Genomic DNA, 51,704 nt, shown 5'->3' with positions numbered 1-51,704 from the left:
CGGAAGCTAAGCCTGGTAGCGCCGATGGTACTGCAACCGAAGGGTTGTGGGAGAGTAGGACGCCGCCGAACTAAATGTCAGGGTTAGGCCCCGGTTGAGAATCTTCACGGTTCTCCCGGGGCCTAACTCTATTTCCGCACCTTTTCGACCGCCGCCGGCGGGTCCACGACTCAGCTCCAGCGGTAGCGAGTCTGCGACGACTCGCTACCGGTCGCGAAGGCGAAAGCCTTGTCGGGCTGGACCCGGTAGAGCTGAACGTTCCCGGTCCTGATGGCGTCGCCGAGTTGGTACCACGTTCCGTCCTCGCGGGTGAATTGCCAGCCGTAGGCCTGCTCGAACGCCGTCGCCCCGGTTTCCCTGGTGGCCTGGTCGGTGACGAGGCTCGCGGTGCCTTCGACGATGTAGTCCATGCCGGTCAGGGTGCCGGTTCCGGTGCTCAGTGTGCAGGCCTGGTTGGAGCTGAGATTCTTGGCTTTCTGCTCGCGGTCGCCTGTGGTGAACCACATCGCGCCGAGCGCCCAGATCGCCAGCAGCGGTGTCACGTGGGGGCGGCCGTCGCGGCGCACCGTGCACAGGTGGAATTTCTGGATGTGACGCAGTGCCCACTCCGTCGCCTCCCACGGAGTCGGGCTGGCGCCCGGCGAGGAGAACGGACCGATGCTGGTCTGCGGCACGCTCGAGTTGTCAGCAGTAGGAGTGGACATCATTTTCTCCTTCGTGCGGAAGCTCAACGGGTCCCGGACAGATGGTCGGCGAGGATCGCGGTGACCGACAGCGCGGTGTCGAAGTTCGGTACGAGCCGGGTTTTCGTCAGGGCGAAGGCGACTCCGCGAGCGGGGTCGGCGTAGGCGTAGCTGCCGCCCCCGCCTGGCCAGCCGAAGGCCGCGGAGTTCTCCTCGGCCGGGGCGCCGATGCGGCCGAGCGGAAAGCCCAGGGCCATGCGCGCCGGGTTGCCGAAGACCTGGTCTGTGCCCTCGAAGGCGAGCGCGGACAGTTCGGTCAACCGCGCGGAATCCACGAGCGTGCCTTGCAGCACGGCGTTGTACATCGCGGCGAGGCCGTGCGCGGTGGCCGTACCCACGGACGGAATATCGGCGCGCAGGATCGTGTCGGTGTTTCCGAAATCGGCACTCGGCCGGCTTTCCCAGGGGGCGAGGATCGGGGCGGCCGGCCAGTGCGAAGCCTGCTGCTCGAGGCGCGCGAAACCCGCCAGCACCTCCTCCGGAGCGGCGAAGTAGAGCTGCCCCTCGATCCCGAGCGGCACTGTGATCCACTCGCGCAGCAACTCGGACATGGACCGTCCGGTCGCACGGCGGGCCAGCTCGCCGACGAGGTAGCCGAAGGTGAACGAGTGGTAGCCCGTGGCGGTCCCCGGCGGCCAGCGCGGCTCGGCGGCGGCCAGCGACTCGCACACCCTGGACCAGTCGGGAAGCTCGCGCGGGGTGATCTCGCGCGGCATGGCCGGCAGTCCGACCGTGTGGGTCAGCACGTGCCGGAGCGTCGCCGTGGCCTTGCCGTGTGCGCCGAACTCGGGCCAGAGGTCCGTGACCGGGCTGTCGTAGTCGAGGAAACCCCGCGCAACGAGCAGGTGGGCGAGCGTGGCCGCCACGTTCTTGGCGGTGGAGAAGCTGAAGATCGGCGTGCCGGAGGTGAGCGGTCGCCCCGGCTCGGCCGTGCCCGCCACCGCGTCGACAATGAGCGCGCCGTCCTCGTAGACGGCGACCTGCAGACCGGTCTCCGCGCCGGTGCCGACCAAAGTGTCGAGCCGGCGTTGAATCCGGTCCTGGAGCTCACCCATCGCTACGGTCCACCGGCCGGCGCAGCAGGTACGTGTCCATGATCCAGCCGTGCTTTTCGCGGGCGTCCGCACGGACCGAGCGGAGGCGCGCGGCCAACGCGGAGTCCAGGGGGCCCGACAGCAGGATCTCGTCCGGGGTGCCGACGTACGCGCCCCAGTAGATGTGCAGGCCCTGGTCGGTGAACCGGTCGAAGGTAGTGTGCGCGTCGAGCAGGACGAAGACGTCGTCGGCGTCGGCCGGCCAGCCCGTGGCGAGGCGGCGGCCGGTGGTGAGCTGGACGGCGCGGCCGATCTGGTTCATCGTCGTGCGGTGGCGGGCGACGAGCGCGGAGATGCTGCTCACGCCGGGGACCACCTCGTAGTCGAAAGCGACGTTGCCGCGCGCGAGCACTGCCTCGATGAGGGCGATGGTGCTGTCGTACAGCGACGGGTCGCCCCAGACGAGGAAGGCGCCGGTGTCGTCGGGGCCGAGGGAGTCGCGGATGAGACGCTCGTAGACGTCCGTGCGGAGCTCGTGCCAGTCGGCGACGGCAGCGCGGTAGTCGGACGGCGTGCGATCGCGGTCGGGGTCCGTGGCGGTGACCACGCGGTAGCCGGGGCGTGTGACGAAGCGCGACAGGATGTCCTGGCGCAGCCGCACGAGGTCGGCCTTCGCGGAGCCCTTGTCGAGGACGAAGAACACGTCGACGCGGTTGAGGCGGTCGATCGCCTGGACGGTGAGGTGTTCCGGATCGCCGGCCCCGATCCCGATCGCGTACAGCTTCCGCATCACCGCAGTCTGCCGGGCCGGGTAACCGGTCCCACAGGCGGCCCACGTGGTGAACCCCTACCCCGGAGGGGTATAAAGAGATTAGGAACGCCACAGCACGAAGGAGCCGGTGATGACCGAAGCCACCTACACCGTCGAGGGTATGACCTGCGCGCACTGCGTCGGCGCGGTGCGTGAAGAGGTCGGAGAGCTCGCCGGTGTCCGGGAAGTCGACGTGGACCTCGCGTCGGGCGCGGTGAAGGTCGTCAGCGAGCAGCCGCTGGCCGTGGACGCCGTCTCGGCGGCCGTGACCGAGGCCGGCTACCGGCTCGTCGCGTAGGCCGCCATGACCACGACGACACACGCTCCGCAGACGGTCGAGCTCGTCATCGGCGGGATGACGTGCGCTTCGTGCGCCGCCCGCGTGGAACGCAAGCTGAACAAGGTCGACGGGGTCACGGCGAGCGTCAACTACGCCACCGAGAAGGCCCACGTCGAGTTCCCCGCCACGATTTCGGTCGACGACCTGGTCGGTGTCGTCGAGGCCACCGGCTACACGGCGCAGCGCCCCGAACCCGAGAAGCCCGAAGCCTCCGAGCCGGAGGACGAGACGCGTCCCCTGCGGGACCGGCTGGTCTACTCGGCGCTGCTGACGGTGCCGGTGATCCTGCTCGCGATGGTCCCCGCGTTGCAGTTCGACAACTGGCAGTGGCTCTCGCTCACCCTGGCCGCGCCGGTCGTGGTGTGGGGCGCGTTCCCGTTCCACCGCGCCGCGTGGACCAACCTGCGCCACGGCGCCGCGACCATGGACACGCTGATCTCCCTCGGTGTCTCCGCCGCCACGCTCTGGTCGCTCTACGCCCTGTTCTTCGGCACCGCCGGCATGACCGGCATGCGCGACGCCTTCACCCTCACCGTGACCCCAGGGATGGGCACGAACAGCATCTACCTCGAGGTCGCCTCCGGCGTGACCACGTTCATCCTGGCCGGCCGCTACTTCGAAGCCCGAGCCAAGCGCCGCTCCGGCGCCGCCTTGCGCGCGTTGTTCGAACTCGGCGCGAAGGACGTCACCGTCCTGGCGAACGGCACCGAACGCCGCGTCCCCGTGAGCGAGCTGCGAGTGGGCGACACCTTCGTCGTGCGGCCCGGGGAGAAGATCGCCACCGACGGCGTGGTCACCGAGGGCAGCTCCGCGGTCGACGTCAGCATGATCACCGGCGAATCCGTGCCCGTCGAAGTCGCCACCGGCGACGCCGTGACCGGCGCGACCGTGAACGTCGGCGGCCGGCTGGTCGTGAAAGCAACCCGGATCGGCGACGACACCCGCCTCGCCCAGATGGCGCGGCTCGTCGAGGAGGCCCAGAACGGCAAGGCCGCCGTGCAGCGGCTGGCCGACCGCGTATCCGGGATCTTCGTCCCGATCGTCCTCATGCTCGCCCTGATCACGCTCGTCGCGTGGCTGGCGAGTGGCGGCGACGTCGCCGAAGCCTTCACCGCCGCGGTCGCCGTGCTGATCATCGCCTGCCCCTGCGCGCTCGGCCTCGCCACGCCCACGGCGCTGCTGGTCGGCACCGGCCGCGGAGCCCAGCTCGGGATCCTGATCAAAGGCCCCGAGGTGCTCGAGTCCACCCGCCGCGTCGACACCGTCGTGCTCGACAAAACCGGCACCATCACCACCGGCCGCATGAGCCTCACCGGCGTCCACCCCGCCGATGGCATCACCGAAGCCGAGGTCCTGCGCTACGCCGGAGCCGTCGAAGACGCCTCGGAACACCCCATCGCCAAGGCCATCGTGGCCGGTGCCCGTGACCGCATCGGCGAGCTGCCCACGGTCCAGGAGTTCCGCTCGACCGAGGGCCTCGGCGTCACCGGGCTCGTCGACGGCACCGCCGTCCTCGCCGGCCGCGCCGCCTTTCTGGCCGACTGGGGCATCCACGTCGACGGTTCCCTCGCCGACGCCAAGGCGGCGGCCGAGCAGCAGGGCGCCACCGCGGTGTTCGTGGCCTGGGACGGCGCAGCCAAGGCCGTGCTGGTCGTCGCGGACACGATCAAACCCACCTCGGCCCAAGCCGTCGCCGAACTCCGCGCCCTCGGCCTCACGCCGGTCCTGCTGACCGGCGACAACGCCGGCGCCGCTCAAGCGATCGCCGAAGCCGCCGGCATCGACGAGGTGATCGCCGAGGTCCTGCCCGAAGACAAGGTCGCGGTGGTCAAGCGGCTGCAGTCCGAGGGCCGCGTGGTCGCGATGGTCGGCGACGGTGTGAACGACGCCGCCGCCCTGGCCCAGGCCGACCTCGGCTTGTCGATGGGCACCGGCACCGACGCCGCCATCGAGGCCGGCGACCTCACCCTCGTCCGCGGTGACCTCCGCGCCGCGGTCGACGCCATCCGCCTCGCTCGGCGCACGCTCGCCACGATCAAGGGCAATCTGTTCTGGGCCTTCGCCTACAACGTCGCGGCCCTGCCGCTGGCGGCGTTCGGCCTTCTCAACCCCATGATCGCCGGTGCCGCCATGGCCGTCTCGTCGGTGTTCGTGGTCTCGAACAGTCTCCGCCTGCGCGGCTTCCGCGCCGCACGCTGAACCGCGCTGAACCGCGTTGAAAAAAAGAGGGGCGCCCCGGCCGGGGCGCCCCTCTTTTCATTGTCCGGACCTACGAGCGGACCAGCCGCGCGATCGCGTCGGAGGCCTCGCGAACCTTCAGGTCGGCTTCCTCACCCCCGGCCGCGGCGGCCTGCACGACGCAGGTGGCCAAGTGCTCGTCGAGCAGCTCCAGCGAGAACGACTGCAGCGCCTTCGTGGCCGCCGACACCTGCGTGAGGATGTCGATGCAGTACTTGTCCTCCTCGACCATGCGCTGCAGGCCTCGGATCTGTCCCTCGATGCGGCGCAGACGCTTCAGATAGGCATCCCGCTCGTTGCCGTAGCCCGTCATCGCGCATCGTCCCCTTCGTTCGCACCTGTACGTCGTCGAGTATACCCACCCCACGTATCCGATACGGGGTATGCGTATTCACGCCCGGACGGCCACCGCGATGACGAGCCCGCCGACGTTCATCGTGAAGTGCACCAGCACCGACGCCAGTACTCCCCGGCCGAAGTGCCGCCACGCGTACAGGAAGACGCCCGCCGCCGCGGCCGCGACCATCGCGAGCACCTGCAGCAGCTGCGTCGGGATGCCGCCGAGTGCTGCGTGCACGGCCGCGTTGCGCCCGACGGCCAGCGCCGGCAGGAAGTGCCACAGCCCGAAGAACGCCGACGCCCCGAGGATCGGCCCCCACCGCCAGCGGTCGTCGCGCGCGCCGAGCAGCGCCGGCAGCACGCCGCGGAACGCGATCTCCTCGACGATCACCGTGCCGAACGTGATCCGCCCGAGCGTGAGCCACAGCAGTTGCAGCAGGTCGGGGTCGCCGACGCGCCCGTCGTCGTAGACGGTCCGCAACGCCGGCACCACGGCCGCGATGCCGAAGACGACCAGGAAGAACGCCGCCCCGACCAGCCCGGTGACGGCCGCCCGCCCGAGCGTCGCGCGGCTGACGCCGAGGTCGGCCGGCGTGTACCCGGCGCCGAACGCCAGCGCGAGCAGCACCGCCGCCGTCACGGCTCCGCAGACCGGGTACGCCCAGCCCGGCAACACCCGGTTGGCGAGCGTGGTCGCCGTCGCCAGCACCACCACGCACACGACGACGAGCAGCAACCGCGTCGACGTCCTCGGCCCGGTGATGGTCATGGCCCCAACTTAGGGGCGCGCGTGATCTCGGCGGGGCGCTCCACGCCGGGGCCGGGGTGAAAAGCCGGGCCGGCGACCCCGTGCTCAGGCGGCTCGATAGAAGTTGTGGGAGTGAGACAACCGCAGGTCAGCCGGTTGTGGTCGCCTCGGTGAGCGCCGGTTTACGGCGCTGGACAGGCACGGCGGTGCCGGTGTCGTCGGGTCGCGGGTCCAGCGCGGCGGTCGCCGACGCCAGGAGCTCGCGGGTGCCGGTGAGCGCCGTTTTCAGGCGGTGGTGGATGGCTGTCAGCTCGGCGACGCGGTCGTCGGCCTGGGTGACGATGTCGTTGGCGTGCTCGGTCGCGCGGCGGACCCGGGTGTCGGCCTCCGTCTGCGCTTCGGCGGTCTGCGCGGCGAGTGCCCGGTGGGTTTCCGTGCGCTGGTTCTCCAGGTCGCGCAGGGTTTCCGTGCGCTGGGCAGCCAGGTTGCGCAACGTTTCGGTGCGGTGGGCGTCGAGCTCGCGCAGCGTTTTCGTGCGTTGGATGTCCAGTTCGGTGATCGTCGCGGTGCGGCGCCGGTGCAGGGCCTCGGTGAGGTCTTCCTCCATGCGGCGGCGCTGCTTCACGGCGGCCTCGTCGGCGGCGGCGCGTTCGGCGGCGGCGCGGCGCATGAACTCCTCGTGGGCGGCGTGCTGGCGGCGGCGATCTTCCTCGGTCGCGGCGACGAGCGCGCGTTCCTTCTCGGTGAGTCGCACGGCCTCGGCCTCCGCGTCGAGCCGCGTCTGCTCCGCCTTTTCCTTTGCCCGCGTGATGATTTCCGAAGCTTCTTCGCGAGTCAGCTCGATCATGCGCCGTGATCGTTCCTGGAGCGCGTCGGCTTCTATGGGCGTGCGGCTGATGCGGTCGATCGTCGCGTGCAGCTCGCGGTTGTGCTCCGCCAGCCGGGCCACGCGCCACATCGCCGCGTCGCGTTCCGCCGCCACCCGGCGGAGCTCTTCCTGGGCCCAGACCACGAATTCCTTGACCTGGCCTCGGTGAAAGCCGCGCCATGCCGGGTCGAAACGGGGCTCGACGGACATCAGGTCCTCGCCATCTTCGGGGGCCATGGCCTCACCTCCCATTTGGATGGTTTCTCCTCGGGCGCGATGTTTCCTTTGCCGCACCGAGGTTTCCGTGTGCCGTCCAGTGTGCCCGAAGACCGGGCCGCTGTGGGGGGCGGGCACACGATCAATCTTCGAGTGGATCTTGCGCGCCCGTCGCGGTGCTCCGCACGCCGGGCAGTTCCGCGAGTTCGGCCGTCAATTCCGCAAGATCACCGCGGCCCTGCAACCGCAGCGTGACGACCGCGATCCGTTGCCCCTCTTCGGAAACCGTCTCCCTGTCGACTGCCACCTGGTGGACCACCCAGCCGCGTCCGGTACAGCCCGCGAGAACGTTTCGCAAAACTCCGTGCCCGTCGGAGTAGCTCAGCCGCAGAATGGGTGGTTCGCGCCGATGCCGTGCCACGAACCGGGAAAGCGGCGGGAAACCGCGAGTGATCACGATCAGTCCCACGGTCGTCGCCACCGCGAGCACGGGCAGCCCCGCGCCGCACGCGACGCCGACCGCCGCCGCGAGCCACACCGTCGCGGCCGTCGTCAGCCCGCGCACGGCGTCGCGGCGCACGAAGATCAACCCGCCGCCGACGAACCCGATGCCCGAGACGATCTGCGCCGCGATCCGCGAGGGGTCGAGCGCCACGTGCTCGGTGTTCAGCAGGTCGGCGAACCCGTACTTCGACACGAGCATGAACACCGCCGACCCCACGCCCACCAGGGTGTGCGTGCGCAGGCCGGCCTGTTTGTTGCCGACCTCGCGCTCGAGGCCGATCGCCGTGCTCAGCACCAGCGCGAGCAGCACGGGGAGCAGCAGCGACCACTGTTCGTCCGTGGACCAGAGAGCGTGCACGCCGACACTTTGCCTCGCCGCTCGCTGGCGGGCCCGCCCGGCCCCCGAGGTGGATCACCCCTAAGCTCGCCGCATGGCCCGCTATTTCGACGTGCACCCGCAGAACCCGCAGCGGCGCTCGCTGGCCCAGGTCGTGGACCTGCTTCGCGAAGACGGGCTCATCGCGTACCCCACCGACTCCTGCTTCGCGCTCGGCTGCCGGCTCGGCAACCAGGAGGGCATGGAGCGGATCCGGGCGATCCGCAAGCTCGACCACCGGCACCACTTCACGCTCGTCTGCCAGGACTTCGCCCAGCTCGGGCAGTTCGTGCACGTGGACAACACGGTGTTCCGGGCGATCAAGGCCACCACGCCCGGGCCGTACACGTTCATCCTCCCCGCGACCAAGGAAGTGCCGCGGCGGCTGATGCACGCGAAGAAGAAGACCGTCGGCGTGCGCATCCCGGAGCACGTGGTCACGCAGGCGCTCCTGGCCGAGCTGGGGGAGCCGATCCTGTCGAGCACGCTGCTGCTGCCCGACTCCGGTGAGCCCCTCACCCAGGGCTGGGAGATCAAGGAAGAGCTCGATCACCAGCTCGACGCGGTGCTCGACTCCGGCGACTGCGGCGTCGAGCCGACCACGGTGGTCGACTTCTCGTCCGGCGAGGCGGAGATCGTCCGCTACGGCGCGGGCGACGCCACGCGGTTCGAGTGAGCTCAGTACCCCATTGAGTCAGTACCCCACGAGGTAGCGCTGCAGGGTCGGCCCGAGCCAGCGCACGGCCTCGTCCTCGGTCATCTCCGCGACCGGCGGTAGCCGCAGCACGAACCGGCACAGCGCCAGGCCCAGCACCTGCGACGAGATCAGCCCGGCGCGCACCGGCGCCTCGGCGGGGTCCGGGCACACCTTCGCGACCTGCGGTCCGAGCTGGTCGGCGAAGATCGAGCGCATGCGTTCGGCCGCCGTCTCGTTCGTGACGCCCGCGCGCAGGAGCGCGAACAACGTCTCGTCACCCGCCCAGCGCGCCAGCACGTGCCGCGCGAGCAGCGTGCCGGCTTCTTCGAGCGGCAGCTGCGTGAAGTCGGGCAGGTGCAGGTCGAAGTGGGCCGCGGCCGCGAAGAGCTTCTCCTTGGAGCCGTAGTAGCGCATCACCATCGACGGGTCGATGGCCGCGTCGGCCGCGATCGCGCGGATCGTCGCGCGCTCGTACCCGTCCGCGGCGAAGCGTTCGCGGGCGGCGTTCAGGATCGCCGCGCGCGTCGCGTCGGAGCGCCGGGGTCGGGCCGAGGTCATGCCAACAACTGTAGGCCAACGGGTGTTGACATGGCTACTACCAGGGCGTCTACTGATGCCAACAGGTGTTGGCAAACGGATGTTGACTTGGGGGTCGACATGGAATCGGAAGTGCTGGTCGTCGGAGCCGGACCCGTGGGGCTGCTGCTCGCGGGCGATCTCGCCGAAGCCGGCGTGGCCGTGACGGTGCTCGAACGGCGGACCACGGGATCGAACCTGACCAGGGCGTTCGGGGTCCACGCCCGCACGCTGGAGCACCTCGACGTACGCGGCGTCGCCGACGAACTCATCGCCACCGGCGCGCGGCTGCGCGAGCTGCGGCTGTTCGACCGGGTCGAGATCGACCTCGCGAAGCTGCCCTCGCGCTACGGCTACTTGCTGATCACGCCGCAGACCCACACCGAGGAGATCCTGCGTTCGCGCGCCGAACGGCTCGGCGCGAAGTTCGTGTGGGGCGCCGAGGTGCGCACGCTCGCCCAGGACCACGACGGCGTCGACGTCACCACCGCCGACGGCCAGCTCTACCGCGCCCGCTACCTCGTCGGCGCCGACGGGCTGCACAGTGTCGTGCGCCGCCAGCTCGGCCTGCCGTTCCCCGGCCGTTCGGTGCTGAAGTCGATCATGCTGGCCGACGTCCGGCTCGACTCGCCGCCCGAAGACCTCCTCATGGTCAACGGCGTCGGCGACGGCTTCGCGTTCGTCGCCCCCTTCGGCGACGGCTACTACCGCGTCTTCGCCTGGGACCGGCGCTCCCAGGTTCCGGACGACGCGCCGCTCTCGCTCGACGAGGTCCGCGACATCACCCGCCGCTCCCTCGGCACCGACCTCGGCATGCACGACGCGCGCTGGCTCTCCCGCTTCCACAGCGACGAGCGCCAGGCCCCGCACTACCGCTCCGGCCACGTCTTCCTCGCCGGCGACGCCGCCCACGTCCACTCACCCGCCGGCGGCCAGGGGATGAACACAGGCCTGCAGGACGCGGCCAACCTGAGCTGGAAGCTGGCCGAGGTGCTGGCCGGTCGCCTGCCGGAGACCCTGCTCGACACCTACGAAGCCGAGCGCCACCCGGTCGGCCGCCTCGTCCTCCGCAGCAGCGGCGCGATCATCCGCCTGGCGATGATCAAGCCGCTCGTTCTCCGCGAAGCCCGCAACCGGCTCCTGGGTGCCGCCCTCTCCGCGGCCCCGCTCGCCCGCCGCGTCGCCGGCGTGATCTCGGGTGTCGGGATCCGCTACGCGCCGCCGGCTGGTGCAGACCGTCTTGTCGGCGCTCGTGCCGAGGACCGCGACCTCCCGGGTGGCCGGTTGTATGAGCAGTTGCGGGGAGGCCGTTTCGTCTACATCGGTGACCACCGTCCGGCCGGGCTGCCGGACCGGGTGGTGTTCGCGCGGGATGGCGGGGAGGTGCTGGTTCGGCCTGATGCGCATGTCGGCTGGGTGGGGGATCCGGCGGAGTACTTCGGCCGGTGAGCCCGGCCGCCTGGTGGCCGCCTGCGCGGGCGGCCGGTGAGCCGCGCCGAGCGGGGTGGGCAAACCTCGCTGGACGCCCGCCCGGGCGAGTGATCATCCACCGACGGCCGCCGGTTGGCCGAGGATGCGGGCGCAGGCGTCGTCGAGGGGGATGGCGGAGGCCGAGTGCCACGCGACCACGGCGTCGGGGCGGAGGAGGAGGGCGCCGTCGGGCGAGAGGGCGACGGAGTCGAGCCAGGCGGGGGCGGGGACCGAAACAGTGCGGAGGCCGAGGTGGCGGGCCGTCGCGGTCCAGTGGGTCTCGCCGGGAGGAGTCAGGAGTGCGAAGTCCGGGCCGGCGAGGTCCACAGTGGACACCCCGGGGGAGACCCACGCGTGGGGCACGCGGGTGCCGGGACGGCCGCCGGGGGCGTAGCGGTCGAACGGCGCGGGGCCGCGGGTGTCGGGGACGAAGGCGCCCTCGTCGTACTGTGCGCCGAACAGGGCGGTGACCGGGTCGACGGGGACTTCGCCGCTGGTCACGGACGCGATCATGGTGCCGAGGTGCCCGCTGACCCGGCTGGAGAACTCGGCCGTCGCGTAGCCGAGGGGGTGGCGTTCGGCGTGGTAGGTGTCAAGCAGTGCCGGTGACGCGGACCCGGCGAGCACGGCCGCGAGCTTCCACGCCAGGTTGTGGACGTCGCCGATCGCGGTGTTCGCGCCGGCCGCGGCCATGGGCGGCATGGCGTGCCCGGCGTCGCCGGCGAGGAAGACGCGGCCCTCGGCGTAGCGGTCGGCCACGTACATGCCCGACTCCCACGGCATCAGGCTCAGCACCTCCACGTCGAGGTCCGGCACGCCGACCACGGCGCGCAGCAGGTCGCGCCAGCCGTCGTCGCCCAGGGTCTGAGAGCCGGGGAAGTCCGACGTGGAGAACAGCCAGCGGTCGGTGCCGTTCACCGACACGAACGCGCCCGACGCCGCCGGGTTCTCGATCTGGCACAGGTTGAACTTCTTGTCCCGCACCAGTTCCGTGAGGTCGGCGCGGAACGCGATGTCGAGGTTGTTCGAGAGGTGACCGTAGCCGCTGCGCGGAATCCCCAGCGCCTCGCGGACCGGGCTGCGTGCCCCGTCGGCCGCGATCAGGTAATCGGCTGCCACCTCCGAGCCCTCGCCCCCGGCAGAACGCAGCGCCGCGGTGACCCCCGACGAGGACTGTGTGAACGACACCAGCTCCGTCGAGAACCGCACCGAAACCCCGCGGTCCTCCGCGGCGCGCCGCAGCACCGGCTCCAGCACGTCCTGCGGGCACAGCACGCTCGGCGCCGGACTGTGGTCGTTCATCCGGCCGTACTGCGCGATGCCCGCCCGCATCGCCGGCGTGATCTCCGGCCACTTCGCCTCGGCCAGCGTCGGCCCGCTCAGCATCCCCGCGAACGACGCCAGCGGCGCACTCGCCTCCGCCACCGCGTCGCGCAGGCCCAGCGCGCGGAACACCTCGTTGCTGCGGTGGTTGAACCGCCGTGCCTTCGGCTGCGGTGACGTGCTCGCGTGCTTCTCCACCAGCACCGCGCGCACGCCGTGGCGGTGCAGCAATAACCCCGCCGTCAACCCGGCGACCCCACCACCGCTGATCAGCACCTGTGTCCGTTCGCTCACGACAACCCCCAGCTCGGCTGACCCGTACACATCCAAACCGGATGTGTACGTCGTACACTCTATGTACGTTGTACACGCCGAGTAGGATCAACGCAACCGACAGGAGGCCGCTTGAGCGCTCAGGGAACCCCGACCCCGCCGATCTGGCTGCTGCCCGAACCGCCCGAACGACGGTGGGGCCTCGGGCGCGCGGAGATCGTGCGGACCGCGATCGCGATCGCCGACTCCGGCGGTTCCGACGCACTCACCATGCGCGCCGTCGCGAAGGAGCTGGGCTCGTCCACGCCCATGTCGCTCTACCGCTACGTGCATAACAAGGACGGTCTCGTCGACCTCATGCTCGACGCGGCGAACGCCGAGGTCACCACGCCCGAGAAGCCGGGCGGAGACTGGCGAGCCGATCTCACCCGGGTCTCGCACGACTCGTGGACGATGATGAAACGCCACCCCTGGTTCGCCGAGCTCGTGCACCAGCGCCCGCCCGCCGGGCCGCACGCGAGCCGCCGCCAGGAGTTCGTGCTGAGCACCTTCGTCGGCCTGGGCCAGGACCTCTCGGCCGCGGTCTCCTACCACCGGCTGCTCGACGGTTACGTCGTCGGCCAGGCCCTGCAGCGGACCGAAGAGATGAAGATGTGGCAGCGGCAGGGGTTCCGCGGGCTCGACGACGTCCAGGAGCTCGCCGGCGCCTGGTTCGTCGACATCGGCAGTGACGCACAGCCGCGCTACCCGCTGCTCGAACGCGTGGTCAAGGACTTCCTGGGCGCCGACCCGCACGCCCCGGCCACCCCCGCCGAAGACGTTCAGTTCACGCTCGGGCTCGACTGCCTGCTCGACGGCATCTCCACCCGGCTCTGACGCTCCCGCCGCTTCAACGCCCTTCCCGCAACCACCGACAGCACCGCGAACGCGACCGCGCTCACCCAGGCCACTGTGGACAGTCCCGACCCGAACGCCGCGTGCGCACTCGCCGTCAGCGCCGGCGAACCGACCGTCTCCGCACCGGCCAGGCTTTCGCGCGCCCGGTCCACGTCGACACCGGACGGCACCACGAGCAGAGCCCGGTAGACGGCCGCGGCGAGGGAGCCCAGCAGCGCCATACCGAGCGTCGCGCCCAGCTCCAGGCACGTTTCCGACGTCGACGCGGCCGAGCCGGCGCGCTCCGGCGGCACCGAGCCCACGATCATCCCCGTGCCCAGCGCGACCAGCGGCCCGTCGCCGAACGCCACGACCGCGAGCCCCGCCGACGCCGGCAGCAGTCCCGCGGCCGTCCCCGCGAACGCGACCAGCGCGAACCCGCCGACGCCCAGCACCAGCCCCGCGGTGATCGCGGCCCGCGGCGAAACCCGGCGGACGATCGCCGGCGTCAGCACGCAGCCGAGGCCGATCGCGAGCCCCATGGGCGCGTACCAGAGCGCGGCGGTCAGCGGCGACAGACCGAGCACCAGCTGGAAGTACTGGCTCACGAGCATCCCGGTGCCCGCCATGAACAGGCCGGTGAGCAGCATCGTCGCGAGGATCGCCCCGACCTGCGGACGGCGGAACAACGACAGGTCCAGCAACGGCGTCGTCAGCCGGCGCTGCCGCCGCACGAACGCGACGCCGAACCCGAGCCCGGCGAGCACCGCCAGTGCCGCAGTGGTTCCGCCACCGGTGGCCAGCTCCTTGATCCCCCACACCGCCGGCAGCACAGTGGCCAGCGACAGCACGACGCTCGCCGGGTCGAGCTTCGTGCCACCAGCGCCGCCAGCGCCGCCGGTCCCACGGTGCTCCGGCAGCACGAGCGGGCCGGCCACCAGCAGCATGAGCATCACGGGCGCGCCGAGCAGGAACACCGAACCCCACCAGAAGTGCGCGAGCAGCACCCCGCCGAGCACCGGCCCCAGGGCCGCGCCGCCGAACTGGCACAACGCCCACAGCGAGATCGCCGTGCCGCGCTGCTTCGCGTCGGGGAACAGCGTGCTGATCAAGGCGAGCGTCGAGGGCATCAACGTCGCGCCCGCGATGCCGAGCAACGCGCGGGTGACGATGAGCGTGCCGGCGTCGGGCGCGAACGCCGCCACGATCGACAGCACCCCGAACGCGGCCGCACCGATGAGCAGCAGCTTCCGCCGCCCGATCCGGTCGCCGAGCGTGCCCATGGTGATGAGGAAGCCGGCGATCAGGAAGCCGTAGACGTCGGTGAGCCAGAGCTGCTGCACCCCGCTCGCGCCAAGCTCGACGCTGATCGCGGGCAGCGCGAGGAACACGACGCCGATGTCGAGCGCGACCAGGAGCGTGGGCAGCATCAGCACGGCCAGGCCGAGCCAGGCGCGACGGGTGGCGGGCATTTCGGGTCCCCTTCCGAAAGGTGGTTTCGGCCGAGGGTCGGAGCGGCGAAGCGCTTCCGGACACGGTCGCGTCCGCTAGGTTGAGGCCGTTCAGGATCCGGCTCCTGGGGAGGACGACGTGAAGTTTCTGCTGACGATGCACATGAACCCCGAGGTCTGGGATGGACTCTCGGAGGAGACCAAGGACTCGGTGATGGCCGGGCACGGGGACTTCATCGCGAAGATCCGCGCGTCGGGGGAGATGATCAACACCCAGGCGCTCGGCGCACCCGCGGACAGCGCCGTGGTGCGCGTGCGCGGCGGCATCCCGGCCGTGACCGACGGGCCGTTCATCGAGTCGAAGGAGTTCCTCGCGGGCTTCTACCTCGTTGAGTGCGAGAACCGGGAACGCGCGCTCGAGGTCGCCGCGATGATCCCCGACGCCGGAATCGAAGGCCTCGGCATCGAGGTCCGCCCGGTCGCGTTCTTCGCCGGAGCCGAGGGCGAGACCGAGTCCGGCTGATGGACGTCGAACTGCTCCGGCCGCTCGTGCCGCAGGTGCTCGGGGTGCTGGTGCGCCGGTACGGCCAGTTCGAGGCCTGCGAGGACGCCGTGCAGGAGGCGCTGCTCGCGGCCGTCGAGCAGTGGGCCGACGGGGACGTGCCCGACAACCCGCGCGCGTGGTTGCTCACCGTCGCGACCCGGCGGCTCACCGACCTCTGGCGCAGCGAGAGCGCTCGCCGCCGGCGCGAAGAGAACCTGGCCGTCCAGGAGGTCACGCAGGCGGTGCCGGGGCCGGGCCCGGACCGCACGCCGGAGCACGACGACACGTTGACGCTGCTGTTCCTCTGCTGCCACCCGGCGGTGACGCCGAGCTCGCAGGTCGCGTTGACGTTGCGCGCGGTCGGGGGCCTGACCACGGCTGAGATCGCGACCGCGTTCCTCGTGCCCGAAGCCACGATGATGCGGCGGATCACGCGCGCGAAGGAGAGCATCGCGGCCGCGGGGTCGACGTTTGCCGAGCCTTCGGCCGAGGACTGGCCTTCGCGGCTGCAGGTCGTGCTCCACGTGCTGTACCTGATCTTCAACGAGGGCTACACCGCGTCTTCGGGCGAGGAACTGCACCGAGTGGAGCTGACGGCGGAAGCGATCCGGCTGACCCGCGCCGTGCGCACGCTCCTGCCCGACGACGGTGAGGTCGCGGGCCTGCTCGCGCTGATGCTGCTCACCGACGCCCGCCGCCCCGCGCGGACGCACGAGGGCGCACTGCTGCCGCTGGCCGATCAGGACCGTCGCTTGTGGACGGTGCCGCTGATCGTCGAGGGCGTCGAACTCGTGAGCCGCACGCTCGAGCGAGGACCCGTGGGTCCGTACCAGGTGCAGGCCGCGATCGCCGCGCTGCACGACCGCGCGGCGAGCACCGAGACCACGGACTGGCCGCAGATCGTCGAGCTCTACGACGTGCTGGCGGAGCTCGCCCCGAGCCCGGTCGTGACGCTCAACCGCGCGATCGCCGTCGCGATGGTCGACGGGCCGGCCGCCGCGCTGGCCCTGCTAGCCACCGTCGAGGACGACAGCCGGCTCAAACAGGGCCATCGCCTCGACGCCGTGCGGGCCCACCTGCTGGAGCTCGCCGGCGACACTGACGCGGCCCACGCGCACTACCTCCGGGCGGCCAAACGGACGTCGAGCCTGCCCGAGCGCCGCTACCTGCAATCGCGAGCCGAGAAGTTTCTGCCGGCACAGCGATGAGTTCCGGGCGGCCCGCCGGTACGTCCCTGCGAAACCACTTCAGGGAAGGGACCACCACGATGACCACCACCGCCACCCCCGCCGAGATCCGCGACCTGCTGACCAGCCTCTACGCCGCGTGGGCCGACAACGACGCCGAGGCGTTCGCCGCGCTGTACACCGAGAACGCGACCGTGGTGATGCCCGGCGTCTTCCACCAGGGCCGCGCCGCAGTGCGCGAGTACATGGGCGCCGCGTTCGCCGGCCCGCTCAAGGGTTCTCGCGGCGTCGACGAGCCGCAGGACGTGCGCGTCGAGGGCGACACCGCGATCGTCGTCAGCCGCGCCGGGATCCTGTTCGCCGGCGAGGAGTCGCTGCCGACCGAACGCGAGCGCATCGCCACCTGGGTCCTGACCCGCGCCGCCGGCTCGTGGTCGGTCGCCGCCTACAGCAACGCCCCGGCGCACTGACGTGCCCGACTTCGCGGCGAGCACCGGTCCGCACCGGGCCGAGCTGGTGGTGCACTGCTACCGCCTGCTCGGCTCGGTGCACGAGGCCGAGGACCTCGTGCAGGAGACGATGCTGCGCGCCTGGCGCGCGTGGGAACGCTACGACAGCACGCGCGCCTCGATCCGGACCTGGCTCTACCGCATCGCGACCAACGCGTGCCTCACCGCGCTCGAAGGCCGCGCCCGCCGTCCGTTGCCGACGGGGCTCGGCGGCCCGAGCGAAGATCCGCTGCAGCCGCTCGTACCGGCGTTCGACGTGCCGTGGCTGCAGCCGCTGCCCGACGACCCGGCCGCCGTCACCGCCGCGCGCTCGGGCGTGCGGCTCGCGTTCGTCGCGGCGATGCAGCTGCTGCCCCCACGTCAACGCGCTGTGCTCGTGCTGCGCGACGTGCTCGATTTCAGCGCCGCAGAGGTCGCCGACTTGCTCGGCACCACCACGGCCTCGGTGAACAGCGCGTTGCAACGCGCGCGAAGCGGGGTCGCCGGGGTGTCGGCCGACGAGCTCACCGAATCCGGCGAAGAGGTGATCGACGACTACGTCCGGGCTTTCGAAAAGGCGGACGTCAAGGCGTTGGTGGCCTTGCTGACCGACGAGGTCGTGCTGGAGATGCCGCCCGTCCCGCTCTGGTACCGCGGCCGCGACGACTACGCCCGCTTCATGGCGCGCGTGTTCGAGATGCGCGGCACGCGCTGGCAGCTGCAGCGCACGCACGCCAACGGCCAGCCGGCCTTCGCCGCTTACTGCTGGGACGGCTCGGACTTCCGCCTGCACACGCTGCAGGTGTTCTCGATCGCCGACGGCCGCGTCGCGCACACCGTCGTGTTCCAGGACCCCGCGGTGTTCGAGGTGTTCGGCCTGGCGCCGGTGCTCACGCGCTGAGACTCAGCCGCCGAGCAGCGGCCGGACCTCGACGCCGCCGTCGAGGACCGGGACGAAACCGCCGATCTCCACGGCGTGGTCGAGGTCGCGCGCGTCGACGATGAAAAAGCCGGCCATGGCCTCCGGGCTCACCGCGAAGGCGCCGGGGGTGACCGACGCGCCGCGAAGCGATCGCGTCATGGCCGAGGGCTGCGTGGCGTACCCGGCGATCAGCGTGCCGCCGGAAGCGGTGATGCGGTCCTCGACGCGGGCGTGCTCTTCGAGCAGCTCGGGCGGGAGATCCGCGCCGCCGCCGGGCGTCTCGCGCTCGTAGATCAGGATCGCGTAGTGCGGCATCCGCCTCTCCTTCGCTCGGCCGAATGGCCCAAGCTACCGGGGCGAGAGGAGGAACACCCGGATTTCGCGATGGGCGGCGCGCACGGCGTACGTGTCGTAGGCGGGCCAGTACCGGGCCACGGCGTCCCACATCTCCTGGCGCTCGTCGCCTTCGAGCAGCCGGCCGCGGACTTCAGTGGTGCGCCCGCGCATGCTGACGGTCGCGTTGGGCTGGGCGAGCAGGTTCGCCGACCACGCGGGTTGTTTCTCGCCGCCCCAGTTGGAGCCGATCACGACGTAGCCCCCGTCGCGTTCGACGTAGAGCAGCGGCACCTGGCGCGGCTCGCCGCTCGTGCGCCCGACCGTGGTCAGCAGCAGGGCCGGCAGACCCAGCGGCGTGCCGACACCCAGGCGTCCGCCGGTCACGCGCAACATCACGCGGTCGGCCGGGACGAGGGCCCGCCCGAGCGCGGCGAACGCGGTGGTCTTGCCGAACCCGGTGAGGAGCTTTCGCAGTCCCATTTCTCGCACCCTACTGGGTGATCACGAGGGTCTTCCGCAGTGCCGCCACCACGTCCGGAAGCCGTTCGGTGAGGTAGAAGTGGCCGCCCGGGTGGGTCGTGAAGTCGAAGCCGCCGGTGGTGTGGGCGGCCCAGGCGCGAACGTCCTCGGGGGTCACGCGCGGGTCGTCGGCGCCGGCGTGTGCGTGGATCGGCGCGGCGAGCGGCGGGGCGTCGGGGTGGGTGTGGGTTTCGACGGCGGTGTAGTCGGCGCGCAGCGCGGGGAGGATCAGGGCGCGCAGCTCTTCGTCGGCGAGCACGCGCGGGTCGGTGCCGCTGAGGTTCGCGACTTCGGCGAGCAGGGTGTTGTCGTCGAGCAGGTGTCGGGTGTCGTCGCCCGGGCGGGACGGGGCGCGGCGAGCGGAGACGACGACGGCGTGCGGCCCAGACCCGCGTGCTTCCAGCCGGAGGCCGACTTCGTACGCGAGGGTGGCGCCCATGCTGTGGCCGAAGAGCACCACGGGCACGTCGAGCCACGGCAGCAACGCCTGCGTGATCGCGTCGGCGTGGTCCGGGATCCGCGTGAACGGCGGTTCGCCGAACCGGTCCTGGCGGCCGGGGTACTGCACGGCGAGCACGTCGACGTCGGGCGAGAGTGCCTTCGAGAACGGGTGGAAGAACGACGCCGATCCGCCCGCGTGCGGGAGGAACACCAGCCGCGCCGGTGCGTCGTCCGCCGGGTGGTAGCGCCGGATCCACCGGTCTTCGGTCATCGCCGTGCCCCCTTCCGCACCGGCCCCCGATCCTGCCGCACCCCCAGGCGCGGCAGGACCGAGGTGTGGGTCAGCGCACGTCGGTGAGCGGGATGCGCTGGAACACCACGCTTTCGTACGGGCCGGCGGTGCCCGTCTCGTAGAGCAGGCCGACCGTCGCCGGGTCGGCTTGCACGAGGTCGGAGTAGCCCGCCGGATTGCTCGTCAGCGTGCGGCCCGCGTGCCACGTGCGCCCGCCGTCGGAGCTGAGCCGCAGCTGCATCACCGCGCGGGTGGCCGGGTCGGCCGGGCCGGAGTACAGCAGCAGCCAGGGGATCGTGGTCTGCAGCACGCTGCCTTCCACCTTCGTGCCGGAGATCCCCGGCTGCACCTGGTACGGCCGCACGAGTGTCTTCCCGCCGTCGAAGCTGTAGCCGTCGACGCGGTGGTCGGCGGCGGAGCCCTGGTTGCGGCTGGTGAAGTACAGCGCGCCCGTGGGCAGCTCGGTCATCGACGTCTCGTTGGCGGCGATCACGCCGTCGGTGCGGTCGTCGGTGAAGCCGATGTGCCAGGTGCGGCCGTTGTCGTCGCTGTAGAGGTCGTGGCCGCCGTAGTAGTTCGCCTCCGTGCCGATGTCGGTGGAACCGGCGGGGGAAGCGCTGGAGTGGTTGGCGGGCACCACGATCCGGCCGGCGTGCGGGCCGTGGCGCAGCAGCGTGGCGTGCCCCGGACCGGTGGCGTACCAGCGCCAGGTGGGCAGTTTGGTTTCGGAGGTGATGTCGCGGGCCGGCGTCCAGGTGCGGCCGTTGTCGCGGCTGCTGGACACGAACACGCGGCGGGTGTCCTGCGCGGACGCGGTGCCGGACATGATCTGCGCTTCGCTGACCGGTCCGTTGTGGACGGTCAGCAGCACGAGCTCGCCGTCGCGCGCCACGACCGGTGTGGGGTTGCCGGCGGTGTTGTCGCCGTTGCTGTCCACGACGGTCGGCGGGCTCCAGGTGCAGCCGCCGTCGCGCGAGGTTTTCGACACGGTCTGGATGGCGCCGGAGTCGCCGGCCGAATCGCGCCGGCCTTCGGCGAACGCCACCAGCGACCCGTCGGCGGCGCGCACCACCGCGGGGATGCGGAAGGTGTCGTAGCCCTCGGAGCCGGAGGTGAAGGGCACCGACGACGCGCAGCCGTGGTGCGTGGGTGCGGCCGTGGCCGCGGGGGTGAACGACAGCCCGAGTGCGGCTGCCGCGAGAAGAGTCGTCCCGAACCTGCGGATCGGTGACACGTTCCGCCTCCTCGTCAGTGGGGATGGGGGAGAGACACAGGACATGGGATGTCCGACGTCCTATGTCCGGACAACCTAGGGAGCGGTGCGGGGTTCGTCAAGGTGTTGTCGCTGCCTACACTCGCGTAGGGTTCCGGCCATGACGGAGGCGCGCACCAGCTACCACCACGGCAACCTGCGGGCGGTGCTGCTCGAGAACGCCGAGCGGGTGCTGGAGGAGTCGGGGCCCGACGAGCTGTCGCTGCGGCAGCTGGCGCGCGACGCGGGGGTGAGCCACGGCGCGCCGCGCCAGCACTTCGCGGACAAGCGGGCTTTGCTCGACGCGCTCGCGGAGCGGGGTTTCGAGCAGCTGGGGCACGAGCTCGAGGTGGCGCGCGCGGACGACGGCGCGCCGTTCGCCGCCTCGCTGCTGGCCTTCGCGCGTGCGTGGGTCGGGTTCGCGACGCGGCGGCCGGCGCTGCTGGACCTGATGTTCGCGGCGAAAAACCGCGAGGACGCCCGTGACCTGCGGGCGGTGGCGGACCGGACGTTCGCCGCGACGTCGGCGATGATCGCCCGCGCGCAGGCGGGCGGCGACGTGGTGGCGGGTGAGCACGTGGCGTTCGCGATCTTCGCGACGCTGCAGGGGCTCGCGTCTCTGGTGACCAGCGGCATGAGTGGGGCGCGGCCGGTGGCGCAGCTGGTGGACGAGACCATCGCGACGCTTGTCGACGGGCTGCGCCCGCGCTGAGCTGTCGCTATTTGAGACCACCGCGGCTCGTGGTGCGTGCGATCGTCCCGGGCGTGGACGTCGATCTCACGGTGACCGCCGGGAACTACCGCTTCGACGGGGTGTCTTTCGCCGTCGACACGAACATCTGGCTCCTCGGCGACGAGGAGGAGGTGCTGGTGGTCGACGCCGGATTCGACTCGACCGCCATCGCCGCCGCGATCGACGGGCGCGACGTGCTGGGCATCCTGTGCACCCACGCGCACAACGACCACGCCGACGCCGCGCTCGCCCTGGCCGACGCGACGGGTGCGCCCGTGCTGCTGCACCCCGGCGACGCCAAGCTGTGGGCCACGGTCAACCCCGGCCGCCGCCCCGACGCCGAGCTGGCCGACGGGCAGGTGCTCACCGTCGCCGGCTCACCGGTGGTCGTGCTGCACACCCCGGGTCACACGGCGGGTTCGGTGTGTTTGCACCTGCCCGACGAAGGCTTGCTCTTCAGCGGCGACACGCTCCTGTCCGGCGGCCCGGGCATGACCGGCGACGTGATGTCGAGCCGATCGACGCTGCATGATTCGGTGCGCCGGAAATTGCTCGTGCTGCCCGATGAAACGGTGGTGCACCCGGGTCACGGATACGACACCGACATCGGGACCGAGCGCGTGGAATCGTGGGCCGGCCAGATTTGAGCGCCCGTGGTCAGATTCTTTCGCAGGCGATCGTGAGGTCCACGCCGTAGAGCACGTAGGAACACTCGTGCGACGCGTGCTTGGCGTCGGTTTCCGTGCAGGCCAAGGGGAAACCGAGCACGTCGATGGAACAGTAGGCGTAGAACCGGTCCGGGTTGCCGGGCACCTGGTCGGCCGCCGCGGGCAGGGCTGTGGCCACCAGGCCGCCGCACACGAGTGCGCCGGCTGTGGCCCAGGAAGCGATTCGAGTTTTCATCTTCGCCGTCCTTTCCTTCGAATGCGGGGTTTCCGCTTTCGGGAAAATGCCCGGATTCCGGTGTTTCCACCCCTTGAGTCACCCCAACGTGTCATGGGGGGCGTGGCCGCGCTGTCGTGGGCGTCACGGTCGTCGACGGGGAAAAGATGACGGTCCTCATATATCATGGGGAGAGGTTTCCCTTGAGGAGGACGCATGGGACGCGTGTCACGAGCCGAGGCCGATCGGCACCGCAGTGAGGTCGTCACGGCAGCCGCGCGGCTGTTCCGCGAGCGGGGCGTCGGCGGCGTCAGTGTGGCCGAACTGATGGGCGAAGTGGGCCTCACGCAGGGCGGGTTCTACCGGCAGTTCGCGTCGAAGGAGGCGCTGGCCGGGGAGGCGGCGGCGGAGGCGTTCGAGCAGCTCGCGGCGCAGCTGCGGCAGATCCCCGAGGCGTCGGTGAGCGAGCGTCGCGCGGAGCTGGCGGCTTCGTACATGTCGCAGGAATCCCGGGATACGCCTGGCGAAGGCTGTCCCGCCACGGCGCTCGGTGGCGAGGCGGCGCGGGACGAGCAGGGGAGCCCGCTGCGCAAGTCGTATGCCGATGGCGTGCGGACTTTCCTCGACGTGCTCGCCGAGTTCGACGGTGAGTCCGCCACGCGGGAGGACCACATGGCGACGCTGGCGACCTTGGTGGGCGCGCTGTACCTGGCCCGGGGGACGGCGGGGGATCCGCTGTCGGACGAGTTCCTGGAAGCCGCGCGCCGGCGGGTGGTCGAGACCGTGCACGAGTGAGTCCTTTGTGGATTCTTGTGTGAACGCACGACAATGGTCCGGCACGGTGGTGCCGGACCATTGTCTGTTGTGGAGGATCAGCCGAGGAAGGCGTTGACGTCGCCGGCGAACTCGGTGGCGTAGTGGAACAGGAAGCCGTGGCCGGCGCCCGGGTAAATCGCCAGGCGGGCGTTGGGCAGGTGGTCCGCCAGGACCTTCGAGTTGGGTGTGGGGACCATGATGTCGTTGTCCCCGTTGGCGACCAGCGTCGGCTGCGTGATGGCGGCGAGGCGCGCGAGGCGGCTCGGGTCCGGGATGCCCCACGAGGTGATCGCGTCGAGCTGCGCGTCGCGGGTGGCGAGCGAGACGCCCTCGTCGCGGTCCTCGGTGCGGGTGAAGATGCGCTGTACGAACTCCCAGCCCTTCGCGACGCCGGTCGGGGTCTTCGCGAAGAACAGGTGCAGCAGGTGCTCGGCGGCGGGCTCGTCGGACTTGGCGGCGGTGCCGGTCTCGCCGGTCCAGGTGTGGAAGCCGAAGCCGCCTTCGTGGCTGGTGCCGGCGAGCACGAGCCGGTGCACCAGCAGGGGCCGGATGAGGGTGAGTTCCTGCGCGACGAACCCGCCGAGTGAGAAGCCGAGCACGTCGACGTCGGTGAGCCCGAGCGCGTCGAGGAAGGCCAGCGCGTCGTGCGCCATGGCGGTGATGGTGCGCGGGGTGGCGCCCGAGCTGCCGCCGACGCCGGTGTTGTCGAACAGGATCACCTCGCGCTCGGCTGCGATCGCGTCGACCAGCTGCGGGTCCCAGTTGTCGAGGTTGCCGCGGAAGTGCTGCAGGAACACGAGCGGGCGCACGTCGCGCTCGGTGTTGCCGAAGCGGCGGTAGGCGTAGGTCACGCCGTTGCCGGCCTCGATGGTGAGGTTCGGGGTGGTCAGCTGGCTGGGGGTGATGGTCTGCGACATCTCCGGGACTCCTTCGACTGGGTCGATCTGCTGGTTTATATTATGCCCCTCATCTATTTATGATCGATAGATGACGTGCATCACCTAAACGGGGTGTCTCGGGCTAGTCCAGGGGTTCCAGGCGCAGCACGGTCGTGAGCCGCCTGTCCGGGAAGTTCGCGGCCCGGGTCTCGAGTACCGGCTGCGCTTCTTCGTCGCCAACGGGCCGGACGCGCCGGACGGTGTCCCGCCCCTGGGGCCCGTCGCGCTCCACGCGGCAGTACCCGGCGGCGAGCAGGTTGCGCACCCAGCCGCGGCCGTCGGGCGCGCAGACGTACTGCCGGCCGTCCAGCTCCGTGACGTTCAGCACCACCGGCCGCGACTCCCCGGACCGCCGTCCGACGACGTCGACGACCCTGAGCACCGGCACCCCGACCGCGTACGGTTCGACGGGGGCTTCCCGCACCTGCTCGACGTTCACGACCCCTCCCTTCGTCACTCGAAGATACGGTTCGCCTACGGTCGGGCGTCAGGCAGCGTCCGATGTGGACTGTCCGATGGTTGTCCTGTCGTTCTTCGGTTCTTCTTCCGCGGCGAAGTCGAACACCAGCTGAACTGCGGGTGGTGTGCGGCGGCGTCTGCGCGGTGTGCCGCCGAGCGGGAACGGCGCGGCCGGGTTTTCACCGTGCTGCTGCGGGTGATCGGCGAGGTAACGCAGCTTGAGCAGGTGCCGCCGCACGAGCCCGGCGCGCCGCGCCTCGTCGAACAACGCACGCGCCACCTGGTTCCCGGCGCGCCGCCGGTTTCGCGATTCGTTGTGGTCCGCGGGGTCCTCGAGGGGTTCGTTGTGGCTGCGCGTGACCGCTCCGTCGCGCATTCCGCGTGGCGGCGCCAGATAACAAGCGTGTCTCAAGTGGAACTCGGCCCGGAACTGTTGGCCCATTCGGCCGCTGCGCGATCCGGCGTCCGGTCGTGTGGAAGATCGACGGCCGGTGCGGGCCGTCCACAGTGGGCGCTCTCGCCCGCGCCGACGCGACCCGTGGCGTGGCGCCGATTTCTCGGCCACGGCGGATGCCGCGCGCTGACTGCGCGCGGCATTTCCGCTGGTGGTGCCCCCGGCAGGACTCGAACCTGCGACCTAGAGATTAGAAGGCTCTTGCTCTATCCAGCTGAGCTACGAGGGCCCGGGTCGACGACGGTTGCCGATCTCCAGCACCGGCAGCTTAGTCGTCGCCATCCTCTCGATCGTTCGACACCGTCGAATCGTTTCAGGTCTCGTTCGCCGGATTCGCCGGATGCCGCGCCCCCGCCTGGTCCCCGCGCGGGTGATCTTGGTAGTTGCCGCGGCGGCCCGGCGGCGGCGCGTTCACCAGCGGTTCATCGGACGCTCCGGGCTTCCCCGCGGCCGTTGCCCGCCCACGACATCCCGCTCGAATGGGTGGGATCGCCACGGCGTCTTTTTTGGCGTGCGCGGCAGGGGTCTCGGTGGGGTGGTGAGAGGCGTGGTTTCGGCAGGTCGTCGGGCGGGGGTCGGGGTGCATGGGGGGTTCCTCGTGGGGTTGTGGCCGGGACTTCGGCCAGTGGTGATGAATGGGTAGCCCAGCTGACTGTGAAGAGAGTTCGCGGACGCGGTTGACGGACGGCTGGGGACAGCGGTGGGGACCGGGGGAAGGCCCCGTGGGCGCGCTGGACACGGGGAAGGTGGCGCGCCCACGGGGGTGGGGCCGTTCGGGGGACGGCCCCGGGGGCCGGCGATCGGTGGGGCGGCGCGGTGGGGGCCGCGGGATGACCGATCAGCCGGTCCCGGTCGGGTGGTCGAGGTCAGGTGACGAGGAGGTGGAAGGTCCCGGGGGGGCACGGTGGTGCGCGTGCCGCCAGGGTTGGTGGGCAGGGTGTGGCGGCTCCGGGGCGATCAAGACGGGTGGGGGCCCGGGCGCCTCGGGGTGAGGTCGCTGGTGGGGATCGCCTTGCAGTGAGCGAGCCGGGTGAGCCGCCCGGAGGTGGGCAAGCCCGGTGAGCACGCCGGATGAGGGCGCCCCGGGGTGGCAAGTGGGGTGCGTGCGCCCCGGGGCGGAGGTCGGCGCGGTGGCCGCGTCAGTTCCAGATTTTGATGGCGCGAACCACGAAGGGAGATTGCGGAACGTAAGTGCCGCCACCCGGGTAGGTGGTGAAGTCTCCCTCGGTCGTGCATTCTTCGCTTTGGTAGATGGTGACGTCGCGGGTCAGGCGGTTGACGAAGGAATGCCCTTCGAATCCCTCGGGCAGGGGAATGCAGTCTTCGGGATTGGCGGTGCGGAGGTCGTAGTGCTGAGTGGTGCCGGAGTAGGTTTCGGTGGTCCAGAGGCACAGTTCGCCGACGGCGCAAGCCGGGTCGGAAGTGGCGGTCGGGGCCGGAATGGTGAGTGCCGAGCCGGGAGTCGCAGGGGTGAGGTGCTCGGCCGCCGGGGAGGCGTGGGTGGTGCCGTGAGCCGACGGAGCGGCGGAACCGTGCACGGCCTGCCCCGAAGGAGCAGCAGAAGCCATCCCTGTCCCCGCCAGCAAACCGGCCGTCGCCAGGAGCAGGACGCGCGGCAGGCGCGCCGGCAAACCCGGCAGGCGGGACGGAGTCGTGGGCCGGCCGGAGTGGCCGGGGAACGCGGGCAGCTTCGGCAGCAGGCGTCGGAACATCGTGGGAACTCCCCCCTCGGTGGCGGCCGGAGTGGGCCGCCGTGGAATGTGTGGTTCCTACGATGGCGGGTGGGGGTGGGTTTGTCTGCCCGCATTCCTACGTCTGTGGACAAGTAGTATTCCGTCGCTCGAACGGCGCGAGTTGTCCACAGATCGGTGAACGGTATTGCTAAACGGCGGCCGTGCTGTTTCGGCGGATCAACGACACCGGCAGCACGACCGGCGGAGGCGGATTCTCGCCGGACATCAAGTGCAGGATCAGCTCGCCCGCGGTGCGCCCCTTGCCGGCGAGGTCCTGGCGGACGGTGGTCAGCGGCGGCTCCGCCCAGGCGGCCTGCGGGGTGTCGTCGAAGCCGACCACCGAGACGTCGTCCGGCACGCGAAGACCCAGCTGTCGGGCGGCAGCGACGGCGGCCAGCGCCAGCTGGTCGGACATGCACAGCAGCGCCGTCGGCCGGGGCGTGCCGGTCAGGAGCTCGGCCGCGCTCGCCCGGGCGGTGTCCGCCGACAGCCACGGCGCCTCGGACACCGCGACGTCGGTCACGCCCGCCGCGGACAGCGTCGACAGGTAGCCCGCCAGGCGCTCGCGCGTGCCGTGGAACGAGCTCGCCCGCGCGGACTCCAGACCGGACGGGCCGTCGGGTGACTGCCGCGGCGCCGACAGGATCGCGAAGCGCCGGTGCCCCAGCTCCAGCAGGTGCCGCGCCGCCAGCGCGGCCCCGCCCCGGTCGTCGCAGCCGACGCGGGCGGTGTCCGGCAGCAGGGGCTGGTCGATCACCACCAGCGGCAGCCCCCGGTCGCGCACGGCCTCCAGCGCCAGGCTGCCGTCGGCCAGCGAGTAGGCCACGGCGATGTCCGCCTGCGCCGCCAGCACGCGCTCGGCAGGCGGCCCGCCGTGGGCTTCGCCGCCGGGCAACAGCAGCAGCGCGTGGCCGGTCGGCTCCACCGCCTTCGCGAGCGCGTCGAGCGTGATCGACAGCGCCGGGTCCGAGAACGCCGCCGACAGCGACGCGTCGAGCAGGAACGCGATCGCGCCAGTCCGGCTCGTGGCGAGGCTGCGCGCGGTCGGGTTCGGTCCGGGGTAGCCGAGGTCCTTGGCCGCGCGCAGCACCTGCTCCCGCAGCTGCGCGGACAGCTGGTCAGGCCGGTTGTAGGCGTTCGAGACGGTCGCGCGGGACACCCCGACCGCCTCGGCGACGTCGTCCAGCGTCGGGCGCCGGCGCCGGGTGCTCGTCATCGGCGGAGCATAGCGCGGCCTTGACCGTCTGAAGCGCTTAAGTCATTCTGGGCCAAGGGCTCCCGGCAGAGAGGCAGGCGGCGATGCGCGACCGGACGGCGGTATTCGCGGTCTTCGCGCTGAACGGGGCGGCCCTCGGTTCGTGGGCCCCGCGCACGCCCGCCATCGCCGCCCACGTGCACGCCGTGCCGGGCGTCTTCGGGCTCGCGCTGCTCGGCGCGAGTGTCGGGATGCTCTGTGCCGCACCGATTTCCGGCCGGATCACCGAACGCGTGGGTGCCCGCGCGGCCGTCGCGGGCAGCACCGTGGTGGCCGCCGTCGCGCTCGTGCTCGTCGGGTTCGCGCCGAACGTGCCGTTGCTCGCCGGTGCCCTGTTCGTCCTCGGCGCGGGCGTGGGGTCCCTCGACGTCGCCATGAACATCGCGGGCGTCGCCGTCGAGCGCCGCACCGGTCGCGCCGTGATGCCGACACTGCACGCAGGGTTCAGCTTCGGCGCACTCGGTGGCTCCCTGCTCGCCGGGCTGGCCGCAGGGCACGGCTGGTCGCCCGCGCGGCACCTCTCCGTGGCCGCTGTGGTGGCACTGGTCGTGCTCGTCGCCGTGCTCAAGGCTGTGCCGGGAGACCGGCCGCCGAAGGAGACCACGCCGCCGGAACGCGGGAAAGCGCCGATCCGCCGGCCCGCGCTGTGGCTGCTCGCGGCCGTCGCGCTGTGCTCGGCAATCGCCGAGGGCGCGAGTTCCGACTGGTCGGCCTTGCTCATGGTGACCGTCCACGGCGTCGGCCAGGGCGCGGCGGCGCTGGCCTACTCGGGGTTCTCGCTGGCCATGGCGCTCGCGCGGCTCGGCGGCGCGTGGAGCCAGGAACGTTTCGGCGCCACACGTTCCCTCGCCGCTGGCGCGGGCGTCGCGGCGATCGGCCTCGTCTGCACCGCCGTGTTCACGCCGGCCGCCTTCGCGTACGTCGGCTTCGCGCTGGCCGGCGCCGGCCTCGCCGCGGCGTTCCCGCTGGCCCTGAGCCTCGCCGGCAGCGCCGGGAAACGCGCCGACGGCGGAGGCGGCGAACGCGAGCTGGCGTTCGTCAGCACCATCGCCTACTCCGGCTTCCTCGCGGGTCCGCCGATGATCGGCGGCATCGCGCAGGCGACGTCCTACTCCGTGTCGTTCGTAGTCGTCGGCCTCATCGCCGCGCTGATCGTGCCGGCCGCCCTCGTCGCGGCCCGCGCGCGCCGGCGTGAGGAGCTAGCCCTGGGTCTCCCCGTCCGGTGACTCGCGCCACTGCCCGAACGGCCGGTCGAGCGACCACTTGTCCCCGTCGTGCTCCAGCACGCGGTGCTCGCACGTGCGCAGGTTCGACAGCGACTCGAACAGGTCCACGCTCCAGCCGAACAGCCGGCGGCACAGCAGCCGCAGCGTGAGGCCGTGGGAGACGATCAGCACGCTGCGCGGGTGAGTTCCGCCACTGTGCAGCAGCTCGGCGAGGAAACCGGCCACGCGGTCGTCCACGTCGGCGCCCGACTCGCCGAACGGCAGCCGGTAGAAGAAGTGCCCGAACTCGTGCCGCCGCTGCCGCTGCACCTCCTGGTCCTGCGGGTCTTGCAGGTTGCCCCAGTCCTGTTCGCGCAGCCGCGGCTCCTGCACCACGCGGTCGCAGTCGCTCTCGATGCTCAGCAGCCGCAGCGTCTCGCGCGTACGCAGGTAGGGGCTCACGTACACGGCCGGACGCTCGCCCCGCAGCAGTTCCTTGATGACCGGTCCCGTCGCGACGGCCTCGGCCCGGCCGGTCTCCGTCAGCGGAATCGCGTGGTCCGGGATCCGGGTGTAGGCGAGTTGGTCGACGCTCCCGAGGGACTCGGCGTGACGCAGCAGGATGATCCGCACGAAACCATCATGCCCGTCCGCACCCCCGTGCCGTGGGAAACGCGACCGGCCTAGTCTCGAATGGTGAGCACGGACGCAGTGACGAAACCCGAACCGACCGCGCGGCGCAGGACCAGCGTGCTGCCGCTGCTCTCGGTGGGCGTGGTGCTCGCCGCGGTCGTGGCGGTCGGGCTCGTGGCGCTCACCGGTGGCGCCGGCTACCTGATCACCGGGCTGCCCGACCCGGGGCTGGTCACGCGCTACGGCATCACGGTCGTCCGGGTGCTCGCCGAAGCCGCGTCCGTGGTCTGCGTCGGCGCGTTGCTGCTGGCCGCGTTCCTGGTGCCGCCGCAGAAGTCCGGCACGCTGGGGCCCGAGGGCTACGCCGCCGTGCGCGCGGCCGGCATCGCCGCCTGGGTCTGGTTCGCCTCGTCGCTGCTGTCGGTGGCCTTCACCGCGGCCGACGGCGCCGGCAAGCCGTTCCTGGAAGTCCTTTCGCCCCAGACCCTCCTGGACCTCGTCGACGCGATCGAGCAGCCCAAGGCGTGGCTGTGGACGGCGCTCATCGCGGTGCTGCTCGCGCTCGGCTGCCGGCTCGTGCTCACGTGGGGCTGGACGGCCGTGCTGTTCTTCGTGGCCGTCGCGGGCCTGATCCCGGTGGCCGTCACGGGGCACTCCGCGAGCGGCGGCTCGCACGACATGGCCACCAACAGCCTGCTGTTCCACCTGATCGCGGCCGCGCTGTGGGTCGGCGGGCTCGTGGCGCTCCTGGCTCTCGGCTGGCGCCGGGGAGCGCACCTGTCGCTCGCGGCCCGGCGGTTCTCCAAGCTGGCCCTGGTCTGCTGGGTCGTGATGGCGATCTCCGGCGTGATCAACGCGCTGGTGCGCATCAACCTCGGCGACCTGTTCACCACCGACTACGGCCTGCTCGTGGTCGCGAAGGTCGTCGCGCTGCTGCTGCTCGGCGTGTTCGGCCATCAGCAGCGCCAGCGCGGCGTGCGCGACCTCGTCGACGGCAAGGGCGGCGGCCAGCTGCTGCGGCTGGCGGCCGTCGAGGTGCTGATCATGTTCGTGACGCTCGGCATCGCGTCCGGCCTCGCCCGCACACCACCACCGGCCGACGCGGTCACCCAGCCCTCGACCACCGAGCTGCTCATCGGCTACAACCTCGACGGCGCGCCCACCTTCTGGCGCCTGCTCACCGACTGGCGCTTCGACCTCATCTACGGCACCGCCGCGATCGTCCTGGCCGGGCTCTACCTCGCCGGCGTATGGCGGCTGCGCAAACGCGGCGACTCGTGGCCCACCGGCCGGATCGTCGCGTGGCTCGCCGGCTGCCTGGTGCTCCTGATCGCCACGTCGTCGGGCATCGGCCGCTACTCGCCGGCGATGTTCAGCGTGCACATGGGCACGCACATGCTGCTGTCGATGGTCGTGCCCGTCCTGCTGGTGCTGGGCGGCCCTGTGACGCTCGCGCTGCGCGCCCTGCCGACCGCGGGTGCCGGCGCACCTCCAGGGCCGCGTGAGTGGCTCCTGGCGGCTGTCCACTCGCCGGTGTCGCGGTTCCTGACACACCCGGTCGTCGCGCTGCTGCTGTTCGTCGGCTCGTTCTACGCGCTGTACTTCTCCGGCCTGTTCGACGCCGCGCTGAACTACCACTGGGCGCACCTGGCGATGAACGCCCACTTCCTGCTCGCCGGCTACGTCTTCTACTGGCCGGTGATCGGCGTCGACCCGGCGCCGCGCAAGATCCCGCCGGTCGGCCGGCTCGGGATGATGTTCGCGGCCATGCCGTTCCACGCGTTCTTCGGCGTGATCCTGATGAACATGCAGTACGTGATCGGCCAGGAGTTCTACCAGTCGCTGCGGCTGCCGTTTGTCGGCGACCTGCTCACCGACCAGCGTCTCGGTGGCGGCATCGCGTGGGCCGCGGGCGAGGTTCCCGTGCTGCTGGTGCTGATCGCGCTGCTGGTGCAGTGGGCGCGCGCCGACGAGCGCGAGGCCAAGCGGAAGGACCGCCGCGAGGAGAATACGGGCGGCGAGGAACTGAACGCCTACAACGCGATGCTCAAGAACCTCGCAGACGGCAAACGGGTCGAATGACCGCGCCGATGATGTCGTCCGCGTGATGTGCGCATGACCCTCGGTAGCGCGGTGGTGACCGCCGTCAGGGCGCGGATCGGGCCACTCTACGATCGCTTTCATGGCCGAGTTCATCTACACCATGAAGAAGGTGCGCAAGACCGTCGGGGACAAGGTCATCCTCGACGACGTCAGCACCGCGTTCTACCCCGGCGCCAAGATCGGCGTGGTGGGGCCGAACGGTGCCGGTAAGTCCACCGTTCTCAAGATCATGGCGGGGATCGAGCAGGCCAGCAACGGCGAGGCGTTCCTGCAGCCGGGTGCCACCGTCGGCATCCTCATGCAGGAGCCGCAGCTCGACGAGACGAAGACCGTCCGCCAGAACGTCGAGGAAGGCCTCGGCGAGACCAAGCTGAAGCTCGACCGCTACAACGAGATCGCCGAGCTCATGGCGACCGACTACAGCGATGAGCTCATGGAGGAGATGGGCCAGCTCCAGGAGGACCTCGACCACGCCGACGCGTGGGAGCTCGACTCCACGGTCGAGCAGGCCATGGACGCCCTGCGCTGCCCGCCGCCGGACGAGGCCGTGACCCACCTCTCCGGTGGTGAGCGCCGTCGCGTCGCGCTGTGCAAGCTGTTGCTGTCCGCGCCCGACCTGCTGCTGCTCGACGAGCCCACCAACCACCTGGACGCCGAAAGCGTGCTGTGGCTGGAGCAGTTCCTCATGAAGTACGCCGGCGCCGTGCTGGCCGTGACCCACGACCGGTACTTCCTCGACAACGTGGCCGAGTGGATCATGGAGCTCGACCGCGGCCACGTCGTCGGCTACGAGGGCAACTACTCCACGTACCTGGAGAAGAAGCGCGAGCGCCTCGAGGTCCAGGGCAAGAAGGACGCGAAGCTCGCCAAGCGCCTGAAGTCCGAGCTCGAGTGGGTCCGCTCCAACGCCAAGGCCCGCCAGACCAAGTCGCGCTCGCGCCTCGACCGCTATGAGGAAATGGCGGCGGAGGCCGACAAGTACCGCAAACTCGACTTCGAAGAGATCCAGATCCCGCCGGGTCCGCGTCTGGGCAGCGTGGTCGTGGAGGTCGAGAAGCTGAACAAGGGCTTCGACGGCCGCGTCCTCATCGACGGGCTGTCGTTCGACTTGCCGCGCAACGGCATCGTCGGCGTGATCGGCCCCAACGGTGTCGGCAAGACCACACTGTTCAAGACCATCGTCGGGCTCGAGGAGCCGGACGGCGGCAAGGTCAAGATCGGCGAGACGGTCAAGCTGTCCTATGTGGACCAGAACCGTGCCGGCATCGACCCGAAGAAGACGGTGTGGGAGGTCGTGTCGGACAAGCTCGACTACATCCACGTCGGGCAGACCGAAATGCCTTCGCGCGCGTACGTGAGCGCGTTCGGCTTCAAGGGGCCGGACCAGCAGAAGCCGGCGGGCGTGCTCTCCGGCGGTGAGCGCAACCGGCTGAACCTGGCGATGACGCTCAAGCAGGGTGGAAACCTGATCCTGCTGGACGAGCCGACCAACGACCTGGACGTGGAAACGCTGGGCTCGCTGGAGAACGCGCTGGAGCAGTTCCCCGGGTGCGCCGTGGTCATCTCCCACGACCGGTGGTTCCTCGACCGGGTCGCCACGCACATCCTGGCCTGGGAAGGCACCGACGAGAACCCGGCGCAGTGGTTCTGGTTCGAGGGCAACTTCGAGGGCTATGAGAAGAACAAGGTCGAGCGCCTCGGCGCCGAAGCGGCGCGGCCGCACCGGGTCACTCATCGCAAACTGAAGCGCGACTGACGCCGGGGGCCGGAGTGGAAGCCAGCAGGCACAACCGGTCGAGCTCGCCCGCACCCGCGGGCGGGCGGCTCGCTGCTGCCGGCGGGGCGACCCTCTCCGACCTCGGGCGGCTGATCGAGCGTGCGGACGCGCTGCACCTGCGCGCGCCCGAACTCGCCTTGGTGCTCGGCGAGCGCGCGGCCGCGCTCGCCGAGACCGCGGGTGCGGACGAGCAGTGGATCCGCGCCGAAAGCCTCGTGGTCGCGGCGCGCGTGCGCCTCGGCGGTCGCACGTCGACCGTCGGGCGCGCCGTCGCCGCTCTGCGGGCCGCGGAGCACGCCGGATACACCGACACGGCCGCGCGGCTGCGGATCGACCTGGCCGTGTGCGCGCGCAGCCTCGGCACGCCGCTGACCGGGCTCGCGGCGTTGCGGCCCGTGCTGTCGGAGCCGGCGGTTTCGGCCGTGCACCGCGCGGAAGCGCTGTGCCACCTCGTGGGCTGCCTCGCGCAGTTCGGCCGCAAGCCGGAGCTCGACCGCGTGCTCGTCGAAGCCGACAAGCTGGTGGTCGCCGACGAGTCGCTCGACGCCGACACCCGGCTGCTCGTGCGGGCGTTGCTGCGCAACGGAGCCGCGGCCCACCGGCGCCGCCATGGTGACCTCACCGCGGCGGCCGACGCCGCCCGCACCGGCCTCGGTTTCCTGGAGAAGCTGGACAAACCCGGCGACGACGGTGGCCTCGTGCGCGTGCGGCTCGTGCTGCAGCTCGTGAGCACGCTGCTCGACCGCGGCGACACTGCCATGGCGTATGACATCGCCGAACCCATGCTGAACGAGCCCGTGCGCGCGGCCGGTGTCGCGCCCACGGCATGGCTGCGGCTGGCCGTCGCGACGCGCATCCACCTGCCGGCCGGTGCCGGCGACGCCGCGTCCGAGCAGGTGCGCGAAGCCGTGGCGAGCACCGATCGCCACGGGCTGTCCGCCATCACTTCGCGGCTGTGGCTGGAACTGGCGCAGATCGAGGAACGGTTCGGCAGCGCCGAGGAAGCCATCGCGTGCCTGCACCGCTCGCGCGCGGCGGAACACGTCCACTCGCGGGCGCGCCGCCAGGCGTGCGGGCTGCTCGCGGGCGAGTTCGGCGCGGACACGGTGGCGCCGCTGGACCTCGACGACGTGATCGCGCGGTCGGCGCCGCAGGGTGGCCGTCCGGTGCCGATGGCCGTCGAGCCGCCGGTCCGCGACGTCGAGACGACGGCGTTGATCCGGGCGATCCCCGCGGAACCGGCTGCCGCGGAACCGACTGCCCCGGAACCGGCCGCTGCGAAGCCGTCCGTGGCGAAGGCTCAGCGCGCGGAAACCCAGCCGCGGAAGGAAACCCGGTCGCGTGCGGAAACCCCGGCGCGGCCGGAAGCACAGCCGCGGCCGGCCGCTCCGGCGGAGACGACGTATGTGCGGGCGGCCGGTTCGGTGCCGGAGAAACCCGTTCGCAAGCCGGCGAAATCCGGACCGAAGACGCCGACGTGGTCCTTCGGGCGAGCGGCCGCGGAGTCGGAGGCCGAGCGGACGTCGGTGATCCCGGTGATCCGTGACGAGCCGGAACCCGCGGCGCCCGCCGAGCGAACGGAGGCCCCGGCCGAACAGGTCGCGCGCTTCACGCTGTCCGCGCCGCGCGCCGAGGCTCCGGAACGACCGCGCGTCGCCGAGCCGCCCGCGCCGCCGGCCAAGCGGCCTGTGAACGGATCGCACTCGTCTTCCCGCCAGGCTCGTGCGGAAACGGGCCGCCGGGCGGCACCCGAGCGGCCGGCGGGGTTGCCGGGCTGGGTCAAGCCGTTCAAGAAGCTCGAAGCCGTGCCGGCTCCGCAGCCGAAGCCGGAACCCGTGGCCGAGGTCGTGCGCGAAGAGCCGGCGCCGCGGCCCCCTGCCGTGGCCGAGGACCTGCCGCGGCTGTCGCTGCCGGACCTTTCGGACATCCTGCCCGAGCTGCCGATGGCCCCCGCGCCCGCGGACGATCCCGCCGCGCCGCTCTGGGAGGGCGACGAGTGGGCCCGCGAGGAACGCGCCCGCCGCGACGAGGTCTCCCGCGGCCGCAAGACCCGGCACGACGCGGAACACGGTTCTGTCGCGGCTCGGTCCGTGCTGGACCGCCTGGGGATCTCCGCAGGCGGCGGTGGCGGTCGCCGACGCGCCGACGAGGCCGGGGCGCGCGAGGAAACCGCGCGCACGGAGGAACCCGAGGCGGTTTCCGACGTGACGGACCCGCCGTGGAAGCGCGAGTCCCCGGACCTGGCGCCGGCGCCGCGTGACGAACAGGTGTCCGAGGAAGCCGTGGACCCGTGGCTGCCCCGGCTGCGGATGCCGCCGGCTCTGGACCCGCTCGAGGACTTCGACTCGTGGACGCCGACGTCGCAGCCCTTCCCGGAGAGCTACGCCCGCGCGATCGCCGAGGACGAGCCGCCGCCGGACGCCGGGCTGGCCGAGCTGCTGGCCCGCGCGCTGGCCGAACACCAGGCGGGAACGGCGAGTGCCGCCGCGCTGGTCAAGCGGCTGGGCTCGGAAGACGACGACAAGAAGCGTCGCCCGGTCAACGGGCACGCGTCGGCGGAGCGCAAGCGCAACGGGGACTGACGTCCTCGCCCGGACCACGAGCACCTTTGCGGCACCACGAAAACAGCGTTTGAGTGCCGTCGCTTTGGGGTACCTGGGCAACGGTGTCGCCCGTCCGGGCGGTTTCGGTGTGGGAATCCTCGCAGTCGGGCGAGGCAACCTTTTCCGGTTTGGCCGCCAGGCTCCGTGCGGCCCCCGGACGACTGAACCGATCACGAACCCGATCCCGCCGCCACGGCCCGCGTCGCCCGGCGCCGCGGCGCGCCCGGTGCCAAGGGATTCCCCGGTGGACGAGGGCATCCGGCGGCCCCGCAGCTGAACCGATCAATGCCGGGAAACCCCCAGTCACATAAGGTAAATTTAAGTCTGGACAACTCCTGGTCTTTGTCACGGGCCCGGCGGGGTCGGATTAGTGTGGGGGTGTCCGCCACGTTGTGGTGACGGACGCGTCTCGATCTCGAAACTGGAGAGTTGCCTCACATGAGCTCGACGGGAGTCTCGTCCCCGCCCGGAACAGATGTCGGTGCCGAAGTCGGCGCGTTGTGTCGCTCGGCGAGCCCGGAGCAGCTCCGGGACGCGCTGATCGACGCCGCGGCGGCGTTGGCGCCCGAGATCGGTGACCTGATCCGCCTGTACTACCGCCACATCCCGGCGGAGGAGATCGTCGGTGACGACCCCGTGGCGCTCGTCGGCGCGGTGCGCTCGCACCTGCAGCTGGCGAAGCAGCGCATGCCGGGACGCCCGGCGGTCCGGCTGCTGAACCCCACCGCGGCGCAGGACGGCTGGACCCGCGAGGCCACCGTCGTGCAGGTGGTCACCGACGACATGCCCTACCTCGTCGACAGCGTGGCGGCCGAGTTCGCGCGCGACGGCGTGCAGGTACACCGCATCGTCCACCCGATCGTCGTGGTCAGCCGCGACGTCACGGGCGAGCTCGAGGGCCTGCACCCCGACGCCGACCCGGCCAACCCGCCCGCGATGTCGGCGGCCGAGTCGTGGATGTACCTCGAGATCGACCTCGTCACGGACCCGAACCGCGCCCGCGAGCTGGACAACCGGCTGGCCTCGGTGCTGGGTGACGTCCGGGAGGTCGTCGAGGACGCCGACAAGATGGCGCAGACCGCGTGCTCCGTGGCGGAGTCGCTGGAGCAGGACCCGCCGAAGCTGCCCGACCCCACGCAGGTCGAAGAGGGCGCCCGGCTGCTGCGCTGGCTCGCCGATGGCCACTTCACCTTCCTCGGCTACCGCCGCTACGAACTGGTCGAGAACCCGCACCACGACTCCGACGAGCCGGCGCTGCGCGCGGTCCTCGCGTCCGGCCTCGGTGTGCTGCGCCAGGACAGCCTCGCCGCCCGCAGCCTCACCGCAGGCCCGGACGACTACACCAGCGCGCTGTCCCCGACGCTGCTGGTGCTCACGCAGGCGAGCGCGCCCTCGACCGTGCACCGGCCGGTGTACCCGTACTACGTCGGCGTGAAGACGTTCGACGACGAGGGCAACGTGACCGGCGAGCACCGGTTCCTCGGCATGTTCACCACCACGGCGCTGCACGAGAACGTGCTCGACATCCCCGTGGTGTGCAAGCGCGTGCGCGAGGTCATCCACCGCGCCGGCTTCCCGATGGAGTCGTTCTCCGGCCAGCGGATGCTGGAGGTGCTGCAGAACTGGCCGCGCGCCGACCTGTTCTCCGCCGACACGGATTCGCTCTACGCCACCACGACCGGCGCGATCACGCTGTCGGATCGCCGGCGGCTGCGGCTGTTCCTGCGCCGCGACCCGTACGGCCGCTTCTACTCCTGCCTCGTGTACCTGCCGCGCGACCGCTACACCACGCGTTCGCGGCTGGCGATGCAGAAGGTGCTGCTGGAGGAGCTGGAAGGCACTCAGCTCGAGTACAGCGCCCGCATCGGCGAAACCGTGCTCGCGCAGGTGCACTTCATCGTGCACACCGACCCGGCCCACCGGATCGACCCCGACACGCTGCGGATCCAGGAACGGCTCAACACCGTCGTCCGCAGCTGGGACGACCGCATGGTGGAGGCGATCCTCGCCGAGCGCCGCGAGCGCGCGGGCGACGGCCAGCCGATTGGCGTGATGGGCGAGGAGTCCGCCGTCGACCAGGGTCAGCGCTTCGCCGCGGTGTTCCCGGAGGGCTACAAGGAGGACTTCACCGCCGACGAGGCGCTCGCCGACCTGCGCAAGCTCGACACGCTGGCCGACGAGGGCGACCTGGCGCTGTCGTTCTACCTGCCGGCCGACGCGGAGCCGGGCGAGCGCCGCTTCAAGCTCTACCTGCGCGGCGAAGGCGTCTCGCTGTCGAAGGTCCTGCCGGTGCTGCAGGCCATGGGCGTCGAGGTCGTCGACGAGCGGCCGTACGAGCTGTTCCGTGAAGACGGCGGCGCCAGCTGGATCTACGACTTCGGCCTGCGCATCTCGGCGAAGTACCTCGACGAGAGCAGCACCGTCGCGCTCGACGCGCTGCGCGAGCGGTTCCAGGAGGCGTTCCACGCGGCGTGGCGCGGCGACGCGGAGGTCGACGGCTTCAACGGCCTCGTGCTGCGCGCCGGCCTCACGTGGCGCCAGGCCGCCGTGCTGCGCGCGTACTCGCGATACCTGCAGCAGGCCCGCAGCCCGTTTTCCCAGGAATACATCCAGAACACGGTGCTCAAGCACACCGAAGTGGCCATGCGGCTGCTGAACCTGTTCGAGACGCGCTGCGACCCGCAACTGTCCGATGTGGACCGCAAGACGCGCGAGGACTCGCTGGTCGGCGAGATCACCGAGATGATCGACGAGGTCACGAGCCTCGACGAGGACCGCATTCTGCGCCGCCTCATGGCCGTGATCAACGGGACGCTGCGCACCAACTACCACGTGACCGGCGCGGACGGCGCCACGCGGCCGTACCTCGCGATCAAGCTCGACCCGAGCGGCGTGCCGGAGCTGCCGGAACCGCGCCCGAAGTTCGAGATCTTCGTGTACTCGCCGCGGGTGGAAGGCGTGCACCTGCGCTTCGGCGAGGTCGCGCGCGGTGGCCTGCGCTGGTCGGACCGGCGTGAGGACTTCCGCACGGAGGTGCTCGGCCTGGTCAAGGCGCAGGCGGTGAAGAACGCCGTGATCGTGCCCGTGGGCGCTAAGGGCGGCTTCGTGGTGAAGCGTCCGCCGGCCCCGACCGGCGACGCGAGCCTCGACCGCGACGCGCAGCTGACCGAGGGCATCGCGTGCTACCGCATGTTCATCTCGGGCCTGCTCGACCTCACCGACAACCGCGTCGAGGGCAAGACCGTGCCCGCGCCGGGCGTGGTGCGCCACGACGCCGACGACAGCTACCTCGTCGTCGCGGCCGACAAGGGCACCGCGAAGTTCTCCGACATCGCCAACGAGGTCTCGGGCCAGTACGGCTTCTGGCTCGGCGACGCGTTCGCCTCCGGCGGCTCGGTCGGCTACGACCACAAGGCCATGGGCATCACGGCCAAGGGCGCGTGGGAGAGCGTGAAGCGCCACTTCCGCGAGCTGGGCAAGGACACGCAGACCGAGGACTTCACGACCGTCGGCATCGGCGACATGATGGGCGACGTCTTCGGCAACGGCATGCTGCTCAGCGAGCACATCCGGCTCGTGGCCGCGTTCAACCACATGCACGTGTTCCTCGACCCGAACCCGGACGCCGCGGCGACCTTCGCGGAGCGGCGCCGCCTGTTCGACCTGCCGCGCAGCTCGTGGGACGACTACGACCGCTCGCTCATCAGCGAGGGCGGCGGCATCTACCCGCGCTCGGCCAAGACGATCCCGATCAGCCCGCAGGTGCGCGCGGCGCTCGGCATCGCCGAAGGCGTCACGCACCTGCCGCCGATGGAGCTCATCCAGGCGATCCTGCTGGCGCCGGTCGAGCTGCTGTGGAACGGCGGCATCGGCACCTATGTCAAGGCGGAGACCGAGACCCACGGCGACGCGGGCGACAAGGCCAACGACGCGATCCGCGTCAACGGCAACCAGCTGCGCGTGAAGGTCGTGGGCGAAGGCGGCAACCTGGGCCTGACCCAGCTCGGCCGCATCGAGTTCGCGCGGGCCGGCGGCAAGATCAACACCGACGCGCTCGACAACTCCGCCGGCGTCGACTGCTCCGACCACGAGGTCAACATCAAGATCCTGCTCGACCACCTCGTGGCGACCGGGAACCTCGAGCACACGCGGCGCAATTCGCTGCTGGAGGAGATGACCGACGAGGTCTCCGACCTGGTGCTGGCCGACAACTACCGGCAGAACGCGGTGCTCGGCGTGAGCCGGGCCCACGCCGGCCCGATGGTGTCCGTGCACGCGCGGCAGGTGTCGTCTCTCGTCGCGAAGGGTGCGTTCGACCGCAAGCTGGAAGCCCTGCCGAGCTCCTCGGAGTTCCGCGCGCTGGAGAAGGCGGGCGAAGGCCTGTCCTCGCCGGAGCTCGCGACGCTGCTGGCCCACGTGAAGCTCGACCTCAAGGACGAGCTGCTCGCGAGCGAGCTGGTCGACTCCGAGGTGTTCACGCGCCGGCTGCCCGAGTACTTCCCGAAGCCGCTGCGCGAGCAGTTCACCGACGCGATCTCGCAGCACCCGCTGAGCCGCCAGATCATCACCACGCTCGTGACCAACGAGCTGGTGGACGGCGGCGGCATCTCGTTCGTCTTCCGCCTCATGGAGGAGATGAACGCGACGGCCACCGACGTGGTGCGCGCGTACGCCGTGGTCACCCACGTCTACGACCTGCCGACGCTGTGGACCGAGATCGACGCGCTCGACAACGTGGTGCCCACCGCGGTCGCCGACGCGATGGTGCTGGAGACGCGCCGGCTGCTCGACCGCGCCGCCCGCTGGTTCCTCACCAACCGGCCGCAGCCGCTCGCGCCGCTGGCCGAGATCAACCGGTTCGGCCCGGTCGTCGCGGAGCTCGGCCCGAAGCTGGGCGACCTGCTGCGCGGCCGCGAGCTGGAGTCCGTGGAGGAGCAGGCCGGCAAGCTCGTGGCCGACGGCGTGCCCGCCGATCTCGCCCGCCGGGTGGCGCTGCTGCTGCACAGCTACGGCCTGCTCGACGTGGTCGAGGTCGCCGAGCTGGCCGAGCAGCAGGTGGGGCTCGACGCGCTGCACAGCCCGGCCGATACCGCCGAGCTGTACTTCGCGCTCTCGGACCACCTGGACATCGACAAGATGCTCACCGAGATCAGCAAGCTCGAACGTGGCAACCGCTGGCACGCCCTCGCCCGGCTCTCGCTGCGCGACGACGTGTACGGCTCGCTGCGCGCCATCACGCTCGACGCGCTGCGCCACAGCGACCAGGACGTGGAGGCCGACGCGCAGATCGCGCAGTGGGAGAAGACCAACGCGTCGCGGCTGTCGCGCGCCCGCGTGGCGCTCGACGAGATCACCCGCTCCGGGCGCCTCGACCTCGCGACGCTGTCGGTGGCGGCGCGCCAGATCAGGAGCACGGTGCGGTGACCTTCGTTTCGCAGGTCCGGCCACGCTGGTCGGACATGGACGTGTACGGGCACGTCAACCACGCCAACATGGTGACGCTCCTGGAAGAGGCCCGGATCCCGGTGCTGTTCGGCGACGCGGTGAAAGCCGGGCTCACCGAGCTGCCCAAGGGTGTGGTCGTGGTGAAGCTCGGCGTGCACTACCGCGCGCCGATCGTCGTCACGCCCGAGACGTCGGTGCGGGTGGAGATCACGCTCACCGAGCTGAGGGCGGCCAGCATCACGCTGGCCTACGTCGTGCACACCGGGCCCGAGGAATCGGACCCGGTGGCCGTGACCGCCGAGACGGTGCTGGCGCCGTACGACACCGTCAAGCTGCGGCCGCGGCGCCTCTCCGCCGAGGAGACCGAGTTCCTCAAGAAGGTGTTCGCCGATGCCTGAGCTGCGCATTCCCGACGCGGGCGACCGCGACACACTCGGCGCGTTCGTCGCCCGCGCGGTGCGGCTCGACGGCAACACTGCCGTGCGCCTGCGCAACCGCCCCGACGGTGGCAGCGGTATCGGCACTGTCGAAGCGTGGACGGCCACGCCGTTCGAGGTCCTCGCCACCCGCGCGGTGGCGGGGACCGTGACCCCGGCCGACATCACCGTGTCGGGCAACGAGCTGCTGGCGGCCCTCACGGTCGCCGGCGGCGAGGTCATGGACCCCGGCCCCGCGCGCGACCTGCTCTGGCACGCGGAGCTGCCCGCGCCCGGCCGCTGGCAGCTCGTGGACGACCTGCCGGTCGGCGTGGTGTCCGACCTGGCCGACCGGGGCGTCACCCTGGCTCGCGACAACGTCGGCCCGCACGGCACGCCGCCGGCGTCGCTGATGGACCAGGCCGTGCTCACGGTGACCGGCGGCGAGCTCGAGGTGAAGGTGCAGCTGCGGTGCCTGTTCGCCTTGTCGGGCATGGGGTTGTTCGACTCGTCCATCGCCGGCGACGTGGTCCGCGTGACGGCCACGGACTCGTGGCTGCGGCTGGATGCCCGGTATGGGGCGGTGTTGAAAAGAAGGCACGCGTTGTTGCCGCTGCTTTTCTGAAATTCGGGTTTTTGCCGCGACGCTCGTTCCAGGCAGGTCGTCTGTTCGCTTTGTCTGGAATAGCGCGCGGAAGGCACCCGCCATTGCCCCTTCGCTTCTTAATTCCTTGCGATTTCCTTGTGGCCGTGGTGCGTTTCCGGCGACAGTGCGAGGGTGGGGACATGACCGACCCCGACGGTGACCCGACGGCGGATTTCCTCGCCGACGTGCGCGCCGAGCAGACGCCGTGGCGCACCGACCGCCCGGCGGACGCAGAGGGGCCCGAGCAGGCGGGCCAAACCGTGCGCACCGGGCGCTTTTCGAAGGTCGGCCGAGTCGTGGGTGAGGCCGCTCCGTATTTCCAAGCCGCATTGTTCGCGGCGTGGATCGCCACGTCAGTGGCCGATTCCGGCGACGGTTCAGGCGGGATGAACGGAGGTCAGAGCGGTTAGGCGGTCCCCGTGGACCGAAACTCCGGGTAGAGTCGGTGCCGGATGAGCCGCCGATGTCCGATTCGGCGCGACCTCGAACACCGCACCGCCGGTTGTCGTGGCTTTTTGCGCGCACGCGGTCCGCAGGCCGTTTCCGCCCGCCAGAGCCGAATTGCCGACGGTGGAGGGGAGACCCATGCTCCTGTCCGGTCCCGATCGCTTGACAACCGAAGCCGTACACGAAGACCCACTGGTGCTGAGACGGGCGCTGGTCGGCTACGTACGCGCGGTTGCCGAAGCCGTGGACGTCTCAGTGGAGGGGACGTCGTGCGAAGTCGCAGACACGGTCACGGCCTACGTGGCGCTGAGTCGCCGCTCGCCGCGTTATCCGGGCCGTGACTTGATGTTGCTCTGGAACTACCGGCAGGGCTGGACGCTTTCCGTGGAGACGAGGCCGGCCGAGCCGCCGCTCGTCGTCGCACGCCTGGGCGGAGACGTCGTCCCGGAACCCGCCCTCGTGGGCCGGTTCGTCGCCGAGGTCGTCTCGGCTTCCGACAAGGGCGCGTGGACCACGCCGCCCAGCCGCGCCGCTGCCGATCGGGGAGCGCTGGCGGCCCGGCTGGAACGACGTGTCCGTCCCGTCGTCAGGCGGTCTTGAGCTTTCGCGCCAGCCGCTCCGGGCGGGGCCAGCGAACCTGAGACGCCCAGTTCAGCTTCTCGAACAGCCAGATGAGCCGAGCAGATGTGTCCAGCTGGCCCCGGCCCACGCCGTGGCGGGCGCCGGTCGGGTCGGCGTGGTGGGAGTTGTGCCACGACTCGCCGAACGACAGGATCGCCAGCGGCCAGAAGTTGGCCGAGCGGTCCCGCGCCTCGAAGGGGCGCTCACCGATCATGTGGCACAGCGAGTTCACCGACCACGTCACGTGGTGCAGTGCCGCCACCCGCACGAGCCCGGCCCAGAAGAACGCCGTGAGCGCGCCCCACCAGCTCATCGTGGCGAGGCCGCCAATCAGCGCCGGCGCCAGCAGCGTCACGGCGGTCAGCACGGGGAAGAGGCTGTCGACGCGGCGGATGTCCGGATCGTCCAGCAGGTCCGGGGCGAAGCGGCGCGAGTTGGTCTTGTCGCGGTCGAACAGCCAGCCCATGTGCGCGTGCCAGAAACCCTTCGCCAGCGCCGCCGGTGTGGTGCCGTAGCGCCACGGGGAGTGCGGGTCGCCGTCGCGGTCGGAGAAGGCGTGGTGGCGGCGGTGGTCGGCAACCCACGAGATCACGGGGCCCTGCATCGCCATGCTGCCGGCCACGGCGAGCGCGATCCGCAGGCCGCGGCGAGCGCGGAACGAGCCGTGGGTGAAGTAGCGGTGGAAGCCGATCGTGATGCCGAGGCCGCTGAGGTAGTAGAAGCCGACGGCGAGGCCGATGTCGAGCCAGCTGAGTCCCCAGCCCCAGGCCAGGGGCACCGCGGCGACGACCGCCAGCAGGGGGACCACGGCGAACAGCTTCACGAGGAAGGCCTCGGTACCCGTCTTGCGGCCGGCGAGCATGGGCTCGGGTGCGGGCCGTTCGCGGACTGCTGTCGCGGAGGGTGCAGGGGAGGGAAGGGTGGCGCGAGGGGTGTCGATGCTGGAACGCTCCTGTCGAGCTGGTCCGATCGCTGCACTCTGCAGGACCGAGGCCGGATCGACGGTGTGCCCGGGCGCCATTGCCGTTGCGGTTGAGCACACCGTTCGTGCGGTCCGGCCCTCGCGGGCCGGCCGCGACCTTCTCTTTCAACGAACCGTTCTCCGGCAAGGTTCCCGGCGGAGTTTTCCGGCAGTTCCCCGAGAACGGCCGAGGGGCCGGTGCACGTGGCACCGACCCCTCGGAGAAACCGTTGTGACGTCAGAGAATCGTGACGGAAGTGGCCTGCGGCCCCTTCTGGCCCTGGCCGATCTCGAACTCCACACGCGCGTTCTCCTCCAGGCTACGGAAACCGTTGCCCTGGATTTCGGAGTAGTGCACGAACACGTCGCCACCGCCGTTGTCCGGCGTGATGAAGCCGAAGCCCTTTTCGGCGTTGAACCACTTCACGGTGCCTTGCGTCATAAATGTCTCCACCACTGAAAACGATCGAGGTACCACTTCGGCACCCGGGTCGAAGACCGACGGTTTGATCTTCCGGTGACGGAGAACCACTACGCCCGCGCATCTTGCGAGCGTGGCTGCGGGGAGTGCCCACCGCACGAACACAAAATATGACCGCGGCCAGTTAACCACGTCGGACGCGGTCGCACCAGCCCACTGATCAGGCGCGCCACGGTGGCTGGAACCAGTCCACACTGTCTGTCCCTTGTGGACCGAAGGCGGACCGGTGCCGGTGCTGACCAGTGCTTCATTGTGCCCGCGGGTGCACGTCGTGTAGCGTCGGTCACGTCGAGAGAGTTCCCCCGCGCGCCGGCAGCAGAGCCGGCGTCGTCTTCGGCCGACCGCGAGGCCCGAGCCGGCTGCTCGGTCCGGCCGTCGTCCCACCTGTATCTCGACGACTGCTTTTCACAGAGGAGCCTGATGCGCTCGGAACGCCGTCCGCTGTCCCCCGACACCAGTGAATTCGCCCGAGCCCGCGTCTCCGCGGAGCTAGGCCTGCGCCACCAGCGCGACCAGGCGGCCCGGACCGTCGCCGGCCGTGCCCGCGACGTGGACGACCTGCGTGGCCTGCTGGCCATGCTCGGCCTCGAGGCCGGAGCCCGCGGCTAGCTTTCCCTCTTCACCACGCTCAGACCAGCCACGCCGCCGAGTCCGGTGGCAGCCTGCCGTCCACGAGCGGGCTGCTGGACAGCAGCAGCTCGCCGGGCGGCAGGGCGATCGAGCTCGCCGACGTGTTGAGCGCGCAGATCAGCCCGCCCTTGCCGCCGCGGCGGAACGCGAAGCAGCCGGCGGGCGCGCCGTACCACTCCAGCTCGTCACCGGCGCGGAAAGCGGCTTGCGTCTTGCGCAGCTCGACGGCCCGCCGGTACAGCGAGAGCGTGGACGACGCGTCTTCCAGCTGGCGTTCCGCGGTGAGCCCGGCCCACTCGGGCGGCATCGGCAGCCACGTCCGCGGGTTGCGCGAGAAGCCGAACGGCGGCAGCGAACCCTCCCACGGCAGCGGCACGCGCTCCGGATCCCGGCTGAACTGCCGGCCCTGGCTGCGCGCCCGCGGGTCGGCCATCGCTTCCGGCGGGATCTCGACGTTCGGCAGGCCCAGCTCTTCGCCGTTGTACAGGTAGACCGCACCCGGCAAGGCCAGTTCCACGAGCGCCATGGCCCGCGCGCGCCGCAGGCCGGCCTCGCCGCCGCCGTAGCGGCTCACGGTGCGCCACACGTCGTGGTTGGACAGCGTCCACGTGGCGGGCGCGCCGGCCGCGCGCGGCACGGCCAGCGACCGCTCGATCGACGTGCGCATCGCGTCGGCGTCGAAGTGCGTGAGGACGAGGCGGAAGTTGAACGCCAGGTGCAGCTCGTCGGGCCGCAGGTAGCGCTCGAGGCGGTCCTCGTCGTGCACCCAGATCTCGCCGACGGCCATCGTGTCCGGGTACTCGTCGAGCACCTTGCGGATCATCTGGTGGACCTCGTGCACGCCGTCGTCGTCGAAGCGCGGGTCGAAGTGCTCACCGCCGCCGAAGCCGGACGCGCGCGGGTCCATGTCGGGCAGGCCGGGCGGCTTCGCCATGCCGTGGGCCACGTCGATGCGGAACCCGTCGACGCCGCGGTCGAGCCAGAAGCGCAGGGTGCGCTCGAGGTCGTAGCGCACCTCGGCGTTGGCGTAGTTGAGATCCGGCTGCTGCGCGGCGAACAGGTGCAGGTACCACTGCCCGTCGGGCACACGCGTCCACGCGGGCCCGCCGAACACGGAAACCCAGTTGTTGGGCGGTTCCGAGCCGTCGGGGCCGCGGCCGTCGCGGAAGACGTAGCGGTCGCGCTCGGGGCTGCCGGGCGCGGCGGCCATCGCCGACTTGAACCACGAGTGCTGGTTGCTGGTGTGGTTCGGGACGATGTCCACGGTCACCTTGATGCCGCGCTTGTGCGCCTCGGTGAGCAGCACGTCGAAATCGCCGAGCGTGCCGAACATCGGGTCCACGTCACGCGGGTCGGACACGTCGTAGCCGTGGTCGGCCATGGGGGAGCGGTAGAACGGCGTGAGCCACAGTGCGTCGACGCCAAGCAGCTCCAGGTACCCCAGCCGGCTGCGGATGCCTTCGAGGTCGCCGACCCCGTCGGCGTCGGAGTCGGCGAACGAGCGCACGTAGATCTCGTAGAAGACGGCGTCGGACCACCAGGCCGGGCGGGGCGGGCCCTCCGGGGACCGGCGGTGCCCCGCAACCGGGCGTCTCATCAGACGAAGCTGTTCATCATGCTGTGGGCCGCCATCTCGAGGTAGGCCCACAGTTGCTCGCGGTACGGCTCGGGCAGGTTCTCCTCGTCGACCGCCACGCGGATCGCGCGCAGCCACGCGTCGCGCTCGATCGGGCCGATCTTGAACGGCGCGTGGCGCATCCGCAGCCGCGGGTGGCCGCGGCGGTCGGAGTAGGTATGCGGGCCGCCCCAGTACTGGATGAGGAACAGCCGGAAGCGCTCCTCGGCCGGGCCGAGGTCTTCTTCCGGGTACAGCGGGCGCAGGATCTCGTCGGTCGCCACTTCCTGGTAGAAGCGCGAGACGATCCGCCGGAACGTCGGTTCACCGCCCACGGCCTCGTACAGGTTCGCGGGTTCGGAGCCACTCACAGTCGACACCCCTCCATCTTGCCCTTACCCCGGCTACTTGTCGGCGCCCGGTGCGGACAGGAACCGGCCCAGCGGCGGCTCGAAGCCGGCTTCCTCGAGCGCGGCGAGCAGGTGCGCGCGCAGCGCCCGCTGCACGGCCCACTGCTTGCCGGGCCGCACTTTCACCGTCAGGCGCAGCAGGATGCCCTCCGGTGTGACCTTCTCCACGCCCAGCATCTCCGGTGGCTCCATCACGTTGGCGGCGAGCGCCTCGCTCTCGGAGGCCTTCGTGGCCGCGGCGGTGAGCACGGTCGTGGCGAGGTCGACGTCGGCGGAGTAGCCCAGCGGCACGTCGACCACGGCCACGGCGAAGCCCTGGCTGGAGTTGCCGACGCGCAGCACCTCGCCGTTGCGCACGTACCAGACGGTGCCCTGGAGGTCGCGCAGCGTGGTGATGCGCAGGCCCACGGCCTCGACCGTGCCGGTGGCCGAACCGATGTCGACGATGTCGCCGACGCCGTACTGGTCTTCGATCATCATGAAGATGCCGGACAGGAAGTCGCGCACCAGGTTCTGCGCGCCGAACCCGATCGCGACACCGACAACGCCCGCAGACGCGATGATCGGCGCCAGGTTGATGCCCAGTTCGCCCAGCACGAGGATGAACGCCAGGCCGTAGATGAGGAACGTGGCCATCGACTTCAGCACCGAGCCGATCGTCGTGGCCCGCTGCCGGCGCCGCTCCACCACGGCCGGGCCGAGCACGTCGGGGGCGCGTTCGCGCAGCGGTCTCAACAGGGTGGGCAGCTTGCCGGTGCCGCCGCGCGGCAGCGTGGTCACGCGGTCGACGAGCCGGCGTGTGAGATACCGCACGAGGAACGCGAGGACCAGGATCAGGATGATCCGCAGCGGCTTGGTCACGAGCCAGCCCGCCGAACCTGCGAGCCACTCGTTGTGCGTGATCGAAAAGACCTGTGAGCACCAGGTGCTGGGGTCGGAGATGCACGCTGGCGGGGCGCTGAGCACGGCGTTCACGGGGTCGAACAGTCCTTCCGTCGCTTCGGTTCACCCAACGGCAAGTGGATGTTGGGTCGCAGGCACGTGACACGTCACGTAACACACGTGCACTTTGGGGCTGATGTGTGGTCGACTATGCCTGCACCGGTGGAGGTGGTCGAGTGCCAGACCGACAACCCGTCCCCCTCGGCGGCGCCGGCCAAGCCATGGCCGAGCAGTCGCCGGAGACGGTCCTGCGCGCCTGCCCGGGAGGTTCCGCACCCGGCGGAACGAACCCGGCCGGGCCGGGGACCCGACCAGGGGGAGTTTCCCGTCCGCCCGGACAGCGTAGAGGCCGGGACCCGGCGACCCCGCCCTGGGGCCGCCGTCGCGTATTGCTGCTGAACGCCACCTTCGAGCCCCTCACCGCGTTGCCCATGCGGCGCGCGGTGGTGCTCGTGATGTGCGGCAAGGCGGAAGTCGTCCACGGCGACCCGGGTGGCGTGGAGCTGCACGCCGCGACCGTGTCGCTGCCCGTCCCGTCCGTGATCCGGCTCAGCACGTACGTGCGCGTGCCGTACCGCGCGAAGGTGCCGCTGACCCGGGCCGGGCTCATGCACCGCGACCGGTATCGCTGCGCCTACTGCGGCGGCCGGGCCGAGACGATCGACCACGTCCTGCCGCGCAGCCGCGGCGGACCGCACAGCTGGACCAATTGCGTGGCCTGCTGCGCCAAGTGCAACCACCGCAAGGCCGACAAGCTCCTCTCGGAGCTGGGCTGGCGCCTGCGCGTGGTGCCGAGGGCGCCCCACGGCCCGCATTGGCGCCTGCTGGCGCACTCCAAGGAGGCCGACCCGCTGTGGCGGCCGTACTTGGGTTCCGCGGCCTGAGGGACGGTCTGACGGGCCCGTTCGGAAGGCTCTGACACGTCGGCGCCCCGGCTGCCTGTACGGCGGCCGGGGCGAGCCGATGAGTCGCTGAACCGTGCCCGCGCGTGGTCCGCGCGGCGGCTTCGTCTTCACGCGCGCGCCCTTGCCGGGTGCGCGCGTTGTGCTTTTGTCAGGCGGCCAGCGCGAAGTCGGCCTGCGAGGTCACGCGGGTGCCCCGGGTGACGCGGGTGACTCGCGTGCCACGGGTGACCCGGGTGCCGCACGTGACTCGCGTGCCACGGGTCACGCGGGTGCCCCTCGTGACGCGGGTGCCGGCCGTCACGCGGGTGCCGTTGGTGACGCGCGTGCCGCGGGTGACCCGGGTGCCGCGAGTGACTCGCGTGCCGCCGGTGACGCGGGTACCGCGAGTGACCCGAGTACCGCGGGTAACCCTTGTGCCGGACGTCACACGCGTTCCGGGCAGGAATTCGGTCTCGCTGGGTGACGAAATGGGCTCGGTGATCGCCTGAGCGGGGGGCTGGACACTCTGCATGAGGTGGCCTCCTGGGACCGGTGCGTGACCTGCTGGGGCTGAGGAGCGGACCACAAGGCCCGTACAGGTGAAAAAGCTACGAGGATTTCAGTGCGCCGACAAGACGGGGGCGACCGGTACGGCCGCCTGTACGTTGAGTTGCAACCTTTCGGCCCGCCCGGCTTCGCCCCAACGTTCCAGCGTGCGCGAGCCAAGCGGCGGACGGGCGCTCCCGAACGACAAGCGGTCACCTATCGGCGCGGCGCCGCGCGGTGGCCGCCGGGGCCATCCGATACGCTCACCGGCGTGAACGTTGTCGAGACGATCCTGGTCTACGCGGTCATCCCCCTGGCCATCTACTTGGTGGTCGGCGCAGCCACCCTGCGGAAGAAGTTCTCGGGGACGCCGCGGTACCGGCCGGGACAGCCGTGGGAGTACCCCGCGATGTGGTGGACCGCCAACCCGGAGGGTGTCGGTGCGGGTCACCACGCCGTCGATCCGGACTCTGTGGTGCCCTCGGGCACCGTGACTGCTGCCGGAGGCGCACGTGGCAAGTGGTGAACTCGCGCACTCGGCCACTGCGGTCGACGTCGCGGAGAAGGACCTGCCCTTTGGTGAGGTGATCACCAACAGCGGCCGCCGTTCTGCGGCCAAGATGTACGAGCCCGCCGAGCCGACCAGTCCGTTCTCGGTTCAGCAGCTCGCTCGCCTGGACGAGGCGCTGACCTTCGCGACGCGCGAGTCCGGCGTCGCCTTCAGCGTGTACCTCGGCGACCTCGGCGAGGACACCCGCGCCGGAGCCGAGAAGCTGCTGGCCTCGACCGAGGACCCGGCCAACTCCGTGGTCCTCGCGGTCTCGCCCGCGCAGCGCGCGATCGAGATCGTGATCGGCGAGCGCTCCCACGTCCGCCTGCCCGACCGCGGCGCCAACCTGGCCGTGGCGAGCATGGTCGCGTCGTTCAAGGAGGGTGACCTGGTCGGTGGCCTCGTCAACGCCCTGCGCATGCTGAGCGACCAGGCCGGGCCGGACCCCAAGCACTGACGTCCGCCTGACGCACCGAAGGGGCCTCCTCGATTGTCGAGGAGGCCCCTTCGGCGTTCACGGGGTGGTGGGGGGGGGGGGGGGGGGCCCCCCCCCCCCCCGGCCCGGGGGGGGGCCCCCCCCCCCCCCCCCCCGCGGCGCGCCCCCCAATTGGAGTGTGGTCGGTGCCGGGACCGTTGGGCGCGAACACAACCCCCC

At 71.1% G+C, this 51,704-nt stretch carries 52 protein-coding genes and 1 tRNA gene; 25 read left to right on the top strand and 28 right to left on the bottom strand.

All coding sequences use genetic code 11. The features are described from left to right. Positions 1-170: 170 nt before the first annotated feature. From AB0H62_RS10180 to cobF, 3 genes are read right to left on the bottom strand one after another with little or no spacing between them, the layout of a single operon-like run. On the bottom strand, positions 171-704 hold the full coding sequence (locus AB0H62_RS10180) for a pyridoxamine 5'-phosphate oxidase family protein (protein WP_360585383.1): 534 nt from the start codon (positions 702-704) through the stop codon (positions 171-173). A gap of 23 nt (positions 705-727) precedes the next feature. Next, complete coding sequence (locus AB0H62_RS10175) at positions 728-1,798, bottom strand: serine hydrolase domain-containing protein (protein WP_360585381.1); 1,071 nt, start codon at positions 1,796-1,798, stop codon at positions 728-730. Continuing rightward, a complete protein-coding gene (cobF, locus tag AB0H62_RS10170) occupies positions 1,791-2,567 on the bottom strand; it encodes a precorrin-6A synthase (deacetylating) (RefSeq protein ID WP_360585379.1) in 777 nt (258 codons plus the stop codon). The genes AB0H62_RS10175 and cobF overlap by 8 nt, the downstream gene beginning before the upstream one ends. A 112-nt stretch (positions 2,568-2,679) precedes the next feature. On the opposite strand from cobF, the gene AB0H62_RS10165 reads away from it, so the two are divergent. After that, positions 2,680-2,886 carry a heavy-metal-associated domain-containing protein gene (locus AB0H62_RS10165; RefSeq protein ID WP_220243038.1) on the top strand — a complete coding sequence of 69 codons (207 nt, stop codon included), beginning with the start codon at positions 2,680-2,682 and terminating at the stop codon, positions 2,884-2,886. A gap of 6 nt (positions 2,887-2,892) precedes the next feature. Next, positions 2,893-5,127 (top strand): heavy metal translocating P-type ATPase, encoded by a 2,235-nt coding sequence (locus AB0H62_RS10160; RefSeq protein ID WP_360585377.1) that lies wholly within the window; start codon positions 2,893-2,895, stop codon positions 5,125-5,127. 70 nt (positions 5,128-5,197) lie between these two features. On the opposite strand, the gene AB0H62_RS10155 is transcribed toward AB0H62_RS10160, so the two are convergent. The 4 genes from AB0H62_RS10155 to AB0H62_RS10140 form a co-directional block, all read right to left on the bottom strand. After that, a complete protein-coding gene (locus tag AB0H62_RS10155; RefSeq protein ID WP_220243036.1) occupies positions 5,198-5,479 on the bottom strand; it encodes a metal-sensitive transcriptional regulator in 282 nt (93 codons plus the stop codon). Between the two features lie 78 nt (positions 5,480-5,557). Continuing rightward, a complete protein-coding gene (locus AB0H62_RS10150; RefSeq protein ID WP_360585374.1) occupies positions 5,558-6,274 on the bottom strand; it encodes a CPBP family intramembrane glutamic endopeptidase in 717 nt (238 codons plus the stop codon). 127 nt (positions 6,275-6,401) lie between these two features. Next, on the bottom strand, positions 6,402-7,358 hold the full coding sequence (locus AB0H62_RS10145; protein ID WP_360585372.1) for a hypothetical protein: 957 nt from the start codon (positions 7,356-7,358) through the stop codon (positions 6,402-6,404). Positions 7,359-7,479: 121 nt separating this feature from the next. Further along, positions 7,480-8,199: an MgtC/SapB family protein gene (locus AB0H62_RS10140; protein WP_220243033.1), complete on the bottom strand. Its 720-nt coding sequence runs from the start codon at positions 8,197-8,199 to the stop codon at positions 7,480-7,482. A 73-nt stretch (positions 8,200-8,272) separates the two neighbouring features. Here AB0H62_RS10140 and AB0H62_RS10135 point away from each other — a divergent pair, with 73 nt between their 5' ends. Beyond that, positions 8,273-8,893 carry an L-threonylcarbamoyladenylate synthase gene (locus AB0H62_RS10135; RefSeq protein WP_220243032.1) on the top strand — a complete coding sequence of 207 codons (621 nt, stop codon included), beginning with the start codon at positions 8,273-8,275 and terminating at the stop codon, positions 8,891-8,893. 18 nt (positions 8,894-8,911) lie between these two features. Here AB0H62_RS10135 and AB0H62_RS10130 read toward each other — a convergent pair whose 3' ends face one another. Continuing rightward, entirely contained in the window at positions 8,912-9,472 is a 561-nt protein-coding gene (locus tag AB0H62_RS10130; RefSeq protein WP_360585369.1) for a TetR family transcriptional regulator, read from the bottom strand. Between the two features lie 111 nt (positions 9,473-9,583). Here AB0H62_RS10130 and AB0H62_RS10125 point away from each other — a divergent pair, with 111 nt between their 5' ends. Next, entirely contained in the window at positions 9,584-10,939 is a 1,356-nt protein-coding gene (locus AB0H62_RS10125; RefSeq protein WP_255638307.1) for an FAD-dependent monooxygenase, read from the top strand. A gap of 93 nt (positions 10,940-11,032) precedes the next feature. Here the strand turns inward: AB0H62_RS10125 and AB0H62_RS10120 are convergent, their stop codons facing one another. Further along, positions 11,033-12,577 carry an FAD-dependent monooxygenase gene (locus AB0H62_RS10120; protein ID WP_360585367.1) on the bottom strand — a complete coding sequence of 515 codons (1,545 nt, stop codon included), beginning with the start codon at positions 12,575-12,577 and terminating at the stop codon, positions 11,033-11,035. A gap of 111 nt (positions 12,578-12,688) precedes the next feature. On the opposite strand from AB0H62_RS10120, the gene AB0H62_RS10115 reads away from it, so the two are divergent. Then, a complete protein-coding gene (locus AB0H62_RS10115; protein ID WP_220243028.1) occupies positions 12,689-13,432 on the top strand; it encodes a TetR/AcrR family transcriptional regulator in 744 nt (247 codons plus the stop codon). On the opposite strand, the gene AB0H62_RS10110 is transcribed toward AB0H62_RS10115, so the two are convergent. Next, complete coding sequence (locus tag AB0H62_RS10110; protein WP_360585365.1) at positions 13,378-14,904, bottom strand: MFS transporter; 1,527 nt, start codon at positions 14,902-14,904, stop codon at positions 13,378-13,380. The genes AB0H62_RS10115 and AB0H62_RS10110 overlap by 55 nt on opposite strands. 118 nt (positions 14,905-15,022) lie before the next feature. On the opposite strand from AB0H62_RS10110, the gene AB0H62_RS10105 reads away from it, so the two are divergent. From AB0H62_RS10105 to AB0H62_RS10090, 4 genes are read left to right on the top strand one after another with little or no spacing between them, the layout of a single operon-like run. Next, positions 15,023-15,406: a YciI family protein gene (locus AB0H62_RS10105; RefSeq protein ID WP_220243026.1), complete on the top strand. Its 384-nt coding sequence runs from the start codon at positions 15,023-15,025 to the stop codon at positions 15,404-15,406. Beyond that, a complete protein-coding gene (locus AB0H62_RS10100; protein ID WP_220243025.1) occupies positions 15,406-16,635 on the top strand; it encodes a sigma-70 family RNA polymerase sigma factor in 1,230 nt (409 codons plus the stop codon). Before AB0H62_RS10105 ends, AB0H62_RS10100 begins: the two co-directional genes overlap by 1 nt. A gap of 59 nt (positions 16,636-16,694) precedes the next feature. Beyond that, complete coding sequence (locus AB0H62_RS10095) at positions 16,695-17,084, top strand: SgcJ/EcaC family oxidoreductase (protein WP_220243024.1); 390 nt, start codon at positions 16,695-16,697, stop codon at positions 17,082-17,084. 1 nt (position 17,085) lies between these two features. Further along, positions 17,086-18,003 carry a sigma-70 family RNA polymerase sigma factor gene (locus AB0H62_RS10090; protein WP_360585361.1) on the top strand — a complete coding sequence of 306 codons (918 nt, stop codon included), beginning with the start codon at positions 17,086-17,088 and terminating at the stop codon, positions 18,001-18,003. 3 nt (positions 18,004-18,006) lie between these two features. Here the strand turns inward: AB0H62_RS10090 and AB0H62_RS10085 are convergent, their stop codons facing one another. The 4 genes from AB0H62_RS10085 to AB0H62_RS10070 all read right to left on the bottom strand — a co-directional run bounded on the left by AB0H62_RS10085 (position 18,007) and on the right by AB0H62_RS10070 (position 20,846). Further along, positions 18,007-18,339, bottom strand: coding sequence for a YciI family protein (locus AB0H62_RS10085; protein WP_220243022.1), 333 nt, complete (start codon positions 18,337-18,339; stop codon positions 18,007-18,009). A gap of 33 nt (positions 18,340-18,372) precedes the next feature. Continuing rightward, complete coding sequence (locus AB0H62_RS10080; RefSeq protein ID WP_360585359.1) at positions 18,373-18,840, bottom strand: nitroreductase family deazaflavin-dependent oxidoreductase; 468 nt, start codon at positions 18,838-18,840, stop codon at positions 18,373-18,375. A 10-nt stretch (positions 18,841-18,850) separates the two neighbouring features. Further along, complete coding sequence (locus tag AB0H62_RS10075; protein ID WP_360585357.1) at positions 18,851-19,591, bottom strand: alpha/beta fold hydrolase; 741 nt, start codon at positions 19,589-19,591, stop codon at positions 18,851-18,853. 70 nt (positions 19,592-19,661) lie between these two features. After that, positions 19,662-20,846: a sialidase family protein gene (locus tag AB0H62_RS10070; RefSeq protein ID WP_360585355.1), complete on the bottom strand. Its 1,185-nt coding sequence runs from the start codon at positions 20,844-20,846 to the stop codon at positions 19,662-19,664. Positions 20,847-20,985: 139 nt separating this feature from the next. Between AB0H62_RS10070 and AB0H62_RS10065 the strand changes: the two genes are divergently transcribed. Both AB0H62_RS10065 and AB0H62_RS10060 read left to right on the top strand, forming a co-directional pair. Continuing rightward, positions 20,986-21,576, top strand: a complete 591-nt coding sequence (locus AB0H62_RS10065; protein WP_360585353.1) for a TetR/AcrR family transcriptional regulator — start codon at positions 20,986-20,988, stop codon at positions 21,574-21,576. Positions 21,577-21,629: 53 nt separating this feature from the next. Continuing rightward, entirely contained in the window at positions 21,630-22,244 is a 615-nt protein-coding gene (locus AB0H62_RS10060; RefSeq protein WP_220243018.1) for an MBL fold metallo-hydrolase, read from the top strand. A 10-nt stretch (positions 22,245-22,254) separates the two neighbouring features. Here AB0H62_RS10060 and AB0H62_RS10055 read toward each other — a convergent pair whose 3' ends face one another. Continuing rightward, the gene (locus tag AB0H62_RS10055) at positions 22,255-22,500 is read right to left on the bottom strand and encodes a hypothetical protein (protein ID WP_360585351.1); all 246 of its coding nucleotides are present in this window, start codon (positions 22,498-22,500) and stop codon (positions 22,255-22,257) included. Positions 22,501-22,695: 195 nt separating this feature from the next. On the opposite strand from AB0H62_RS10055, the gene AB0H62_RS10050 reads away from it, so the two are divergent. Continuing rightward, entirely contained in the window at positions 22,696-23,274 is a 579-nt protein-coding gene (locus tag AB0H62_RS10050) for a TetR/AcrR family transcriptional regulator (protein WP_360585349.1), read from the top strand. A gap of 77 nt (positions 23,275-23,351) precedes the next feature. On the opposite strand, the gene AB0H62_RS10045 is transcribed toward AB0H62_RS10050, so the two are convergent. From AB0H62_RS10045 to AB0H62_RS10020, 6 genes are all read right to left on the bottom strand, one after another. Further along, positions 23,352-24,212: an alpha/beta hydrolase gene (locus AB0H62_RS10045; RefSeq protein ID WP_220243015.1), complete on the bottom strand. Its 861-nt coding sequence runs from the start codon at positions 24,210-24,212 to the stop codon at positions 23,352-23,354. Positions 24,213-24,315: 103 nt separating this feature from the next. Then, on the bottom strand, positions 24,316-24,672 hold the full coding sequence (locus AB0H62_RS10040; RefSeq protein ID WP_220243014.1) for a hypothetical protein: 357 nt from the start codon (positions 24,670-24,672) through the stop codon (positions 24,316-24,318). A gap of 48 nt (positions 24,673-24,720) precedes the next feature. Then, complete coding sequence (locus tag AB0H62_RS10035; protein WP_360585346.1) at positions 24,721-25,068, bottom strand: hypothetical protein; 348 nt, start codon at positions 25,066-25,068, stop codon at positions 24,721-24,723. Between the two features lie 230 nt (positions 25,069-25,298). Then, a tRNA-Arg gene (locus AB0H62_RS10030) sits at positions 25,299-25,375 on the bottom strand. A 910-nt stretch (positions 25,376-26,285) separates the two neighbouring features. Continuing rightward, on the bottom strand, positions 26,286-26,588 hold the full coding sequence (locus AB0H62_RS10025; protein ID WP_255638729.1) for a peptidase inhibitor family I36 protein: 303 nt from the start codon (positions 26,586-26,588) through the stop codon (positions 26,286-26,288). Between the two features lie 439 nt (positions 26,589-27,027). After that, a complete protein-coding gene (locus AB0H62_RS10020) occupies positions 27,028-28,095 on the bottom strand; it encodes a LacI family DNA-binding transcriptional regulator (protein WP_360585344.1) in 1,068 nt (355 codons plus the stop codon). An 83-nt stretch (positions 28,096-28,178) separates the two neighbouring features. On the opposite strand from AB0H62_RS10020, the gene AB0H62_RS10015 reads away from it, so the two are divergent. Continuing rightward, the gene (locus AB0H62_RS10015) at positions 28,179-29,360 is read left to right on the top strand and encodes an MFS transporter (RefSeq protein WP_360585342.1); all 1,182 of its coding nucleotides are present in this window, start codon (positions 28,179-28,181) and stop codon (positions 29,358-29,360) included. Here the strand turns inward: AB0H62_RS10015 and AB0H62_RS10010 are convergent. Beyond that, positions 29,334-29,972, bottom strand: coding sequence for a histidine phosphatase family protein (locus AB0H62_RS10010; protein ID WP_360585340.1), 639 nt, complete (start codon positions 29,970-29,972; stop codon positions 29,334-29,336). The genes AB0H62_RS10015 and AB0H62_RS10010 overlap by 27 nt on opposite strands. 63 nt (positions 29,973-30,035) lie before the next feature. On the opposite strand from AB0H62_RS10010, the gene AB0H62_RS10005 reads away from it, so the two are divergent. From AB0H62_RS10005 to AB0H62_RS09970, 8 genes are all read left to right on the top strand, one after another. Beyond that, entirely contained in the window at positions 30,036-32,054 is a 2,019-nt protein-coding gene (locus tag AB0H62_RS10005) for a cytochrome c oxidase assembly protein (RefSeq protein WP_360585338.1), read from the top strand. Between the two features lie 100 nt (positions 32,055-32,154). Then, positions 32,155-33,831 carry an energy-dependent translational throttle protein EttA gene (gene ettA, locus AB0H62_RS10000; protein ID WP_220243008.1) on the top strand — a complete coding sequence of 559 codons (1,677 nt, stop codon included), beginning with the start codon at positions 32,155-32,157 and terminating at the stop codon, positions 33,829-33,831. 14 nt (positions 33,832-33,845) lie between these two features. Further along, entirely contained in the window at positions 33,846-36,434 is a 2,589-nt protein-coding gene (locus AB0H62_RS09995; RefSeq protein ID WP_220243007.1) for a hypothetical protein, read from the top strand. A 459-nt stretch (positions 36,435-36,893) separates the two neighbouring features. Next, positions 36,894-41,879, top strand: coding sequence for an NAD-glutamate dehydrogenase (locus AB0H62_RS09990; protein ID WP_220243006.1), 4,986 nt, complete (start codon positions 36,894-36,896; stop codon positions 41,877-41,879). Further along, positions 41,876-42,298 carry a thioesterase family protein gene (locus AB0H62_RS09985; protein ID WP_360585335.1) on the top strand — a complete coding sequence of 141 codons (423 nt, stop codon included), beginning with the start codon at positions 41,876-41,878 and terminating at the stop codon, positions 42,296-42,298. The genes AB0H62_RS09990 and AB0H62_RS09985 overlap by 4 nt, the downstream gene beginning before the upstream one ends. Continuing rightward, positions 42,291-42,941 carry a hypothetical protein gene (locus tag AB0H62_RS09980; protein WP_220243004.1) on the top strand — a complete coding sequence of 217 codons (651 nt, stop codon included), beginning with the start codon at positions 42,291-42,293 and terminating at the stop codon, positions 42,939-42,941. The genes AB0H62_RS09985 and AB0H62_RS09980 overlap by 8 nt, the downstream gene beginning before the upstream one ends. A gap of 161 nt (positions 42,942-43,102) precedes the next feature. After that, a complete protein-coding gene (locus AB0H62_RS09975) occupies positions 43,103-43,372 on the top strand; it encodes a hypothetical protein (protein ID WP_220243003.1) in 270 nt (89 codons plus the stop codon). 232 nt (positions 43,373-43,604) lie between these two features. Continuing rightward, positions 43,605-44,009, top strand: coding sequence for a DUF6292 family protein (locus tag AB0H62_RS09970; protein WP_220243002.1), 405 nt, complete (start codon positions 43,605-43,607; stop codon positions 44,007-44,009). Here AB0H62_RS09970 and AB0H62_RS09965 read toward each other — a convergent pair. Beyond that, positions 43,996-44,892 (bottom strand): fatty acid desaturase, encoded by an 897-nt coding sequence (locus AB0H62_RS09965; RefSeq protein ID WP_220243001.1) that lies wholly within the window; start codon positions 44,890-44,892, stop codon positions 43,996-43,998. The genes AB0H62_RS09970 and AB0H62_RS09965 overlap by 14 nt on opposite strands. Before the next feature lie 337 nt (positions 44,893-45,229). Continuing rightward, a complete protein-coding gene (locus tag AB0H62_RS09960) occupies positions 45,230-45,433 on the bottom strand; it encodes a cold-shock protein (RefSeq protein WP_220243000.1) in 204 nt (67 codons plus the stop codon). A 459-nt stretch (positions 45,434-45,892) separates the two neighbouring features. On the opposite strand from AB0H62_RS09960, the gene AB0H62_RS09955 reads away from it, so the two are divergent. Beyond that, positions 45,893-46,081, top strand: a complete 189-nt coding sequence (locus tag AB0H62_RS09955) for a hypothetical protein (RefSeq protein WP_220242999.1) — start codon at positions 45,893-45,895, stop codon at positions 46,079-46,081. Positions 46,082-46,100: 19 nt separating this feature from the next. Here the strand turns inward: AB0H62_RS09955 and AB0H62_RS09950 are convergent, their stop codons facing one another. From AB0H62_RS09950 to AB0H62_RS09940, 3 genes are read right to left on the bottom strand one after another with little or no spacing between them, the layout of a single operon-like run. Next, entirely contained in the window at positions 46,101-47,699 is a 1,599-nt protein-coding gene (locus AB0H62_RS09950) for a glycoside hydrolase family 13 protein (protein WP_220242998.1), read from the bottom strand. Then, positions 47,699-48,088: a globin gene (locus AB0H62_RS09945; RefSeq protein ID WP_354883941.1), complete on the bottom strand. Its 390-nt coding sequence runs from the start codon at positions 48,086-48,088 to the stop codon at positions 47,699-47,701. Before AB0H62_RS09945 ends, AB0H62_RS09950 begins: the two co-directional genes overlap by 1 nt. A gap of 33 nt (positions 48,089-48,121) precedes the next feature. Continuing rightward, entirely contained in the window at positions 48,122-49,102 is a 981-nt protein-coding gene (locus tag AB0H62_RS09940; protein WP_360585331.1) for a mechanosensitive ion channel domain-containing protein, read from the bottom strand. A 398-nt stretch (positions 49,103-49,500) separates the two neighbouring features. Here AB0H62_RS09940 and AB0H62_RS09935 point away from each other — a divergent pair, with 398 nt between their 5' ends. Then, positions 49,501-49,953 carry an HNH endonuclease gene (locus tag AB0H62_RS09935; RefSeq protein ID WP_220246993.1) on the top strand — a complete coding sequence of 151 codons (453 nt, stop codon included), beginning with the start codon at positions 49,501-49,503 and terminating at the stop codon, positions 49,951-49,953. 169 nt (positions 49,954-50,122) lie between these two features. On the opposite strand, the gene AB0H62_RS09930 is transcribed toward AB0H62_RS09935, so the two are convergent. Beyond that, the gene (locus AB0H62_RS09930) at positions 50,123-50,485 is read right to left on the bottom strand and encodes a hypothetical protein (protein ID WP_360585329.1); all 363 of its coding nucleotides are present in this window, start codon (positions 50,483-50,485) and stop codon (positions 50,123-50,125) included. 285 nt (positions 50,486-50,770) lie between these two features. Between AB0H62_RS09930 and AB0H62_RS09925 the strand changes: the two genes are divergently transcribed. Then, positions 50,771-51,025, top strand: a complete 255-nt coding sequence (locus AB0H62_RS09925) for a hypothetical protein (RefSeq protein WP_220242995.1) — start codon at positions 50,771-50,773, stop codon at positions 51,023-51,025. Continuing rightward, on the top strand, positions 51,012-51,506 hold the full coding sequence (locus tag AB0H62_RS09920; protein ID WP_220242994.1) for a DUF5130 family protein: 495 nt from the start codon (positions 51,012-51,014) through the stop codon (positions 51,504-51,506). The genes AB0H62_RS09925 and AB0H62_RS09920 overlap by 14 nt, the downstream gene beginning before the upstream one ends. Positions 51,507-51,704: the final 198 nt, after the last annotated feature.

The organism is Amycolatopsis sp. NPDC050768 (assembly GCF_040654155.1).
Classification (GTDB): Bacteria; Actinomycetota; Actinomycetes; order Mycobacteriales; family Pseudonocardiaceae; genus Amycolatopsis.
Note: the sequence above shows the minus strand (reverse complement) of the source record. Positions and strands in the feature narration are given on the sequence as shown.

Bases quoted from the DNA above. Each gene is read 5' to 3' on its own strand.
- AB0H62_RS10180 (WP_360585383.1), bottom strand. From the start codon at position 704: ATGTCCACTCCTACTGCTGACAACTCGAGCGTGCCGCAGACCAGCATC.
- AB0H62_RS10175 (WP_360585381.1), bottom strand. From the start codon at position 1,798: ATGGGTGAGCTCCAGGACCGGATTCAACGCCGGCTCGACACTTTGGTC.
- cobF (WP_360585379.1), bottom strand. From the start codon at position 2,567: ATGCGGAAGCTGTACGCGATCGGGATCGGGGCCGGCGATCCGGAACAC.
- AB0H62_RS10165 (WP_220243038.1), top strand. From the start codon at position 2,680: ATGACCGAAGCCACCTACACCGTCGAGGGTATGACCTGCGCGCACTGC.
- AB0H62_RS10160 (WP_360585377.1), top strand. From the start codon at position 2,893: ATGACCACGACGACACACGCTCCGCAGACGGTCGAGCTCGTCATCGGC.
- AB0H62_RS10155 (WP_220243036.1), bottom strand. From the start codon at position 5,479: ATGACGGGCTACGGCAACGAGCGGGATGCCTATCTGAAGCGTCTGCGC.
- AB0H62_RS10150 (WP_360585374.1), bottom strand. From the start codon at position 6,274: ATGACCATCACCGGGCCGAGGACGTCGACGCGGTTGCTGCTCGTCGTC.
- AB0H62_RS10145 (WP_360585372.1), bottom strand. From the start codon at position 7,358: ATGGCCCCCGAAGATGGCGAGGACCTGATGTCCGTCGAGCCCCGTTTC.
- AB0H62_RS10135 (WP_220243032.1), top strand. From the start codon at position 8,273: ATGGCCCGCTATTTCGACGTGCACCCGCAGAACCCGCAGCGGCGCTCG.
- AB0H62_RS10130 (WP_360585369.1), bottom strand. From the start codon at position 9,472: ATGACCTCGGCCCGACCCCGGCGCTCCGACGCGACGCGCGCGGCGATC.
- AB0H62_RS10110 (WP_360585365.1), bottom strand. From the start codon at position 14,904: ATGCCCGCCACCCGTCGCGCCTGGCTCGGCCTGGCCGTGCTGATGCTG.
- AB0H62_RS10100 (WP_220243025.1), top strand. From the start codon at position 15,406: ATGGACGTCGAACTGCTCCGGCCGCTCGTGCCGCAGGTGCTCGGGGTG.
- AB0H62_RS10095 (WP_220243024.1), top strand. From the start codon at position 16,695: ATGACCACCACCGCCACCCCCGCCGAGATCCGCGACCTGCTGACCAGC.
- AB0H62_RS10085 (WP_220243022.1), bottom strand. From the start codon at position 18,339: ATGCCGCACTACGCGATCCTGATCTACGAGCGCGAGACGCCCGGCGGC.
- AB0H62_RS10080 (WP_360585359.1), bottom strand. From the start codon at position 18,840: ATGGGACTGCGAAAGCTCCTCACCGGGTTCGGCAAGACCACCGCGTTC.
- AB0H62_RS10075 (WP_360585357.1), bottom strand. From the start codon at position 19,591: ATGACCGAAGACCGGTGGATCCGGCGCTACCACCCGGCGGACGACGCA.
- AB0H62_RS10065 (WP_360585353.1), top strand. From the start codon at position 20,986: ATGACGGAGGCGCGCACCAGCTACCACCACGGCAACCTGCGGGCGGTG.
- AB0H62_RS10055 (WP_360585351.1), bottom strand. From the start codon at position 22,500: ATGAAAACTCGAATCGCTTCCTGGGCCACAGCCGGCGCACTCGTGTGC.
- AB0H62_RS10050 (WP_360585349.1), top strand. From the start codon at position 22,696: ATGGGACGCGTGTCACGAGCCGAGGCCGATCGGCACCGCAGTGAGGTC.
- AB0H62_RS10045 (WP_220243015.1), bottom strand. From the start codon at position 24,212: ATGTCGCAGACCATCACCCCCAGCCAGCTGACCACCCCGAACCTCACC.
- AB0H62_RS10035 (WP_360585346.1), bottom strand. From the start codon at position 25,068: ATGCGCGACGGAGCGGTCACGCGCAGCCACAACGAACCCCTCGAGGAC.
- AB0H62_RS10020 (WP_360585344.1), bottom strand. From the start codon at position 28,095: ATGACGAGCACCCGGCGCCGGCGCCCGACGCTGGACGACGTCGCCGAG.
- AB0H62_RS10015 (WP_360585342.1), top strand. From the start codon at position 28,179: ATGCGCGACCGGACGGCGGTATTCGCGGTCTTCGCGCTGAACGGGGCG.
- ettA (WP_220243008.1), top strand. From the start codon at position 32,155: ATGGCCGAGTTCATCTACACCATGAAGAAGGTGCGCAAGACCGTCGGG.
- AB0H62_RS09990 (WP_220243006.1), top strand. From the start codon at position 36,894: ATGAGCTCGACGGGAGTCTCGTCCCCGCCCGGAACAGATGTCGGTGCC.
- AB0H62_RS09980 (WP_220243004.1), top strand. From the start codon at position 42,291: ATGCCTGAGCTGCGCATTCCCGACGCGGGCGACCGCGACACACTCGGC.
- AB0H62_RS09975 (WP_220243003.1), top strand. From the start codon at position 43,103: ATGACCGACCCCGACGGTGACCCGACGGCGGATTTCCTCGCCGACGTG.
- AB0H62_RS09965 (WP_220243001.1), bottom strand. From the start codon at position 44,892: ATGCTCGCCGGCCGCAAGACGGGTACCGAGGCCTTCCTCGTGAAGCTG.
- AB0H62_RS09960 (WP_220243000.1), bottom strand. From the start codon at position 45,433: ATGACGCAAGGCACCGTGAAGTGGTTCAACGCCGAAAAGGGCTTCGGC.
- AB0H62_RS09955 (WP_220242999.1), top strand. From the start codon at position 45,893: ATGCGCTCGGAACGCCGTCCGCTGTCCCCCGACACCAGTGAATTCGCC.
- AB0H62_RS09950 (WP_220242998.1), bottom strand. From the start codon at position 47,699: ATGAGACGCCCGGTTGCGGGGCACCGCCGGTCCCCGGAGGGCCCGCCC.
- AB0H62_RS09935 (WP_220246993.1), top strand. From the start codon at position 49,501: ATGCGGCGCGCGGTGGTGCTCGTGATGTGCGGCAAGGCGGAAGTCGTC.
- AB0H62_RS09930 (WP_360585329.1), bottom strand. From the start codon at position 50,485: ATGCAGAGTGTCCAGCCCCCCGCTCAGGCGATCACCGAGCCCATTTCG.